Origin of the sequence: Cytobacillus firmus DS1, from assembly GCF_000565285.1 — a bacterium.
Lineage (GTDB): Bacteria > Bacillota > Bacilli > Bacillales > Cytobacillaceae > Cytobacillus > Cytobacillus firmus_A.
In genome coordinates this window covers 288,129-343,979 of sequence record NZ_APVL01000003.1, presented here as the reverse complement: position 1 = coordinate 343,979, position 55,851 = coordinate 288,129, and the positions used below count along the sequence as shown (strand labels likewise).

Here is a 55,851-nt window from a genome sequence, read left to right as displayed (position 1 = left end):
TTGACGTTTTGTTCGTTCAGTTTTCAAAGATCAATCCGCCGCTTTAGGCGACTTAATTAATATATCATTTCTGATAATCAATGTCAACAAGTTTTTTTCTCATCAATTTGATGTTATTTCTCTCTCGCTGACTTGAATTAGTATACCAGCTCTTATCTATTAATTGCAAGTACTTTTTAATAGAAACTTAATCTTTTTTTAAAGTAAAGGAATTAAATAAAAAAATGACCGCGGAATGCAGTCATTTTAATACTTCATCAATAAATAACTGGCGGTTTTTCTCTAAATGAATAATATCGCCGGTTTCTATGAGTTTCACAAGGGGCCTGGTGGGTGATTTATCTTCTATAAAAAGGATTTCAGCAGTCTGGCCATCAGAGAGCTTCACCAGGCTCCCTATGGAAAAAGTCATGATGCCGGAGCCCAGCGCCTGGATGGATGGAATATCAAATTTGCCGAAACTGTCCTGTATCAGCATTTCAAGCACTTTAAACGGAGATTGCTTCCTTCTGTAGAACCTTTGGGAAGTCATGGCATGAAATGCATCCGCTACAGCAATGATTCGTCCAGCCTGATTGATTTTGCTGCTTTGTTCTCCAAACGGGTAACCGCTGCCGTCCAGCCGCTCATGGTGCTGAATAATGCCGATCTTAGTGCTTTCTCTTAACAAAGAGATATTTTGAACCATTTTAAAGCTGAGGGTCGAATGCATTTTAATTTCTTCAAATTCTTTTGAGGTTAATGCAGTGCTTTTGTGTAGAATGGATGGATTTATTTTCGCCATACCGGCATCAGCCAGGCACCCTCCCAGGGCAAGCTGAACAACTTCTCCCTTATTTAAGTTCAGTTTGTTTCCTATAAAGGCGCTGATCATTCCCACAGCTACTGAATGCTGGTATAAATAATCTTCATTTGTAGAAAGATGATGCAGGGAAAAGATTCCGGAGGGGTTTTTCTCAATTTTTTCAATCAGCGGAATCATAATGTTTCTTATTTTTGCAATATCAACCGGAAGGCCTGATTGCCAGGATAAAAATTCCCTTTTGAAGTTTTGAACACCTTTTAGGAATGTACTAATATAGCTTGATTCAGTTACTTCTTCGGCTTCGTCCAGATTGCCGGCAGAAGCAATTGACTTTCCGCTGACCATGGTAGTTTCAACTTCTGCTTCATCAATCAGGAAAATTTTCATAATATCCAGGAGTTCCTTTGTAAGCACTGTTTTTTTGCTGATAATAGGGCGATTCGTCAAACTGAAAACATCTTCTGATAAGATACAGCCTTCTTTTAATTCCTGTATGGGTACACGCAATGTTTCCACACTCCAACTTTAGTGAGTCTTTTTTACCATTTTACATTATTTGGACAAAAAAAAGGAACACAAATCTGTGTTCCTAAAAATTTATTCCTCACTATTATCGCCAGTTACTTCTTCTTCTGGAAGCGAATCGGCATCTTCAAGAGGCTTTGTTAATTCTTCGTCATCTTTTTCCTCTTCTTTTTCAACTCTGGCTACAGTCGATACCGCTTCGCCTGCATCTTCATTTATGCGGATGAGTCTGACACCCTGCGTGTTTCTTCCCATGGTGGAAATATCACTGACTGCCATACGGATTAGTACGCCGCCTGTTGTAATAAGCATAACGTCTTCTTCCCCAGTGACAGCTTTCATGGAAACAAGGCTTCCGTTCTTATCAGTGATGTTGCATGTCTTGATTCCTTTACCGCCTCTGCCCTGTACACGGTATTCTTCGGCAGGAGTACGTTTCCCATAGCCGTTTTTGGTTACAATCAGGACTTGGCTGTCATCCTCAAGAACTTCCATGCCAACGACTTCATCACCATTGCTTAAGTTAATTCCCTTAACACCAGTAGCCGTTCTTCCCATCGAACGAACATCTTCTTCAGGGAATCGGATCAGCATGCCATGGCTGGTTCCAATAATGATCTCCTTGCTGCCATCTGTCAGACGCACTGAAATTAATTCATCATCTTCACGCAGATTTAAAGCAATTAAACCATTATTGCGGATATTGGCAAAGGATGATAATGGTGAACGCTTGGAAATCCCCTGTTTAGTGGTAAAGAACAGGAACCAATCATCGGCAAATTCTTCAACAGGAATTATCGCATTTACCCATTCATCTTTGTCCACACCAAGAAGGTTAATGATTGGAATTCCCTTCGCAGTACGGCTGAATTCAGGAATTTCGTATCCTTTAGCGCGATATACCTTTCCTTTGTTCGTAAAGAACAGGATGGTATCGTGTGTGGATGTGGTTATGAGGTGTTCCACAAAGTCATCCTCATTGGTTCCCATCCCCTGGATTCCCCGCCCACCGCGCTTTTGGGCACGGTAAGTCGAGACTGGAAGACGCTTGATGTATCCCTTATGAGTTAGCGTCAGAACAATATTCTCGCGCGGGATCAGGTCTTCGTCTTCAATATTTTCGATGCCGCCTGCTACTATTTCAGTCCGGCGTTTATCGTTGAATCTTTCCTTGATCTCAGTTAATTCTTCACGGATGATTTCCAGTACTTTTTCTTCATCAGCCAAAATAGCTTTTAATTCTGCAATAAGCGCTACAAGACTTGAATATTCGTCTTCAATCTTTTCACGCTCCAAGCCTGTCAGACGCTGCAGACGCATATCAAGAATAGCTTGAGCCTGCTTTTCGGAAAGATCAAATTTGGTCATTAATCCTTCGCGGGCAATATCTGTAGTCTGTGAGCTGCGGATCAGATTAATAACCTCATCAAGATGATCAAGTGCTATCCTTAAGCCTTCTAAAATATGTGCACGGGCTTCCGCTTTTCTTAACTCAAATTGTGTCCTCCGGCGAATAACAACCTTTTGATGTTCTAAATAGTATTCAAGGCACTGCTTTAAATTCAGAACCTTAGGCTGTCCATCCACCAATGCCAGAAGATTAATACCAAAGCTTGTTTGAAGGGCTGTTTGTTTATAGAGATTATTTAATAGTACACTTGCATTTGCGTCTCTTCTGACTTCAATAACAATACGCATTCCGTTACGGTCAGATTCATCACGCAGGTCGGTAATACCGTCAATTTTCTTATCTCTGACCAGTTCCGCAATTTTTTCTATCAGTTTTGCTTTGTTAACCTGATATGGAATTTCATGTACAATAATGACCTCTTTGCCATTAGCCTTTTCTTCAACCTCTACTTTAGCACGCAAAGTGATTGAACCGCGGCCGGTTTCATAGGCTTTTCGGATTCCGCTTCTTCCTAAAATCATTCCGGCAGTCGGAAAGTCCGGCCCAGGGATAATATCCATTAGTTCCGGAATGGTCATTTCAGGGTCTTTGCTTATGGCTAAAACCCCATCAATCACTTCTCCAAGCTGGTGGGGAGGAATATTAGTGGCCATCCCGACAGCGATTCCTGAAGTTCCATTGACCAGCAAATTAGGGAAACGGGCAGGCAGTACAGCCGGCTCCTTTTCTTCCCCATCATAGTTATCCTGATAATCAATGGTATCTTTATTGATATCCCGTAAAAGCTCCATTGAAATTTTGGACATACGTGCTTCTGTATAACGCATGGCAGCCGCAGAATCGCCATCCACTGAACCGAAGTTGCCATGTCCGTCAACCAGCATGTATCGATAGTTAAAGTCCTGCGCCATACGCACCATTGTTTCATAAACGGCAGAGTCACCGTGAGGATGATACTTACCAATTACATCTCCCACGATACGTGCTGACTTTTTATAAGGCTTATCTGAATGCATGCCGAGATCATGCATCGCATACAGAATACGGCGGTGCACCGGTTTTAATCCATCACGCACATCTGGAAGGGCACGTGAAACAATTACACTCATGGCGTAGTCCAGGAATGATGAACGCATTTCCTGGCTAATGTTAATTTCTTTTATTTGGGACCTTGGCGTATCAGCCATATAAAGAACCTCCCTTTTTAAGGGACTTGGTATTTACCCATAGCCTCTTAATTTGTAAAACATTTAGTAGATTATCGTTGTACTCAGAAAGTGACGCTTTCTTATGTAAAAGCAGGATAGTTATCCTATCCTGGCTTTTGATCATATATCTAAGTTTTTTACGTATTGGGCGTTTTCTTCAATAAAGTTTCGGCGTGGTTCCACTTTATCGCCCATTAATATTTCAAACGTTTCATCTGCTTCAATGGCATCTTCAAGACTTACCTGCAGCAGTGTTCTTGTTTCGGGATTCATCGTTGTCTCCCACAGCTGGCCTGGATTCATTTCACCAAGACCTTTATAGCGCTGAACATTGGGCTTAGGCTGGCTGGACAGGGTGCTCATTACTTCTTCAAGCTGGCGTTCATTATAGGCATATTCAATCTTTTTGCCCTGCTGTATTTTATACAGCGGAGGCTGCGCAATGTAAATATAGCCCGCTTCTAAAATTTGTCTCATATAACGGTAGAAGAAGGTTAATAATAATGTTCGGATATGGGCGCCATCCACATCGGCATCCGTCATGATCACAATCTTATGATATCTGGCTTTTGAAATATCAAAATCTTCGCCAATTCCTGTACCGGCTGCTGTAATCATAGCCCGTACTTCATTGTTTGATAGAATTCGATCCAAACGGGCTTTTTCAACATTAAGGATTTTCCCTCTTAACGGAAGGATTGCCTGGAAGTGACGGTCACGCCCCTGTTTGGCTGAGCCTCCGGCAGAGTCACCCTCAACAATGTAAAGTTCCGATATTGAGGCATCTTTAGATGAGCAATCGGCCAGCTTCCCCGGCAGGCTTGATACTTCCAAAGCACTCTTTCTTCTGGTCAGTTCACGGGCTTTCTTAGCTGCCAGTCTGGCACGTGCAGCCATTAAGCCCTTTTCGACAATTTTCTTGGCTACCGACGGATTTTCCAGGAGGAACTTCTCAAGAGCTTCCGCAAAAATCGTATCCGTTGCAGTACGCACCTCTGAGTTGCCAAGCTTTGTTTTAGTCTGTCCCTCAAACTGCGGGTCTGGATGCTTAACAGATACAATAGCCGTTAAACCTTCACGGACATCTTCCCCTGAAAGGTTTGCATCGCTTTCTTTAAATAAACCGCTTTTTCTGGCGTAATCATTAATGACTCTTGTTAAAGCGGTTTTAAACCCTGATTCATGCGTTCCGCCTTCATACGTATTAATGTTATTGGCAAAAGAATAAATATTGCTTGTGTAGCCATCATTATACTGAATGGAGACTTCAACTGTGATGCCCTCGCGTTCTCCCTCAATATAAATTGGCTCCTCATGGAGAACTTCTTTCGTTCTATTCAAATGTTCAACGTACGATTTAATACCGCCCTCGTACATATATTCATTTTTCTTATTTTCCTCACGCTTATCTTCAATCGTGATGGTTAATCCTCTATTCAGGAAGGCCAGCTCACGAATGCGGTTTGCAAGTGTTTCATAATCATATTCAAGCGTTTCAGTGAAGATTTCACCGTCCGGCTTAAAGTGGATGGTAGTTCCTGTGTGATCGGTTTCCCCAATCACTTCAAGATCAGCACTTGGAACGCCGCGCTCAAATTTCTGATAATGTTTCTTGCCGTCACGATGAACAAATACTTCCAGTTCAGTTGATAGCGCATTAACTACAGAAGCACCAACACCATGCAGACCTCCGGAAACCTTGTATCCGCCGCCTCCGAACTTACCGCCTGCATGAAGAACCGTCATAATGACTTCGACTGCCGGGCGCCCCATTTTTTCATGGATTCCGACTGGTATACCACGTCCATTATCCACTACCGTAATACTATTATCCTTTTCGATAATCACATTGATTTCAGAACAATAGCCTGCCAGTGCTTCATCTATACTATTATCGACTATTTCCCAAACAAGATGGTGAAGCCCTTTGGCACTTGTTGAACCGATATACATTCCCGGACGCTTCCGAACCGCTTCCAGACCTTCCAGTACCTGTATCTGATTCTCATCATAGGATTGTTCCTGCACTGCCTTTTGCTCCATTGCCACATCGGTCACCTGCACTTTCTATTTCACTAATCTATAAAAAAGCCTGGCATTTGGATGAGCCAAACTATAATTTTCACTGACTTGCCTCTTTCCGTAATGGATCCGGCCTGTCTTTAAAATTCATGAACACTTAGTTTATGGGATCGTTTTTTTAACGTGCCTGAGGATAGCGGAGAAAAATAGATCTTTTCTGTTGTGACGACCACAGATTTATAGGAACCCTTCGCAAGGTTCACAACTGATTCCTCCCGGCTCTCCTTATGCTCTTTTGCATACTCGGAAGCAAGGACTGTTTCTTTATCAATAATAGCGACAATATCCCTTGCCCGGACCAGCACATCTTCACCTATATGGATGTACATGCGATCACCTCACTGAATCTTCTTGATTCTCCCTGACTCCACACTGAACGCTGCTGCTTCTTTTAGTGTCTGGTGGTCTATCCCATCAACGCTTGTAGTAGTGACAAACGTCTGTACTTTTCCTTGAATGGTATTCAATAAATGGGATTGGCGATAATCGTCCAATTCCGAGAGGACGTCATCCAGCAGCAGAATCGGATATTCTCCAATCTCAGAATGGATCAGTTCGATTTCAGCAAGCTTAACCGAAAGAGCCGTCGTTCTTTGCTGGCCCTGTGAACCGAATGTCTGCACATCGCGCCCATTCACATGAAAAATCAGGTCATCCCGATGCGGCCCAAACATAGTGACGCCGCGGTCTATTTCCCTGTTTTTTACTTTTTCGAATTTATCCTTGTATACTTTAACCATTTTCGACAAATCTTGTTCTTCTGATACCTCAGCAGAAGGCTTGTACTCAATTTTCAAGGTCTCAAGCCCTCTTGAAATTCCTTCATGGATCGGCTGTGCCCAATTCTCGAGGAGTCTGAGGAACTCGTAACGTTTTGAAACAATCTTTGCAGCCATCTCAATGAATTGCTCTGTTAAAATCTCAAGCATGGTATGGTCGGTCTGCTTTTTGATCTGGAGCATTTTCAGATAGTGGTTGCGCTGCTGGAGGATTTTCTGATACTGGCTGATATCATGCAAATAGACAGGTGAAACCTGCCCAATCTCCATATCAATAAAACGACGCCTTACTTGAGGGCTCCCTTTCACAAGATGGAGATCTTCAGGCGCGAACATCACAACATTCATATTGCCGACATACTGGCTTAATTTCTGCTGCTCTATATGATTGCATTTGGCTTTTTTGCCTTTTTTGCTGATGACTAATTGCATGGGCAGGGATCCTTGCCTTTTTTGGACCCTTCCCTCTATTTTAGCATATTCCTGATCCCAGCGAATAAGATCTTTGTCATTTGATGTCCGATGGGACTTTGCCATTGCCAGCACATAGATCGATTCCATGACATTTGTCTTTCCCTGGGCGTTCTCTCCCAAAATTACATTCACTTTATTTTCGAAATTGACTTCAAGCTCTTCGTAATTCCGGTAATTTTTTAACAGCAACTGTTCTATATGCATAAACGCTACATCCTTTTAGGTTTTAAGCTTTAGAACAGCGGGCTAGACGATCGAAAATTCACCCACATCCGGAATTTCGATTTTATCCCCGGTTCTTAGCTTTCTTCCCCGTCTTTGATCCTGCTCGCCGTTGACGAAGACTTCGTATTCACTCAGGAACCATTTGGCCATTCCGCCTGTTTGAATCACATCAGCGGCTTTTAAAAATTGGCCCAGCGTAATATATTCTGTATCAATTTGAATTTCCGTCATATTTTCACTCTTTCCCATTGTCCGACTTCCAGTGCTGCAGTTTTTTCTGCACTTTGGCAAAACAATTTCAGAATGGTATCTAATATTCTATTTTACTAAATAAATCTCAGATACACAAAGAAAAGTCGCATGCAGCCTGTTATTTTCATTATTCCCCTGCTATTGGCCAATATTCCGGCGGCTTTTAAGCTAATGATATGTTTATTCTTTGGCTCTTTTCGTATAAATTGTTGTTTTTCGCTTATTAATGTTGTCCGTTGATTTCCGCTCCAGGATGCTCGCTTTCCGCGGGGCGTGCGCTGAGCCTCCTCGACGCTACGCGTCTGCGGGGTCTCACCTGTCCCGCTACTCCCGCAGGACTTTGAATAAGCTTCCTTGAGCAAACACCGCACGAAGAAAATGCGAATGCATTTTCAAGGATCTCGCACCTTCCGCTGCAATCAACTCAGTAAATTTAATACAAATAGCAATAAACTTCGCTTAAACAGCCTATTCTTTTAAAAGCTTTTTCTCATTAAACCTTGCCACCCTTGTTCATCTGCAATAAAAAAAGTAAGCCGCCGGCACAGCCGGCAGCTTTTTCTTAATAAGTTCTAACTGGCAGAATCAATTGCAGTATCGATTCATCGTTTAACGGTTTGATGATGAATGGTCTCATAGCTCCGGTGAAGCTGATTGTAATTTCAGAGCCTTCCAGCGCTTTTAGGGCATCCATCATGAATTTCGCGCTGAAGGAGATTTTTAATTCTTCGCCTTCTACGGATTTGCTCTGCACTTCTTCGACTACTTTTCCGACTTCCGGAGTGTTGGATGAAATTTCGATTACTCCGCCATCAATTGCAGAAAGCTTGACCACATTGTTTCGGCCTTCCTTTGCAAGTAAAGAGGCACGGTCAATAGCCTGCAGGAATTCTTTTGTATTGACGACCACATCTGTTTTGCTGTCTGAAGGGATCAGCCTGGATGTATCCGGGTAATTTCCTTCGAGCAGCCTTGAGAAGAACAGCAGATGCTCGGCTTTAAAGAGAACCTGGTTTTCAGTAATAACGATATCGATTAAATCATTGTTGTCATCCAGAATTTTGCTTAATTCACTTAAGCTTTTCCCAGGGATTACCACATTGTAGCTTTCGCTGGCAGTTGTTTCGATCTGCGCTTTTCTTAAAGCCAATCTGTGGCTATCTGTTGCAATACAGGTTAATGTCCCGTTTTCCACCTTCCAGTTTACACCTGTCAAGATAGGGCGTGTTTCTGAGGTGGACACTGCGAAAACAGTTTGGCGAACCATTGCTTTTAATAGGTCCGTAGGGATTTTAAACATTTTTTCTTCCTCAATCTGAGGCAAGTGCGGATATTCCTCAGCATCCAGGCCATTAAGATTGAATTCGGATTTACCTGAGCGGATGACTGTCTGCAAATGGTTTTCCACGCTTATTTCCACACTGTCAGTCGGAAGCTTTTTAACGATTTCACTGAAGAACTTAGCTTGGAGCACGATGGCACCAGGCTGTTTGATCTCGACAATTTCATTTCCGTCTTCTTCTTTAGGAATAAAAGATTCAATGGAAATATCAGAATCGCTTCCCGTTAAGGTAACCCCTTCTTCAGAAGCGACGATTTTAATTCCCGTTAAGATGGGAATAGTCGTTCTGCTTGTTACAGCTTTCATAACATCCTGGACGCTTTGGACCAACTGGTCGCGCTGGATTATAAATCTCATTTTTTAAATCCTCCAAGCATATTTTAATGGCGTATTGAATATATATATTTTTTATAAAAAAATAGTAGAAGTACTAGTAGGGCCTGTTAGTATGTGGATAACTGCATTTTTCGAAAGGAAACACAGCCTATCCACATGTGGACAGACTGTGCGTAAGTCAGGTCAAGTTATACACATTATACCTTGAGCATTTCATTGATTTCTTTCAGCTGCTTTTCAAATTGTGAGTCAGACTGAAGCATTTTTGAAATTTTTTCATGGGCATGAATGACGGTCGTATGGTCCCTTCCGCCAAATTCCTCCCCTATTTTAGGCAGAGAAAAGTCCGTTAATTCCCTGGACAGGTACATGGCAATCTGACGGGGAAATGCGACAGACTTTGTCCGTTTCTTCGCCTTAAAATCCTCAAGCTTTACATTAAAATGTTCCCCAACCACCCTTTGAATTTCATGGATGGTAATCACCTTTGGCTTGGAGCTTGGAATAATATCCTTTAATGCTTCTGCTGCAAGGTCGGCATTAATATCTTTATTTATTAAAGAGGAGTAAGCCACTACACGAATCAGAGCACCCTCAAGCTCACGGATGTTGGAGTCAATCTGATTGGCAATGTAAAGCATAACCTCATTAGGAATATCAAGTCCCTCCGCTTTGGCCTTTTTACGCAGTATGGCAATACGCGTTTCAAGGTCTGGAGGCGTAATATCAGTAATTAGTCCCCATTCAAATCTGGAGCGGAGACGGTCTTCCAGTGTCGGTATTTCTTTTGGAGGACGGTCACTTGAGATAATGATCTGCTTGCTTTCTTCATGCAATGTATTAAAAGTATGGAAAAATTCCTCCTGCGTCTGTTCTTTTCCAGCCAAAAACTGAATATCATCGATAAGAAGAACATCCACATTTCGATATTTATCGCGGAAATCGCCCGCTTTGTTATCCCGGATCGAGTTAATGAATTCGTTCGTAAATTTCTCGGAAGATAAGTATACGACTTTAGCTGATGGATTATGATCTAATACATAATGGCCGATTGCGTGCATAAGGTGAGTTTTTCCGAGTCCGACTCCCCCGTAAATAAATAAAGGATTATATGCCTTCGCCGGTGCCTCTGCTACAGCAAGTGAAGCTGCATGGGCGAAGCGGTTTCCGGATCCGATGACAAACGTGTCGAATGTATACTTTGGGTTCAGCATCGTTAAAGGCAGTTCCTGATGTTCTTCCTCAGGCTTTTTCTTTTTTGGCGGAAGAGGAAGATCGACTTCTTCTTCACTCTGATTTTGCGGAATGATGAATTTCACTCCTAATTCTTCACCGGTAATGTCATAAAGAATTCCGGAGATCAGCTGGGAATAACGCTCTTCAAGCCAGTCACGGGCAAACTCATTCGGGGCCTTAACGACTAAAGTGTCTCCCTGCAGAGAATGCGCCTTTGTCGATTTCAGCCATGTATCAAAACTGGGCTTGCTGATTTTTTTCTCGATATTGGCCAGAGCATTATTCCAAAGATCCGCAATGTTTTCCAATGATATCCCTCCTTTTCCATCTAAATTTGATATTTACATTACATTCAAGCTCCGGTGCCTTTCGGAGGACACCCCTGCTTTTTCTTTGTTTCGCGCCACAAAAACGATAGGTTATACACGCTGTATAACCCTGAAATTTATAAATATACGAAACTGTTTATGTGGAAAATCATATAATAAGGAAGTAAAGTGGAATTTCGACAGTATCCACTGTCTGTGGACAAACTTTTACAAGCCCCTTGGATAACCTGTCCACATGTTATCCACAATCTGTGGATAATGAAGATATGCACAATGATTTATTAAGTGTGAAAACACAATTATGATAACAGATAATGCTTTGGACTGCAATGCTTTTTAAACCCTTATCCACAACATGCCCATCCCTGTTCATAAAAATTGTCCACAGCCTCTGGTTGTGTGAAAAACCTGTCAATATGTGATGTGGATAATAAAAAACTTGTCGAAAATTTATCCACAGGTCATTTCTGGGGGGATTCTATTCAAATGGACTTGGAATATCAAAGGGAACGAATGCTGCATTTGAGTGGCGGATTGCCTGGCTGCCGGAAAAATTTGCAGTCTTAAATAAATGCTTTTACAATGAATGAATGAGAAAAACGTGGAAAAATGAAATTTTAGGATGACATTCAGACGAAAAGAAGGTAAACTTTCTGAGTGGGTTCTTTCAGATTTGCAAAAAGAGAAAGAGCAGCAAATAAATTTCTTTATATTGTCGTAAGTTGTTTTTTTATTAAATCTCAACTGCTGAGTTGATTGGAGCGGTGGCTCCCGTTCCTTCCCGCGGAAAGCAAGTGCCCGCAGCGGAAATCAACGGACTACCTTTAAGAAAAACAATTATGATGAAAGAACCGTATCTAATTCTTTGCCATTGAAGGCAGATTGACTTATATGCATAGTTGACAATTTTCTAGTTACATCTATATAATTAGAAAGACTGTCTTTAACAGCAATTCCTCAGGGAGGTGTCATATATGAAAAGAACTTATCAGCCAAACAAGCGTAAAAGAAGCAAGGTTCATGGTTTCCGCAGCCGCATGAGCTCTCCGAACGGACGTAACGTTCTAGCTCGCCGCCGCCGCAAAGGAAGAAAAGTATTATCTGCTTAGGCCACTGAAACGTCAGTGGTCTTTTTTTCCATGTAAAGATAAATTAATTAAAGTTAGATAACTGTCTAGCTCCAGCGCCAGCCCCCTCAAGATGCAGGGGGTGACCAGTGCGCTTGCGCTTTTCGAAATAGGTGATGACATGAAAAAAGAGTTCCGTGTAAAAAAGAATAAAGAATTTCAAGAGGCCTTTAAAAAGGGAAAGTCATTCGCCAACCGCCAATTTGTCGTTTACATCTTGAGAAAAGAGGAGCAGAACCATTTTCGCATCGGGCTTTCTGTCAGCAAAAAAATCGGCAATGCCGTTATGAGGAACCAGATCAAAAGGTATATCCGCCAGGCATTTTTAGAACTGGAGGAAGAAATTAAGCCGCAATATGATCTGATCGTCATTGCGAGGAAACCGGTGGCAGAAATGGATTTTCATGAAGTGAAAAAGAGTCTGATCCATGTATTAAAGGTTTCGCGGGTTTTGAATAAACCTGGACTTGGAAATACTAAAAAACAATAATCGTTATCTATCTTTATTATGAAGCACTTCATTTTAAAAGATGTTAAAATAAGATACATATGAGCGTGTCCCTCTGGCCGGGGGATGAGCAAATGAAATCCATACTATTATCAGGAGCAATTAAGGAGGAAAAAACGGTTGAAGAAACGAATATTCCTATTAATCGGTTTAGTGTTTGTGATGGCCCTTTTATCGGGCTGTACAGAAATCAACCAGCCGATTACGTCTGAAAGCAAAGGCTTTTGGAACGAGTATATTGTCTACCCGCTTTCGCTGTTTATTATTAAGGTAGCGGAATTTGCAGGCGGCAGCTATGGACTATCGATCATCATTGTGACGATCATTATCCGTCTGGTTATCCTGCCATTAATGATTAAACAAACGAGAAGTTCAAAAGCGATGCAGGCGATTCAGCCAGAAATGCAGAAGCTTCGTGAAAAATACAGCTCGAAAGACCAGAAAACACAGCAGAAGCTGCAGCAGGAAACAATGGCTTTATTCCAAAAGCACGGCGTTAATCCGCTTGCAGGATGTTTCCCGTTAGTGATTCAAATGCCGATCCTGATCGGTTTCTACCATGCGATTACACGTACGCGCGAAATTGCAAACCATAATTTCCTTTGGTTTGACCTTGGTTCTCCGGATCCAATTTACCTATTGCCTTTAATTGCAGGTGTGACAACATTCATTCAGCAGAAAATGATGATGGCCGGCACTCAGCACACAGGGCAAATGGCTGCACAAATGAAAATGATGCTTTATCTAATGCCGATTATGATCGTTGTTTTCGCCATTAACTTCCCGGCAGCTCTTTCTTTATACTGGGTAGTGGGTAATATCTTCATGATCATTCAAACGTATTTCATTAAAGGTCCGGACCTGAAAGCTGCAGCGGCCGGAAATGCAGGAGGAGCCAAAAAGTGAAACAAGTAACTGCTACAGGACAGACCGTCAAGGAAGCAGTAGAGTCAGCTTTAGCTCAATTAAACACAACAGAAGACCGCTTAGAGATTACTATTGTTGATGAAGGTAAAAAAGGCGTTTTCGGGATTTTCGGATCCCGGCCGGCCGTGGTGAATGCTGTGAAAAAGCCTGATCCGATTGAGGAAGCGGAAAAATTCCTTAAAGACGTCAGCGCAAAAATGGGCGTGCCCATCGAAATTGAAACATTACGGGAAGGAAAAAATGTTCAATTTATCTTATCCGGTGAAAAGATCGCTCTTTTAATCGGAAAAAGAGGGCAGACGCTCAATTCCCTCCAGTATTTGACACAGCTGGTCATCAACCGCTTTGCCGAGCAGTACTTAAATGTGGTGGTCGATGCAGAGGATTACCGGAAAAGACGCCAGGATACCCTGATTCAACTGGCTGAAAGGCTTGCTCAAAAAGCTTTGAAGACGGGAAAAGAAATTGCGCTGGAACCAATGCCTTCCTATGAACGCAAAGTGATTCATACCGCTCTCGTAAACAATAAGCGAATCAAGACATACTCTGATGGCAATGACCCGCACCGCCATATCGTCATTGCACCAGCCAGAACCAGATAACCGGAAAAGCGGAAGCGCCAGTTATCGATGTTCAAATTAAAATCCCAATCCATTCCGGATTGGGATTTTTTTGTCGTTCTTTGTCAAAGCCCCGCAAATTATTAAATCTCAATTGGTTTTATTGTTATTCACATGTGGATAAGTTAAAATAGAGCATATTAATTATGAGACGTGTGGATAATTTTTTCGCTGGCTGATGGAAAGCGGGATGTGGATAAGTTATGGCTGAATTTGGACAAGCTGGCAATGCGGGCTGATATGCTTTTCTAAAAAAAAGCCTTGTGATATTCTATTAATTTGGGGAATCGAAAGCAGGATTCATTTTTTATATAGATGGAAGTAAGAACGAAAAGAGAGGTGAATGAATTGGAATTGGATACAATCGCTGCAATATCTACTCCAATGGGAGAAGGAGCCATTGCCATTGTCCGCCTGAGCGGTGATCAGGCATTTGACATTGCGGACCTTCTTTTCAGAGGGGTAGGAGGCAAGCGGCTGAAGAATGTGGCGTCCCATACCATTCATTATGGACATATTGTTGACCCGAAAACTGAACAGATTGCTGAAGAAGTAATGGTTTCAGCCATGAAGGGACCGAAAACATTTACGAAGGAAGATGTCATCGAAATCAACTGCCATGGCGGACTGGTTTCCGTGAATCGCGTGCTGCAGCTTTTGCTGAATAATGGTGCTAGGCTTGCTGAGCCGGGTGAATTTACAAAGCGCGCCTTCCTGAACGGACGGATTGATTTATCACAGGCAGAAGCGGTCATGGATCTGATTCGCGCCAAGACAGACCGGGCTATGAACGTGGCACTTGGCCAGATGGAAGGAAGGCTGTCAAAGCTTATTCAGAAGCTTCGGCAGGAAATTCTTGAGATCCTGGCTCACGTGGAAGTCAATATCGACTATCCCGAATACGATGATGTCGAGGAAATGACCCATCATATGCTGATGGAGAAGGCTACTTATGTAAAAAAAGAAATCGAAAAGCTCCTTCAAACCTCACAGCAGGGGAAAATACTGCGTGAAGGACTTTCCACGGTCATTGTCGGAAGGCCAAACGTTGGGAAATCTTCCTTATTGAATAGCCTTGTTCACGAAAATAAAGCGATTGTGACTGATATACCGGGCACTACCCGGGATGTTATTGAAGAATATGTGAATGTCAGAGGAGTGCCGCTCCGTCTGGTGGATACAGCCGGCATTCGCGAAACGGAAGATATCGTAGAACGCATCGGTGTCGAAAAATCGAGGCAGGTATTAAAGGAAGCAGATTTAATTTTGCTTGTGCTCAATTACTCGGATGAATTGACGTCTGAGGACGAAAATATATTTAAAGCGGTCGAAGGCATGGATGTCATTGTGATTGTCAATAAAACCGACCTTGATCAAAAAATCGACATGAATCGCGTCCGCGAGCTTTCGAAGCATCATAAACTGGTTACAACCTCTTTATTGGAGGACCAGGGTGTCGACGATCTTGAGGAAGCCATTGCTTCTTTATTCTTTGCAGGCTCCATCGAAGCCGGGGATATGACGTATGTCTCCAATACCCGCCATATTGCCCTATTGAATCAGGCGCAAAATGCCATTGATGAAGCGATGCAGGGTGTTGAGATGGGAACGCCAATTGATATTGTGCAGATTGATTTGACAAGAACATGGGAGCTGCTAGGTGAAATTATTGGCGACAGCGTCCATGAAAGCCTGATCGACCAGTTATTCTCGCAGTTTTGTTTAGGAAAATAGATGATTTAAGCAGGCTGTGTCAGCTGACGCAGCGAAAATAGATTTTTAACTTTTGCAATCGGCCGGTTCAGCCTCTGATGAGCCTGGGTCTGTGCTTGCCTGATTGCAGCAAAGGAGGCCGCATCATGACATATGAAGCTGGAAGTTATGATGTCATAGTAGTCGGAGCCGGACACGCGGGTGTGGAAGCAGGCCTTGCTTCGGCCCGCCTCGGTGCAAAGACATTAATGATCACAATCAACCTGGATATGGTAGCCTTTATGCCCTGTAACCCTTCAGTCGGGGGACCTGCAAAAGGTATCGTCGTAAGGGAAATCGATGCCCTTGGCGGAGAAATGGGCAAGAATATTGATAAAACGCATATTCAGATGCGTATGCTGAACACAGGAAAAGGCCCAGCCGTACGTGCATTAAGAGCACAGGCCGATAAGTTCACATATCAGCATGAAATGAAAAAAACACTGGAAAATGAACGGAACCTGACGCTTATTCAGGGAATGGTTGAACGTCTGATTGTTGAAGATGGAGAATGCAGGGGCGTTGTCACCCAGACAGGCGCCGTGTATCATTCAAAAGCGGTCGTCATTACGACCGGAACCTTCTTAAGAGGAGAAATAATCCTTGGTGAATTGAAGTACTCAAGCGGCCCTAATAATCAGCAGCCATCCATTAAGCTCTCAGAGCATCTGCAGGAGCTTGGCTTTGATCTGGTCCGTTTTAAAACTGGAACGCCGCCGCGCGTCAACAGCCATACCATTGATTACAGCAAAACGGAAATCCAGCCTGGCGATGATGTACCCAGAGCTTTTTCCTATGAAACGACCAAGTATATTACAGACCAGCTCCCTTGCTGGCTGACATACACCAATGAAGAAACGCATACTTTGATCGACAATAATCTTCATCGCTCGCCAATGTACTCCGGCATGATCAAAGGAACTGGCCCGCGCTATTGCCCGTCCATTGAAGATAAGGTTGTCCGCTTTAACGATAAGCCGCGCCATCAGATTTTCCTTGAGCCTGAAGGCCGAAATACTCAGGAAGTATATGTGCAGGGGCTTTCAACAAGCTTGCCTGAGGATGTGCAGCAGAAGATTCTCAGAACGATCCCTGGACTTGAAAAGGTACAGATGATGCGTGCCGGCTATGCAATTGAATATGATTCCATCGTCCCAACGCAATTATGGCCGACACTGGAAACCAAAAAGGTGAAAAATCTCTACACGGCCGGCCAGATTAACGGGACATCCGGCTATGAAGAAGCTGCCGGCCAGGGATTAATGGCAGGCATGAATGCCGGATTGAAATCGCTTGATAAGGAAGAAGTAATTTTAAGCCGTTCAGATGCCTATATTGGCGTCCTGATTGATGACCTTGTAACCAAAGGCACGAACGAGCCTTACCGTCTACTGACTTCAAGAGCGGAATACCGTCTGCTGCTTCGCCATGATAATGCGGACCTGCGTTTAACAGAGATTGGCCGCAAAGTCGGTCTGATCAGTGAAGAACGCTATGAAAAATTCCAGCTGAAAAAGCAGGCAATAGAAGACGAGAAAGCACGTCTGCAAGGCATCATCATCAAGCCGTCTTCTGACGTGCAGGAGCTGATCAAAAGCCAGGGCGGAAGCGAGTTGAAAGACGGCATCCGCGCCTCAGATCTGCTGAAGCGTCCGGAAATGACATATGAGCATATCGGGCAGCTCGCTCCGGCTGAAACTGCGCTTGATCCCGATGTAACCGAGCAGGTGGAAATCCAGATCAAGTATGAAGGCTATATTGAAAAGTCCCTTCAGCAGGTGGAGCGGCTGAAGAAGATGGAGAACAAGAAGATCCCTGAAAACATCGATTATGATGATATTAACGGATTGGCTTCCGAAGCAAGACAAAAGCTGAAGGAAGTAAGGCCGCTATCTCTCGCACAGGCTTCGAGAATTTCCGGAGTTAATCCTGCAGATATCTCCATTTTGCTTGTTTATTTAGAGCAGGGGAGAATTGCACGAGTTTCAGCTGAGTAAAGAGGAAAATCCGATTATGTCTGAGAACGGAAAGGATTACTAAATGAATACCGAACAATTTACTGAAATGCTGGCGGCGAAGGGGATTGCCCTTTCGCCACAGCAATTGCAGCAATATGACACCTACTATTCCACACTGGTGGAATGGAATGAAAAAATGAATTTAACAGCCATTACGGAAAAGGAAGATGTGTATCTAAAGCACTTCTATGACTCCATTAGCGCTGCTTTTTACTTTGACTTCAGCCAGCCGCTAAAGGTCTGTGATGTCGGTGCGGGGGCAGGATTCCCGAGCATACCGATTAAAATTGCTTTTCCGGGTTTACATATTACGATCGTTGACTCGCTTAATAAACGCATCGGTTTTCTGGAGCATCTGGCGAAGAAGCTGGGGCTTGAGAATGTCCGCTTTATCCATGACCGTGCGGAAACCTTTGGCCAGAACAAGGAATACCGTGAGTCTTTTGATGTGGTGACAGCAAGAGCTGTTGCCAGATTATCCGTTTTAAGCGAGCTGTGTCTGCCTCTGGCTAAAACAGGAGGCACATTTGTGGCCATGAAGGGCGCCAGTGCAAAGGAAGAACTGGATGCCGGTAAAAAGGCCGTCTCGGTGCTGGGCGGTGAACTTGTGGATTCCCACACGTTCACGCTGCCTGAGGAAGAAAGTGAGCGCAATATTTTAATCATAAAAAAAGAAAAGAGCACTCCTAAAAAGTACCCGCGAAAGCCGGGGACACCCAATAAAACACCAATTGAATAGGGTGCGCAATTTGCCATTGTATGACATAATGGTGTAAACGTTTCGATTTTTCCAGATATTTATCGCAGTCTAACGGGCAGTAAGACTCCCCTTTGTGAGAAACAGTGGAATCGAAGCAAGATTAGCGGGAGACCAACTGCCCGTAAAGGCCCGAAAGAAGGACAAAGACTAAGAACGCCACGTCCTGTGGCAACGTCTTTGTGACCCACTTCCTGTGGGCCTCAACTAACAATCAGTGGGGGATAATGCCTCCCCAATGATTGAAGTTTCACTTTATATTGCTCCTGTCCGGCAGGATTTGTCATGATGATAGAGAATATGTTATAGGGAGTTTCGTAAAGGTGGTGCAGGGTGATGAAGCATTCTTTCTCACGCTTTTTTGGCCTAGGCGAAAAGGGAGAACAAGTTACAGCGGAAAAACCAGCAGAAGAACAGCTGGATATTGTTGAAGACTTAAGCGACAGAGAAGAAGTTAAGAAAATTCCTATTGATCAAATCGTCCCCAACCGTTTCCAGCCAAGAACGGTGTTTGATGATGAAAAAATAGAAGAGCTTTCCCGGACTATCCATACGCATGGAATCATCCAGCCAATCGTCGTACGGGAATTTGAAGATGGCCAGTTTGAAATCATAGCAGGTGAACGCAGATACCGGGCCATGAAAAAACTGGGCTGGGAAGAAGCTCCTGCTATTGTCAAAAATCTTAGCGATACCGAAACGGCTTCAGTTGCTTTAATTGAAAATCTTCAAAGGGAAGAATTGTCACCGATTGAAGAAGCTGTTGCCTACGGAAAACTTTTAGAACTGCATAGCCTGACACAGGAAGCATTGGCACAGCGCCTTGGAAAAGGCCAGTCAACCGTTGCCAACAAGCTTCGTCTGCTGAAATTGCCGCAGCCTGTCCAGGATGCACTGTTAAACAAATCAATCACAGAGCGGCATGCCCGTTCGCTCATCCCGCTGAAAGACCCGGAGAAGCAGGTCGCCCTGCTTCAGGAGATTGTGGAAAAGAATCTCAATGTGAAGCAGACGGAAGACCGGGTTGTCAAAATTCTCGAACAGAAAAATCCAAAGCCAAAGCCGAAACGAAAGGCTTTCAGCAAGGATATGAGAATTGCGGTCAACACGATCAGGCAATCTTTATCCATGGTTTCTGACAGCGGCATTAATCTTGATTCTGAAGAAGAAGAATTTGATGAATTTTATCAAATCACGATCAAGATTCCTAAAAAGAAATAATTTTTTTACGCGAAATATAAAGCGGGGGCTCCCTGTTTTATATTTCGCGTTTTTTTTTGATGGACGATAAAAAGACTATTAGAATCTTCTTATTTTTTACAAAAAAATTATTCTGCCCTGTTTTTCGTGATAAAATAGACTACGTGATTTAACGATACAAATTAATTCGCAGATAGATAGATTGGATTACTGATAGATGAAAGCAGGTGACACTGTGGGCAAGATTTTAGCCATTGCGAACCAGAAAGGCGGAGTCGGCAAAACGACCACTTCCGTCAATCTTGGTGCATGCCTGGCATACATAGGCAAGAAAGTGCTGCTGGTCGACATTGATCCGCAGGGTAACGCAACCAGCGGAATCGGCATTGAAAAAGCGGATGTCGATCATTGCATCTATGACGTCCTCGTGGATGATGTGGAAGCATCAAAGGTCATAAAACCCACTTCTGTAGAAAATTTATACGCCATTCCGGCAACCATTCAGCTGGCAGGCGCAGAAATTGAACTGGTGCCGACAATCTCACGGGAAGTAAGATTAAAAAGGGCTCTTGAGGAAGTAAAAGAAAATTTTGATTATGTGATTATCGACTGCCCTCCTTCCCTCGGATTACTGACGATAAATTCGCTGACCGCTTCGGATGCCGTAATCATACCCGTGCAGTGCGAGTACTATGCGCTGGAGGGTCTGAGTCAGCTTCTGAATACAGTCCGCCTTGTGCAGAAGCATCTGAACCATGATCTGAAAATCGAAGGCGTTCTGCTGACGATGCTTGATGCCCGTACCAATCTCGGCATTCAGGTCATTGAAGAAGTGAAAAAGTATTTTCAGGATAAAGTCTATAAAACAATCATCCCCCGCAATGTGCGGCTGGGAGAGGCTCCGAGCCATGGAGAACCTATCATTACTTATGATCCGAAGTCACGCGGAGCTGAAGTATATTTAGAACTGGCAAAGGAAGTGGTTTCAAATGGCTAAAGGTTTAGGAAAAGGTCTGAATGCTTTTTTCAATAATGCTGAAACCGAAAGTGAAGAAACCGTGCAGGAAGTCAAAATAAAAGACATCCGCCCAAACCCTTATCAGCCGCGCAAGGTGTTTGAAAAGGAAGCCATCGAGGAGCTGAAACAATCCATCCTTGAACATGGAATCCTGCAGCCGATCATCGTGCGCAAAAGCATCAAGGGCTTTGAGATTGTAGTCGGGGAGCGCCGCTACCGGGCAGCAAAAGAAGCCAACTTGGAGAAAGTTCCTGTTGTAGTAAGAGAACTGACTGAACAGCAGATGATGGAGCTCGCTGTTCTTGAGAATCTGCAGCGTGAAGACTTAACGCCGATTGAAGAAGCGGCTGCATATCAGTTGCTGATGGAGAAGCTCAAGGTGACACAGGAGGAATTGGCCAAGCGCCTGGGAAAAAGCAGGCCGCATATTGCCAATCATATTCGCCTGCTATCCCTTCCTCCGAAAATTCAAGGACTGATTTCAGACGGAAAAATTTCCATGGGACACGGAAGAGCGCTATTGGGGCTGCGAAAAAAAGAGAAACTGCAGGCGCTTGTTGAAAAAACAGTTAAAGACGGCTTAAATGTCCGTCAGCTTGAACAGCTGATTCAGCAGCTGAACGATGTTTCACGTGAAACGAAAAAGCCGGCAGTGTCTAAGGATATTTTCATTAAGGAACGCGAATCCTCCCTCAGGGAACGGTTCGGAACCACCGTCCATATTAAACAGTCCAAAAACAAAGGGAAAATTGAGATTGAATTTTTCTCAAAAGAAGATTTGGAACGCATTATGGAGCTTTTAGAAACCCAGTCGTAAGCCATCTTAATGATGGTTTATTTTTTTACAGTATAAAAAAAGATTGTAGGCTAAGACCTTTCATGGTAATTTTAATAGAAAATAATTCGCATTGCGAAATAATAAGGTGAAGAGTATGTTTCTGCTAGGTACGCTTGTGAATGGATTATTGATTATTATTGGAACACTGCTGGGGAAATTGCTCCATCGCATTCCGGAAAACATGAAGGGCACAGTCATGCATGCGATTGGCCTTGCTGTCATGGTGCTCGGCCTGCAAATGGGCTTTAAAAGCGAGAATTTCCTCGTGGTGATTTTGAGCCTTGTGTTCGGAACGGTGATTGGAGAGTACTTTGCTCTTGAAGATAAGCTGAACAAGCTTGGCGATTGGCTCGAAAGCAAAATTGGCTCGAAAGGCCAGGGCAGCATTTCGCAGGGCTTTGTAACGGCTACACTCATCTTTGTCATTGGCGCTATGGCGATCATCGGCGCGCTCGACAGCGGCATCAGGGGTGACCACTCGGTGCTTTATACCAAATCGATTATTGACGGCTTCACCTCCCTCATCTTAACGACTACATTAGGGATCGGTGTGCTCTTTTCAGCTTTTCCGGTCATGCTGTATGAAGGACTTATTGCCCTTTTTGCGACCCAAATCGACCGGTTTGTCCCCCAGCTTCTGATGGACAGCTTTATCAAGGAAATGACCGCAACAGGCGGAATCATGATCTTTGCAATTGGTCTGAATTTGACAGGCATTACGAAGATCAGGGTGGCGAACCTGCTTCCGGGAATTGTGGTTACGGGAGTTATTGTATCGGTTATTTATTTTTATGGAATTTATTTTTAGGTGAATTGATGTGCATCGCAGGCACGGGAGTTGGTGTGCTTGCGGTGCATTGTTTTTGCTGCCCGTAAATTGCTGGGAGTGGCGCATAAACTGGCTGATACAGCGCGAAACCCCAGTAAATCAGCGCAATCTCACTCCCCTCCCCCGTCCAACAAAAAAAGCCGCATGCTCCCCTGCGGCTTTCCTGCTCAATTAAGGTGTTTGTTCACGGTTCAGTTCCCACTTAAACGCACGCCATGCCGGCGCTGTCTGGTGGGTCAGGCTGGCTTCATAGATGCCGCCCGCGATGGTTTTGGCCATTTTAAGGACGAGATTGAGCCTTGTGTTCTGAAGGACGAAGAATTCCATGAATCCGCTGACATTGACGATGCCGGTGATGTGCATATCCCCTACTTCCGGCAGATCTTTATTGACTCCGGCGCCCGGTTTGACCGGGCCTTCTCCAATTTGGATGACTCCGACGCTTTTCAGGCGTCCCAGACAGGCGTCGATCCCGACAATGAAGGGATTGAAATGCTTCTTTTTGATTTCGTTCAATTTTTCCTCCAGATTAACGGCATGGATCGGGTCCTCCAATGTTCCGTATACATGGAAAGATGAAATGGATTTTTCCTCAAGGAGTGTACCGACCAGCGGACCTAATGAATCACCTGTAGAGCGGTCTGTGCCAATGCAGACAAAAACGATGGGACGGCAGCCAATGCCCGCAGGCAGAATATTCTTCAGTTCAGCAGCCAATTTTTCTGCAGAGTTTGTTTCTTCATGCGAGATTCTGGCAGAAGCCCCGCCTTTTTTGTCAAACAAGTTTGGTTTGAAGTTCATATAGGTCCACTCCCTCTTTAATCCTTGCCATGCCCGAAAAACAAGTATTTATGCATTTTTAACAGTATACGGAATTTTTGTGTAATCTATACATACCTGTATTATTTAATCGTTAAACAATCGGTTTTTTCACTGTTAAGCCAAGAGAAAAATTGATAAAATAATTTTGTTTTACAGAGGGATTCGCACTGAAGGGCAAGATGCAGTATAATTTCATACAAGTTAAAGATGATGGTGCTGTACTTTTTATTTTCACTAAATCAAAGCAGGTGAAACCATGAGTCCTATTGAAAAAATGATAAACGGAATGATAGATAAGATTTCGAATGAAGAAACGTGGATAACCATTGGGGAAGGCATCTTTAAAGTTATTGCGATTCTGATCGTGACGAGCATTCTGATCAGGATCGGCAAGCTGGCCATCCGCAATATTTTTAAAGTCAGGACGCCGTCAAGGCTCCGAATCTCAGAGCGCAGGGAAGCCACCCTTCTGAAGCTGCTGGAGAATATGCTCACCTATGTGGTGTTTTTCGTTGCGGCGATCATGATACTATCGGTGCTGACAATTGATGTAAAAGCCCTTTTGGCCGGTGCCGGAATCGTCGGATTGGCTGTTGGGTTTGGGGCACAAAGTCTTGTAAAGGACATTATCACCGGATTTTTCATCATTTTTGAAGATCAGTTTTCGGTTGGGGATTATATCCGGATTGATCAATTTGAAGGAACAGTAGAAGAAATCGGACTTCGGACGACAAAGATAAAAAACTGGACAGGTGAAGTTCATATCCTTCCGAACGGAAGCATTATGCAGGTGACCAATTTTTCCATAAACAACAGTGTGGCTTTTGTGGATGTCAGCATTGCGTATGAAGGCGATATTGTGAAGGTTGAACAGGTCCTTCATGAATTATTCGAAAAGCTCCCGGAAAAATATGAGGATATGGTCAAGCCGCCGGAAATTCTCGGCATCCAAAACCTGGCTGCTTCGGATGTAGTGCTTCGTGTGGTTTCAGAAACACTGCCAATGAGGCACTTTTATATTGCGCGCCAGCTGCGGAAGGAAATTAAGCTTTGTTTAGATGAACATGGCATTGAAATTCCGTTCCCGCGCCTTGTGATGTATACACGAAATGAACAGGATAACCCAAAACTGAATGCGGAGGGATAAACATGGAGCAAAAAGAATTTGATTTACATGATGTGGTGGAAATGAAAAAGCCTCACCCATGCGGGGCCAACAAATGGAAAATCATCCGGATGGGAGCAGATATCCGCATTAAGTGTGAAGGCTGCGGACACAGCGTGATGATCCCAAGAAGGGAATTCGCCCGCAAAATGAAGAAAATTCTTGTTAAGCATGAGGAATAAGAGACAAACTGCAGGGAGATGAGGTTCGTGGCACAAACGTTTAAGTCAGCCTGTCCCCTAAACTGCTGGGACAGCTGCGGCTTTCAGGTAACCGTTGAAGAAGGTAAGGTGACAAAAGTAGATGGCGATCAGGACCATCCGATAACAAAGGGGAAAATTTGCGGCCGCGGCAGAATGCTTGAGAGCAGAACCAATTCTCCGGAGCGCCTGCTTCACCCGCTGAAAAAGGTAAATGGAGAATTTGTGCCAATTTCCTGGGAGCAGGCTTTGCACGATATTTCCCTGAAAATGAAGGAGCTAAAAGAAACGGCTGGCACGGCTTCGATCCTGCACAGCCATGATTATGCCAATGGCGGTTTGCTGACGAACCTGGATCAGCGCTTTTTCAACTGCTATGGCGGCGTGACTGAACTCGTGGGGTCCATCTGCTGGGGAGCCGGCATCGAGGCCCAGAGCTGGGATTTCGGGGATGCGTATAGCCATGGTCCTGAAGATATTTTGAACAGCAAACATATTGTTGTCTGGGGCAGAAATGTTGCCCGCACCAATATGCACCTGTATCAAAAGCTGCAGGAAGCAAAGAAGCAGGGTGCCAAATTGTATGTGATAGATCCAATTTTTAATGCGACGGCTAAAATGGCTGACCGTTATTTTACCATTAAGCCGGGTATGGACGGCTGGCTTGCGGCGGGCATCATGAAGGAAATGCTCCGTCTGGGTCTGGAGGATAATAGTTTCATAGATAACCATTCAATTGGATTTGAAGATCTGAATGACCTGCTGAATAGTGTAACGCTTGAGGAAATCGCAGAGAAAACGGAAGTGCCTGCAGAAGTCATGACCGAGCTTGCAGAGATTTACGGAGACCGGCCTGTTTCCACTTTCTTTGGGCTTGGCATGCAGCGCTACGAAAACGGCGGGAATACGATCAGGCTGATGGATGCTTTGATTGCCGTGAGCGGAAATATCGGCATTCCGGGCGGCGGTGCAAACTATGCCAACAGACAGGTAGGACAGAGCTTTGATGCGGCTGCCCTCACCCTCCCTGAGCGGAAGACGGCTTTCAGGCAATTTACGATGATGCGGCAGGCAGAGGGGATTTTAACAGCGAAGGATCCTGAGATTAAGATGATCTTCGTTACGTGCGGAAATCCTTTAACCCAGGTGCCTGACTCTTCAAGGGTCCGAGAAGCTTTTGCATCTGTGGAGACTGTTGTCGTGATGGAGCAGTTTATGACAGACACGGCTAAAATGGCAGATTACGTTCTTCCTGTTGCAACCGTGTTTGAACAGGAAGATGTCTATTATTCTTCCATGTATCATCATTATGTTAACCATGGCCCGCAGCTGGCAGAACCGCCAGGTGAAGCAAAGCCTGATTTATGGGTATGGACTGAGCTTGCTAAGCGACTCGGATTCGGAGCCGATTTCGATTTTACAAGGGAAGAGTTTATCAGCATGGGCCTCGGTTCGCTTAAAGAGCAGGGGATTACGCTTGATAGCTTACGGAATTCCCATCATAAGGAGCTTCCGGTTGATACGGTGCCCTGGGCAGACCGCCAGTTCAAGACGCCAAGCGGCAAGTATGAATTTACCTCGTTCCGAAAGGGTTCCGAAAGCAGGCTGACACTCGCTCTTCCCCGGGAAACCAAGTGGACGGATAAAAAGCGTGCGGAACAGTTTCCTTTTACCCTGCTGACGATTCACCCTCTCCGCTCCAATCATTCGCAGCATTATCACCTATTGAAGCCGGAGCCTAAGGCAAAGGTGGAAATTGCCGATAACATTGCCGAAAAGCTTGGCCTGCAGGAGAACGATTACGTCAAAGTGTGGAATGACCGGGGGACAATGAATGGCTTTGTCCATATTATGAAAAAAGCCCATCCGGATACCATCAATATCGATGAAGGCATCTGGGCAAAATTCGGCGGCCCAGTCAATAACCTTACATCCAGCCGCGAATCGGACAACGGCCTTGGCAGCACTTTGTATGACTGCCTTGTGAATATAGAGAAGATTTAATAGCGGTGACAGGCACCTATACCAGTCAGGCAAAGTGGTATAGGTGCCTGTCACCTTTTCTTTACATTTCTCCGGCAACTATCTATAATTGTTAGAGGCTTGTTTAAATGAGAATCAATCGTATTTTTAATAGATGAATTAAAGTTGAGGAGTGACTTGGATGGCTTTAACAGCTGGTATTGTAGGTTTGCCGAACGTCGGAAAGTCTACGTTGTTTAATGCAATTACCCAGGCGGGAGCGGAGTCAGCGAACTATCCGTTCTGTACAATTGATCCGAATGTGGGAATTGTTGAAGTGCCTGACCACCGTTTGAATAAATTAACTGAATTGGTTCAGCCGAAAAAGACTGTGCCAACGGCTTTCGAATTTACGGATATCGCCGGCATCGTAAAGGGTGCGAGCAAAGGGGAAGGTCTTGGGAATAAATTCCTATCTCATATCCGTGAAGTGGATGCCATCTGTCAGGTTGTCCGCTGTTTTGCGGATGACAATATTACACACGTTGCAGGGAAAGTGGACCCGATCGATGATATTGAAGTCATTAACCTGGAATTGATTCTGGCTGATCTTGAGTCGGTTGACAAGCGAATTGGCCGTGTGAGCAAGCTGGCTAAGCAGAAGGATAAAGATTCTGTGATCGAGCTTGAAATTCTGGAAAAATTAAAAGAAGCGTTCGAGAACGACAAACCTGCCCGTACGGTTGAGTTTACAGACGAGCAAATGAAGATTGTAAAAGGTCTTCACCTGCTGACAATCAAGCCAGTGCTTTACGTTGCGAACGTAAGCGAGGATGATGTAGCGGATCCTTCTTCTAACGAATATGTGCAGCAGGTAAAAGAATTTGCCGCAAAAGATAATGCAGAAGTGATCGTTATCTGTGCAAAAATCGAATCTGAAATTGCAGAGCTTGATGGGGAAGAAAAAGAAATGTTCCTTCAGGAGCTTGGCATCGAAGAATCCGGACTTGATCAGCTGATCAGAGCAGCCTACAACCTGCTTGGACTGGCAACTTATTTCACTGCCGGCGTACAGGAAGTCCGCGCCTGGACATTCCGCAAAGGCATGAAAGCTCCTCAATGTGCCGGAGTGATTCACTCTGACTTTGAAAAAGGCTTCATCCGTGCAGAAACGGTTTCCTATGATGACCTTGTCGCTGCAGGAAACATGACAGCTGCAAAAGAAGCAGGAAAAGTTCGCCTCGAAGGAAAAGAATACATTGTTAAAGACGGAGATGTCATGCACTTCCGCTTTAACGTTTAATTATGTTGGAACCTCTATTTTTAGGGGTTCTTTTTTAATGACTCTTTCAAAAAGGCTGTTTTCGCTTTTTTTATCTTATTTACTGAGTTGATTGGAGCGGAAGGTGCGAGACTCCTGCGGGAGTAGCGGGACAGGTGAGACCCCGCAGACGCGAAGCGTCGAGGAGGCTCACAGCCTGCCCCGCGGAAAGCGAGCATCCTGGAGCGGAAATCAACGGACAACATTGATGGATGAAAAACAATAATATATACGAAAAGAGGCTTCAAAATAATCTTCCATCTTCCAATTCACTCTAGTTTTATTGCTTTTGCATATTTAATGTGCTATAATTTCAACTTGTGAGTAATGTATATTGCTCCTTGCCCTTTGTGGGCCGTTAGACCAAAAGGAGGTGAAAGTGATGAGAAAGTACGAAGTTATGTACATCATCCGCCCAAACATTGAAGATGAGGCTAAAAAAGCCCTAGTTGAGCGTTTCAACACAATCTTAACTGACAATGGTGCGGAGGTTTCTGAATCAAAGGATTGGGGTAAGCGTCGCCTTGCATACGAAATCAATGATTTCCGCGATGGCTACTACCAGCTTATGAACGTTAATGCTGAAGCAAAAGCAGTTGACGAGTTCACTCGTTTAGCTAAAATCAGCGAAGACATCATCCGTTACATCGTTGTTAAAGACGAAAAATAATAGATAAAGCCATTTTTACCGAGAGGAGTTGATTCTGATGATGAACCGTGTTGTTCTTGTCGGACGTTTGACAAAGGATCCTGATTTGCGGTATACCCCGAACGGAGTTCCTGTCGCTTCATTCACTCTTGCCGTGAATCGTACTTTTACGAATCAGCAAGGTGAGCGGGAGGCAGACTTTATCAACTGTGTGGTATGGAGAAAGCCAGCTGAAAACGTAGCGAACTTCCTTAAAAAAGGAAGTCTTGCAGGTGTAGATGGCCGGATTCAGTCCCGCAGCTATGAAGGCCAGGATGGAAAGCGCGTTTACGTGACAGAAGTCCAGGCTGAGAGTGTGCAATTCCTAGAGCCGAAGAATAGTTCTGGCGGCCAGGGCGGCGGTAATCCGAACTACGGCGGTCCAAGAGATCAGGATTTCCCATTTGGAAATAACAGCAATCAGAATCAACGCCAGGATAATCGTAATCAGGGCGGCTATACTCGCGTGGATCAGGACCCATTCGCAAATGACGGCCAAATCGACATTTCCGATGACGACCTGCCATTCTAATAGTGCCCGATTATGAACGGAAATATATAAATCAAAAAGCTAAAGGAGGTAACTGACCATGGCTGGAGGACGCAGAGGAGGACGTGCTAAACGTCGTAAGGTTTGCTTTTTCACTGCAAACGGAATCACTCACATCGACTACAAAGATGTGGATCTTCTAAAAAAATTCATCTCTGAGCGCGGTAAGATTTTACCACGTCGTGTAACAGGCACTAACGCTAAATACCAACGTAAATTAACGATTGCTATTAAGCGCGCTCGCCAAATGGCATTACTGCCATACGTTTCAGGTGAATAATTAATATGAAAAGACGCTGGTATCCGGCGTCTTTTTTGTTATGTTTTCCTTTAGTACGGGATTGTGTTAAAGTTAAAATCCTTTCTGAAATCGCGAAGGTTGAACCTGCATTTAATACTAGCTACAATAGAGCTTATATGGGTTCAAAAAGCCGGGAACGATTTCCTCCTTTTTGGATACACAGTTTGAGGGGTGTATCAATGAATAATGTACATAAATTAACAGAAGGTGCCGTGCTTCTCGCAGTTTTTGCCGTGCTTCTTCTGATTTCGCTCTATGTGCCGATCCTCGGTACCGTTTCTGTTTTCTTCCTGGCTCTTCCGTTTATTATGTTTGCGGCAAAAAATAACCGGATGAGCACAATTGTCTTTCTGACGGGAGGCGTCCTGCTTTCCCTGATTATCGGGACCATTATGGGGATTCCGCTTGCCCTGACATTCGGATTGACCGGCACGGTAATCGGTATTTTTATAAGGGAAAATAAAGGACGGGCTTCTTCCTTTATTGCAGGCACGCTGGTATTCCTTGCAGCCCTTTTGCTTCAGTATGCTGCAGCAGTTGCTCTTTTTAATGTCAATATCATTAAAGAAGGAATCGGCATGATGGAGGAGTCCATTAAAATCTCACAAGGAATGCTCGAAGGATTTGGACAGAACGCAGATAAAGCAGTCGAGCAGCTGACAGCTGGCCTGAAAATGATTGAGACCTTAACGCCGAGTTTATTTGTCATGACATCGGTCATTTCTGTTTTTGTCATTCAGCTTGTTTCCTTTCCGATCGCCAAACGATTCGGTATTAAGATTGAAGGCTTTAAGCCATTCAGGGAAATGAGCCTGCCGAAAAGCATGTTATGGTACTATCTCATTACCATTATTGCTTCGTTCCTTTTTAATCCGTCAGAAGGAAGCTACTGGTTTATGGCTCTTGTCAATATTGCATTCATTCTGCAGATTTTCATGGTCATTCAAGGCCTGTCCCTGATTTTCTTTTTCAGTCATTTAAAGGGATGGCCGAAAGCCGTGCCTGTCCTTGCTGCTGTATTTACATTTCTTATGCCATTTCTCCTTTATATTGTGAGGATATTAGGTATAATTGACTTAGGATTTGATCTAAGGCAAAGATTAGGAAAAAAGTGATGAAAAACACTACTGTTTAGGAGCTGAAAACATGCCTTCGTATTTAGAAAAGCGGTCCATACGCTATCCGATTTTTGGATTGATGGGCATAACAGTGGTGCTTCTCGGTATATTGGCGTACTACAATTGGCTTTTTGCATTAATTGGGCTGTTTCTGGCCATCCTTCCTTTCTACTACCTTTTTCAGCTGAATCAAAAGCACCGGAAGGAGACGGAAGAATACATCTCGACCCTTTCCTACAGGGTGAAAAAAGTCGGCGAAGAAGCTCTGATGGAAATGCCGATTGGGATCATGCTGATAAATGATGATTATTACATTGAATGGACCAATCCTTTTTTAGCATCCTGCTTTGATGAAGATACGCTAGTCGGAAGATCGCTTTATGATGTCGCGGATTCGCTTGTTCCGCTGATCAAACAAGAAGTGGAAACAGAAATCATTACCCTTCATGACCGAAAATTCCGGGTGATCCATAAGCCGGAAGAACGGCTTTTGTACTTTTTTGATGTTACGGAACAAACTGAAATTGAGAAATTGTATCAGGAAGAACGGACAGTGATCGCCATTATCTTCCTTGATAATTATGATGAGCTCACCCAGGCGATGGATGATCAGACGAAAAGCAGCCTCAACAGCCTGGTGACCCAGATATTGAATAAATGGGCACAGGATAATGGAGTCTTCCTGAAGCGGGTGTCATCTGAGCGCTTTATCGCCGTATTTAATGAACATATTCTGCAGCTTCTTGAAAAAGGGAAGTTCACGATTCTTGATGATGTCCGGGAAACGACATCCAAGCAAAATGTTCCGCTTACGTTAAGCATAGGTGTCGGCACGGGGGTTTCTTCCCTGCCTGAGCTCGGTTCACTGGCCCAGTCCAGCTTAGACCTGGCATTAGGCCGCGGAGGAGATCAGGTGGCCATCAAGCAGACAAACGGGAAAGTCAAATTCTTCGGGGGCAAGACCAATCCTGTTGAAAAAAGAACCCGGGTCCGTGCACGCGTCATTTCCCATGCGCTGAAGGAATTGATTTCCGAAAGCGATAAAGTCATTATCATGGGTCACAAAAGCCCGGATATGGATGCGATTGGAGCCGCCATCGGCATTCAGAAGGTGGCGCGTCTGAACCAGCGTGAAGGCTATGTAGTGGTGAATTTCAATGAACTGGATACAGGCGTCAGAAGGATGATGAAGGAAATTGAAAAGAATGAAGAGCTCTTTTCAAAATTCATCACCCCGGAACAGGCGATGGAAATCGCAACGGACGATACCCTGCTCGTGGTTGTTGATACCCATAAGCCATCCATGGTAATTGAGGAAAAGCTGCTTCATGCGATTGAACATGTTGTCGTCATCGACCATCACCGCCGCGCTGAAGAGTTCATCCATAATCCGCTGCTGGTTTATATGGAGCCATACGCTTCCTCTACTGCAGAACTGGTGACAGAGCTTCTGGAGTATCAGCCGAAAAACGGCAGAATCGAAATGCTGGAAGCAACGGCTCTGCTTGCCGGGATCATTGTCGATACGAAGAGCTTCTCACTGCGGACAGGGTCGAGGACGTTTGATGCGGCTTCCTATCTGCGCGGACAGGGTGCTGATACCGTGCTCGTCCAAAAGTTCTTAAAAGAGGATGTAGATACCTACATCAAGCGGGCGAAGCTGATTGAAACCGTTCAATTTTACAAAGAAGGCATTGCGATTGCCAAGGGTGAGCCGGATCAGATATTTGATCAGGTGCTGATTGCCCAGACGGCAGATACTCTGCTGACGATGGATGGCGTGGTTGCTTCATTTGTCATCTCAAACCGCTCTGAAAACATGATAGGGGTCAGCGCACGTTCCCTCGGGGATATCAATGTCCAGGTGATCATGGAGAACCTTGAAGGCGGCGGGCACTTAACAAATGCTGCCACACAGCTTCAGGATGCAACACTTGATGATGTTGAGGTCCGATTAAAAGAGGCTATAGATGAATACTTTGAAGGGAGAAAAAAGGAATGAAAGTAATCTTTTTAAAAGACGTTAAAGGCAAAGGGAAAAAAGGCGAAGTAAAAAATGTAGCAGATGGCTACGCACATAACTTTTTAATCAAGCAAGGGCTTGCTGTCGAAGCAAACCAATCGAGCATCAGCAGCCTGAATGCCCAAAAGAAGAAAGAAGAAAAGCTTGCTGCTGAAGAGCTTGCGGATGCAAAAAAACTGAAAGAAACACTTGAAAAACTGACAGTTGAATTTACTGCGAAATCAGGTGAGGGCGGCCGTCTGTTCGGCTCCATCACAAGCAAGCAAATTGCTGAAGAGCTTCAAAAGAAGCACAGCATCAAAATCGACAAACGCAAAATCGAAATGGAAGACGCGATCCGCACGCTTGGATACACAAAGGTTCCAGTCAAGCTTCATACTGAAGTAACAGCAACATTAAACGTACATGTAAAAGAAGCATAAAGTTAAGCTTCAATTAGTGGGATAAACTAATATTGGAAGTGGCTTTTGCCGATAAACATGTTAAAATAAAAGGGTTGATTAAAAATGTGATCAGTATTTGCTGGTCACATTTTTTAAAGGGATTATAAAGGATTTTTATATAAATATAGATTTGCTCAATGTTTATTTTAAGGAGGTTTAATGAGATGAGTGATTTATTCGCGGATCGGCTCCCGCCTCAGAATATCGAAGCGGAACAGGCTGTGCTTGGGGCAATCTTTCTTGAACCCTCCTCTCTTACACAAGCATCTGAGATCTTGATACCTGAAGACTTCTACCGTGCGGCCCACCAGAAGATTTTCAATGTAATGCTGAAGCTGAGCGACCAGGGGAAAGCGGTCGACTTAGTGACCGTGACAGAAGAGCTTAGTGCAGCAAAACTGCTGGAGGATACCGGAGGGGTCAGCTATTTAAGTGAACTGGCCGGATCTGTTCCGACAGCGGCGAATATCGAGTACTATGCAAAGATCGTGGAAGAAAAGTCACTGCTTCGCAGGCTGATCCGGACGGCGACGGGCATTGCCCAGGACGGTTATACGCGCGAGGATGAAGTGGAAGTTCTGCTGGGGGAAGCAGAGAAAAATATCATGGAGGTGGCACAGCGCAAAAATGCCGGTGCCTTTCATAATATTAAGGATGTATTGGTGCGAACCTACGATAATATCGAGGAAATGCATAACCGCAAAGGGGATATTACAGGGATTGCGACTGGATTTACCGAGCTTGACCGCATGACAGCCGGCTTCCAGCGAAATGATCTCATCATTGTCGGTGCACGACCTTCCGTAGGTAAAACAGCCTTTGCCCTGAATATCGCGCAAAATGTGGCAACGAAAACGGGAGAAAACGTTGCGATCTTCAGTCTGGAGATGGGTGCCGAACAGCTGGTCATGCGTATTCTCTGTGCTGAAGGGAATATTGATGCCCAGAGGCTTCGTACCGGCTCTCTGACAGATGAGGACTGGGGAAAACTGACGATGGCGATGGGAAGCCTGTCAAATGCAGGTATTTTCATCGATGACACGCCGGGTGTCCGCATCCAGGATATCCGTTCCAAATGCCGCCGTCTGAAACAGGAGCATGGGCTTGGCATGATTCTGATCGACTACCTGCAATTAATCCTCGGAAGCGGACGTTCAGGAGAAAACCGCCAGCAGGAAGTATCTGAAATCTCTCGTTCCCTTAAACAGCTGGCACGTGAACTACAGGTCCCTGTGATCGCCCTGTCTCAGCTTTCCCGTGGTGTGGAACAGCGTCAGGATAAGCGACCGATGATGTCGGACATCCGTGAATCGGGAAGTATTGAACAGGATGCCGATATCGTGGCATTCCTATACCGCGATGACTACTATGACAAAGAATCCGAAGATAAAAACATCATTGAAATCATCATCGCCAAGCAGCGTAACGGCCCGGTTGGAACCGTTCAGCTTGCATTCGTAAAAGAGTATAATAAATTCGTAAACTTAGAGAAACGCTTTGATGATTCATTCGCGCCGCCTGGTGCATAAAGAGGGCCTGCATTTTGCAAGTCCTCTTTTTTATATTTATATTTTCATTGTTTCACGAACATATTTTCATATTTTTATTAAAATTGTTCGTGTTTTATTGACTATCACACATCACCTTGTTAAACTAAGATGGTTGAAATAAGTTACTTAATTAAAAATGAAAATAAATTTTAAAACCATGGGATTCCCGGAGGTGCTTTTTTAATGTCATCAGTAGTAGTTGTTGGAACACAGTGGGGAGATGAAGGGAAAGGAAAGATTACAGACTTCCTTTCTGAAAATGCAGAAGTGATCGCACGTTATCAAGGCGGAAACAATGCAGGACATACAATCAAATTTAACGGCGAAACCTATAAGCTTCATTTAATTCCATCTGGAATATTCTATAGCGATAAAATTTGCACAATCGGAAACGGAATGGTTGTCGATCCTAAAGCGCTTGTAAAAGAATTGGCATACCTTCATGACAAGGGAGTTACAACAGACAACCTGCGCATTTCAAACCGCGCACATGTCATCCTTCCTTACCACCTGAAGCTGGATGAAGTGGAAGAAGAGCGCAAAGGTGCGAACAAGATCGGTACAACGAAAAAAGGCATCGGCCCTGCTTACATGGATAAAGCAGCCCGCAACGGAATCCGCATCGCGGACCTTCTTGACCGTGAAGTGTTTGAAGAAAAGCTTGCGCGCAACCTGGAAGAAAAGAACCGCCTGCTTGAGCGATTCTATGAAACAGAAGGATTCAAAATCGAAGACATCCTGGATGAATACTACGAATACGGCCAGCAGATCAAGCATTATGTCTGCGACACGTCTGTCGTGCTTAACGACGCATTAGATGACGGCCGCCGCGTGCTTTTCGAAGGTGCGCAGGGAGTTATGCTGGATATCGATCAGGGTACTTACCCATTCGTTACGTCCTCTAACCCGGTAGCCGGCGGTGTAACAATCGGTTCTGGTGTTGGCCCTACAAAAATCAAGCATGTTGTCGGTGTATCAAAGGCCTATACGACTCGTGTAGGAGACGGCCCATTCCCGACTGAGCTTGATAATGAAATCGGAAATCAAATCCGTGAAGTCGGCCGTGAATACGGTACAACGACTGGCCGTGCCCGCCGTGTCGGCTGGTTCGACAGCGTGGTTGTCCGCCATGCCCGCCGTGTCAGCGGTATTACAGACCTTTCTCTTAACTCCATCGATGTATTGACTGGAATCGAGACATTAAAAATCTGTACAGCTTACCGTTATAATGGAGAAGTAATCGAAGAATTCCCTGCAAGCTTAAAGGTACTGGCTGAATGTGAGCCGGTATACGAAGAGCTTCCAGGCTGGACAGAAGACATCACAGGCTGCAAATCACTCGATGAGCTCCCTGCCAATGCCCGCCACTACCTGGAGCGCGTATCACAGCTGACTGGAATTCCATTATCCATCTTCTCAGTCGGCCCGGACCGCACACAAACAAACGTAGTTTTAAGCCCATGGAGACAAAACTAATACTTGATTGGAAAAGCCCTGATAGGATTGGGGCTTTTCTTTTTTTGAGGGGGGAGGCAGTGCAGTTGGCGAGGCTGTGGATTCTGGGGTCGGGTTCGGACAGTGTGAGGGAGAATTGTCGTTTTTGAATCTGAAGATGGGTCAGGTTCAGACAGAGAAAGAGAAAATGACCGGTGCTGAGTCCGAACCCGGCACAGCTGGTTTTTAATAGAGAAAAAATTTAAAAAGGGGAATAAACAACAGGAATTAGGGAAAGTAATCCATAATCCGGGAAAAGAACGCATAAATTAGGGAAAAGAACCCTCAAACCGGGGAAAAGAATACTCTTTTTAGGGAAAAGTGCATCCCAGCCAAGTTGCTGCAATCTAGCATTCGAACACCTCCTGCTGCAGTCTTCCAATCAAAAAGAATTTTTTATAAAAAAGCTATTGCGCTTTTATAAAACTCTATGATATTATAAAAAGCGTCGCCAAGGTAGCAACCTTGGAAACAGGCTTTAGGAAACAGAATTTTAGTATGAGCCATTAGCTCAGTCGGTAGAGCAGATTGCAGCATCAGTGAATTGCTTCATCCGAATCGCAATCTGTGACAAAGCACGCAGGGCTTTGGAACATCTGACTTAGCAGTGTCAGGCTTTAGGAAACAGAATTTTAGTATGAGCCATTAGCTCAGTCGGTAGAGCATCTGACTTTTAATCAGAGGGTCGAAGGTTCGAGTCCTTCATGGCTCACCATTTATACTTTTTTATGGCCCCTTGGTCAAGCGGTTAAGACACCGCCCTTTCACGGCGGTAACACGGGTTCGAATCCCGTAGGGGTCATGGCAAATAACCGTCAGCAAAAGGCTGGCAAGCCCGGCTTACTTGCTGGCGGTTATTATTTGGTCCGGTAGTTCAGTTGGTTAGAATGCCTGCCTGTCACGCAGGAGGTCGCGGGTTCGAGTCCCGTCCGGACCGCCATTTACATAATTTGCACGAAGCCCAGATAACTTAATAAGGCTCAGTAGCTCAGTCGGTAGAGCAAAGGACTGAAAATCCTTGTGTCGGCGGTTCGATTCCGTCCTGAGCCATCCCAAGAAGGAGTATGTAACCAAGCATGCTCCTTTTTGTTATATTTCTGTAATATAAGCGCTTTTCTGCAAAAAGTCTGTGTAATGAAAATCCGTGCTCACCCTCCTTTTTCGCAGCACTAATAAACCCCTTGCCAATAGGGATTATTTCCTATCCTTCATTCGACATAAACATCCCTTAGCTTTGCCATTAAAAGTCATAAAATGTCAGCTATTATACATTTTTGTTACATTCCTGAGTCTCGTAATCCATTTGCTTTGCTGTATGGTAAAGTAAATATTGTGAAAAAATCAGACTCACAAATTCGTAGTTACATAGCACTATATGAAAGTGTTCTTTGTTACCGTAGTCTAGGGGGATGTAACCATGTTCAAATGGAAGAAAAAAGGTACCTCATCATCAGAATTTACAGCGAAAAGCTTTAAGAAAACTATAAATAGAACGATTGCGGCCGGCTTTGCAGCGGCGGCTTTAACATTCGCAGGCGGCATTTCCGCTTCTGCCAATGATGATAAGCTTGTGACAGTTTATTATGTCTATATGGGTGACGAATATATTGGAACAGTGTCGGACAAAAAAGTCATCGAAGATTTGGCCGATAAAAAGATCAGTGAGGCTGAAGATTCCCATAAGGGATTAAAGCTGGCGCTGGCATCAGAGCTTTCCTTCATTCCCGAGCAGGTTTTTGAATTTAGCTCACAAGTGAATGAATCAGAAGCTGTCAATGGCCTGAAAAACAAGATGGAAGTTCATGCTGAAGCAGCTGCTTTAGTGATTGGCGGCAAGGAAATCGCTTATATGGAAAATGAGGAGCAGGCAAAAGCAGCCCTCCAGAAAATCAAGACGTCTTATGTATCCGAAAAAGACTTAAAGGCACTCGAAGATAGAAAAGCATCTTCTTCGACTCCTTTACCACAGCTGAAGGAAGATGAAACACGTCTTTTAGATGTCCGCTTTACTGAAGATGTATCCATCTCAGAAGCAACTGTAAAGCCGGAACAGATCATCAGTGCACAAGAGGCTGTGAAGCTTCTGCAAAAAGGAACCCTTGAAGAAAAGAAGTATGTGGTTAAAGAGGGCGATGCATTAAGCAATATTGCCAGTGCCCATGACCTCGATATGAAGCAGCTGATCGGACTGAACAGTGGACTTAAGAAGGACTCTGTCATTAAGGCAGGACAGGAATTAAATGTGACCGTCTACAAGCCGTATGTAAAAGTGTTAGCAGATAAGGAAGTTTTCAAAAAAGAAAAAATCGATTTTGAAAAAGAAGTAATTGAAGACAGCAGCATGCCTAAAGGCGAAACGAAAGTGAAGCAGGAAGGCAAGGAAGGCGTTCGCGCTGCTACTTACCTGATAACGGAAGAAAACGGCCAAACGGTCAAAAAAGAAGTAAAAGAAGAAAAGATCCTTGAAGAGCCGGTGAAGCAAATTGTCATCAAGGGAACAAAGGTGATTCCATCCCGCGGTGAAGGCAGTTTTGCCTATCCGGCAGTCGGCGGCTATATCTCCAGTAAAATGGGATACCGCTGGGGAAAGATGCATAAAGGAATTGACATTGCAAGACCGAGCGACCGCACGATCAAAGCGGCTGACAATGGAACGGTTGTATCTGCAGGCATGGATGGCGGCTATGGAAATAAAATCGTCATCGACCATAACAATGGCTTCCGCACGATTTATGCCCATCTGGATTCCATCAGTGTCAGCGTTGGCCAAACCGTCTCAAAAGGCTCAAAAATCGGCGTAATGGGATCTACTGGTGATTCAACCGGTGTCCACCTGCACTTTGAAGTATACAAAAACGGTAAAATGCAGGATCCGCTGAAATATATAAAGTGAAACTTCAATCAGTGGGGGGAGTACTTTCCCCCACTGATTGTTAGTTGAACCAATCGGGCCTTTACGGGCAGTTTGCCCCCAGCTAGCCCTCCTTTGATACTTCAGAGACCTGAAGATGGGGACTTACTGCCCGTTAGACTGCGATAAATAAATAATACACGCAAAAAAGTCTCTAGTTTTCATGCTAGAGACTTTTGTGGTTAAGACTAAGAATAAGCAATAAAACATTCAGCTTCTTGAGGTGCGTCGGAGCCAGGCAGGGCGCTCCCGCTTTTCGTAATAGGTGAATTCTCACTGTTAACATGGTAAAGTAAAGTAGATAACATATGCATGAAACTGACTTCTACTGCTCCAAAAAATAAATAAATGAGCAAGAAAAAGGAGATAGGTATGGATAAAAAAATTCTGGTTGTAGACGATGAGAAACCAATTGCAGATATTCTGCAGTTCAATTTAAAAAAAGAAGGCTATGAAGTGGTGTGTGCCTATGACGGCAATGACGCCCTGGAAAAGGTAGAAGAAATCAAGCCGGATTTGATTTTGCTTGATATCATGCTTCCACAGAGGGATGGCATTGAGGTTTGCCGCGAAGTGCGCAAGAAGTACGATATGCCGATCATTATGCTGACAGCAAAGGATTCTGAAATCGATAAAGTTCTGGGTCTTGAACTCGGTGCAGATGATTATGTTACAAAGCCGTTCAGCACAAGGGAATTGATTGCCCGCGTGAAGGCTAATATGAGGCGCCATCAGCAGGTTTCCAAGGCAGAGGAAGAAGATGAATCCAACGAAATCGAAGTGGGTTCACTGATTATCCATCCGGATGCCTACGTGGTTTCCAAGCGCGGCGAGACGATTGAATTAACACACCGCGAGTTTGAGCTTCTTCACTATTTGGCCAAACATATTGGACAAGTCATGACGAGGGAGCATCTCCTTCAAACCGTATGGGGCTATGATTATTATGGTGATGTCCGTACAGTTGATGTAACCGTCAGGAGACTGCGGGAGAAAATCGAGGATAATCCAAGCCACCCGACATGGATTGTGACAAGAAGAGGAGTCGGTTATTACTTGCGGAATCCTGAGCAGGAGTAAAAGGGTACATGGAAAAGGTGGGTTTTTTTCGGTCCATTCATTTGAAGTTTGTGATCATTTATGTTCTTCTCATTCTGGTAGCCATGCAGATTATCGGAGTCTACTTTGTCAGGCAGCTGGAATCGACCTTACAGGAAAATTTCAAAGATGCCATTCAGGAGAGGGTCAATCTTCTTAGCTATTATGTGGAGGAACAGATGACCAAGGTAAGGCTTCCTGATGAGGAGGCACCGTCCCTGGAAGAGGATATCAGAAGGCTGTTAAGTGATTACAATTCTGCGGACATATCAGAAGTCCGTGTCATTGAAGGAGAATCACTGAGGATCCTTGGCACCTCCGATCCCGATAATCAGGGACTTGTCGGAGGAAGGTCTACAGATAACCTGATCAAGATGGCCATCGCCACGAAACAGCCGGTAACGGAGGATTTTGTTGACCAGGGGCAGCGGATTTGGGTTCTCGTCACCCCTATAAAAAATAATAATGGGGAAGTCAATGGGGCCATCTATCTGGTTGCTAAAATAGAAAACATCTATGAACAGATGAGGGAGATAAATAATATTTTTACCTCCGGCATAGCCATTGCGTTAGCCATCACAGCGATCCTGGGAATACTCCTTGCCCAGACGGTAACACGCCCGATTTCTGATATGCGGAAACAGGCGCTGGCCATGGCAAAAGGGAACTTCTCCCGTAAGGTAAAGGTGTACGGTTATGACGAAATTGGCCAGCTGGCCATTACTTTTAACAGCTTAACAAAGAAACTTCAGGAAGCACACGCCACAACGGAAGGCGAACGGCGGAAATTATCCTCTGTTCTTTCCTATATGACGGATGGAGTCATTGCAACTGACCGCAAAGGGCGTGTCATTCTCATTAATGAGCCTGCAGCAAAAATGCTGAATGTTTCACGTGAAACGGTCCTGTCTTCACCGATTGTATCCCTTTTAGGCCTTGAAGAGGATTATACCTTTGAAGAGCTGTTAGACGAGCAGGATTCAGTCATCCTGGATTACAGCAGCAAAACGAAAACGCTGATTCTCCGTGCGAATTTCTCGGTTATCCAAAAAGAAACCGGGTTTGTGAACGGCTTAATCACCGTTTTGCATGATATCACCGAGCAGGAGAAAATTGATATGGAACGCCGCGAATTTGTGGCGAATGTATCTCATGAACTCAGAACGCCGCTCACGACGATGAGAAGCTATCTCGAGGCTCTGGCGGATGGCGCCTGGAAAGATGAGGAGATTGCACCGAACTTCCTGGATGTCACCCAAAATGAAACAGAGCGGATGATCCGCCTGGTTAATGATCTGCTGCAGCTTTCTAAAATGGACAGCAAGGATTACCGTTTAAGCAAGGACTGGATTGATTTCATTTTCTTCTATAATAGAATTATAGACCGTTTTGAAATGACGAAGCAGCAGAATGTTACGTTTGAAAGAAAGCTTCCGGATCATTCAGCTTTTGTGGAAATAGATGAGGACAAACTCACCCAGGTGCTGGACAATATCATCTCAAATGCACTGAAGTACTCTCCGGAAGGCGGAAAAGTGACGTTTGGCATTGAGGAAAAAGATGAATTTATTATCGTCAGCGTTTCAGACCAGGGTGTGGGGATTCCAAAAGAAAATATTGAACAGATTTTTGAGCGTTTTTACCGGGTGGATAAGGCCCGAACAAGAAAACTTGGCGGAACAGGACTCGGATTGGCCATTGCAAAAGAAATGGTGGAGGCGCATGGCGGGAAAATTTGGGCAGCGAGTACAGAAGGGAAAGGGACAACGATTTCATTCAGCCTTCCGTATGTCCGCTCGGAAGAGGATGATTGGGAATGAGTTATGAAAATATAAAATCCATCATATTGACCATTCTAGTCGTGACAAGTGTCCTCCTTACCTGGAATCTCTGGACTTACCAGCCAAACTTTGAACGGATTGAAAAAGAAGCAAATACCGTTCAGGAAGTAACAATTGCGGAGAAAAAAGAAGTCAATCAGATTGTAAGACCGGACACGCTTTTATTCCACCTCGGGGAAAAACAGACCTTAGGGACAGTCAGCCCTGATGAGATTGATAAGGTTATAACAGAAATCAGCGATTGGAATTTTGCTGACTTTGAAAATATTACAGAGGAAGCAGGCATTCTTCCTTCGTTTGTTCATAATGAAGGAAAAGCGGTACTGGCGTTTCCGGATTCTGTTCCGATTGACTTATACAAATCCGTCATCAAAATTGGCGATAAAAATCTCGCTGATTTTCAATTTGATCACATTGTCATTGATACCAGGCAAACGGGAAAAAAAGAAGGAATTGTTGATTTTGTCTCATTGGATAACAGGCAGGTCTATCGAAGCCATGTGCCTGTTTCCTTTATTCAGAATTTCAAGAGCCAATACTTCAATCTGTCGGAGTATAATCCGGAATATAGAGCCTATCTCGCTTACAAGCCATCTGATAAAAGAACCATCTACCTGCCTGCACAGGATACTAAAATGCCGAGATATCAGTATTTGGAGAAAAAATTGGACTCTGAGCAATACAAAAATGCCCTGTTCAGTGATCCGAGTGTCGTGCAGAAAAGCTTTCAGCAGTCAGAGGATGAATATAATGATACCTTAAGCCTGCTGAGGGTGAATTCTGATAAAAATACCCTTCGTTATATCAAACCGGCTGCCGGGGATAATCCGGCTTTTCCATCAGGCGACCTCCTGAAAAGAAGCATTGATTTCATTAATGGCCATTCGGGATGGACAGATAATTACCAATTTGCCGAAATAGACGAAGTGAACCATCGGGTTGTATTCCGGATGTATGAATCTTCAGGTTATCCTATTTTCAGCGATGATCCGAAACTATCCGAGATCCGCCAAGTTTGGGGGCAAAATGAAATTTATGAGTATGTTCGAAGCAACTTCCAGCTTGGCCTGAGTACGGAAACGCCAACAGACGTCACTCTAAGTTCCGGGAATCGGGTAATGGAGTACCTGTTAGCCCTGGAGGGATTCGATCCGGAATTGCTGGAGGATGTAAGACTGGGGTATCAGATGATGCTGGTCAAGGAAGCGCAGACCACTTTCATCCGTCTGGAGCCTTCCTGGTTTTACCGTTATGAAGGAACATGGAAAAGCATTTCGCTTGATGAGACAGGGGGCATGAATAATGGATTGGAGTAAGATCAAAACAATCTTTATTTTAACCTTCCTGGTGCTGGATATTTACTTGATGTACGAGTTTTTCAAATTAAAGGAAGCCAGTAAATTTGAACCGATCGCCCAGGCATCCCTGGAAAAACAGCTTAAGAGTGCGGAGATCACATTTGAGTCACCCCTTCCGAAAAGCAACCCGAAAGACCGTTACTTGAGGGCGAAGCCGGTGGAATTTGATATTGAAGAACTTGAGGGTCTGAAAGATACAAAGCTTGAAGGCCAGGAGATTACGATTTCAGAAGGAACCACCTTGAATTCAGTTCTGGATGAGCCGATAAAGATCAGTGACAAGTTCAGTCCGTCCGAACTATCCGCCTTTATCAAAAACAGGGTGTTATACGGAGATCAGTACCGCTTCTGGGACAAGCCTCGTGACAGCAATAAAATCACGTATTATCAGGAATTCGAAGACAAGATGTTTTATATGAATTTAAATGGCGAGCTCACATTTTATTTGAATGATGAAAATGAAATTGTCTCTTATAAGCAGACGCTCCTGGAAAAGATTGAGTCGAAGGAAGAAAGCGAAAAAGTCATTCAGCCGATAAAAGCTGTTGAGACCCTTTACAAAAATGGCTCGCTTCTGCCTAAGTCAAAAATTACAAATGTAGAGCTGGGTTATTTCACTTTCGTCCATCTGAGCTCTTCACAATTATTGACGCCTGCCTGGCGATTTGTCATTAATGGCGAGGAGAATTTATTTGTGGATGCTTTTGAAGGGAAAATTATTCAGCTGAACAACGAAGAGAAAAAAATAGTGGAGTGAGGAGAACATGTCTTTACAATTCAGCGTTCTCGCGAGCGGCAGTACTGGGAATGCGATCTTTGTCGAGACGGAGGAACATTCCTTTCTGGTGGATGCCGGTTTAAGCGGGAAGCAAATGGAAGGATTATTTCAGCATATCGGCCGGGACATCGGCAAGCTTTCAGGCATAATGGTGACCCATGAGCATAGCGATCATATCAAGGGTGTCGGGATTCTTGCCCGCAAGTATAACCTCCCGATCTATGCCAATGAAAAAACATGGCTGGCCATGGACGGACTGATTGGGCAAGTCCCGGTTGACCAGAAGTTTCATTTTGATATGGAAGCCGTGAAAACATTCGGATCCCTGGATATCCAATCCTTCGGGGTTTCCCATGATGCAGCCGACCCGATGTTTTATGTGTTCCATCATAACGGGAAAAAGCTTGTCCTGATTACCGATACAGGCTACGTCAGTGACCGCATGAAAGGCCTGATTTCCAATGCAGAGGCTTACGTATTTGAAAGCAATCATGATGTTCAGATGCTTCGCATGGGCCGCTACCCGTGGAATATTAAAAGAAGGATCTTAAGCGATGTCGGCCATGTATCCAATGAGGATGCGGCGCTGGCGATGAGTGAAGTGGCCGGCGACCGGACGAAGAGCTTTTATCTGGCCCACTTAAGCCAGGATAACAATATTAAAGATCTGGCGAGAATGTCTGTCGCCCAGACACTTGAAAGCCGAGGAATCATCGTCGGCGAACAATTCGACCTTTTTGATACCGACCCGAAGGTGCCGACGATTTTAACAGCCGTTTAAACTTAAATCATAAGAGGAATACACAGAGAGACAGCTGTTTTTCGTGTGTTCCTCTTTTTCTTTTTTGAAGGAATTTTACTAAAGTATGAACAAAGTCGTAAGATTGCTGCAGCGGGTGCGTTTTTATTAGATTTCTAAAAACAGAAGAGTATAATAATGGGTATAAAGGAAGACTAAGTTTTAGCATTTATATTAAAAACAGCCGTTTTTTTTGCAAAAGAAAGAAAGGATGGGTGCAGTTTGGGCTATTATGATCAAGATCATCAGAACCGTTATAAAGGGCAAAAGGGCAACAAGGGCGGATACTTTCTGGCCAGCCTTGTTGGCATCATACTAGGGGCCATTCTGGTCGTGGTTGCAGTCCCAAAGCTGGCTGACTACGACGTGCTCCCTTATACGGTTGAACCGGATGAAAAGCTGCAGGATGAAGCAGCCGGGGACAATAATGCCAGGACGCAGAATGTCTCAGTCGATGTGACAACCGATGTAACCAAGGCGGTTGATAAAGCCGGAGATGCGGTCGTAAGCATTACGAACATCCAGACAGCAGGTTTTTGGTCGAATGAAGGGAACGGCAGTGCCGGCCAGCCCGCCGGAACAGGTTCCGGAGTTATTTATAAGAAGGAAGGAAATACAGCCTTCATCGTGACAAACCACCATGTGGTAGAAGGCGCTCAGGAACTGGAAGTAAGTCTGCAGGATGGCACCAAGCTCCCGGCAAGACTTGTTGGCAGCGACATATGGACAGATCTTGCAGTGCTTGAGGTAGAAGGAAAGGAAATTAAAACAGTAGCTGAATTCGGCGATTCCGACGCACTGAAGCCAGGCGAGCCTGTCATTGCCATCGGAAACCCTCTTGGCCAGTTCTCCGGCTCTGTCACACAGGGAATTATTTCAGGACTGGAGCGTGCCATACCGGTTGATATTGACCAGAATGGCACAGTAGACTGGCAGGCAGAGGTTCTGCAGACAGATGCCGCCATCAACCCGGGTAACAGCGGAGGAGCGCTGGTTAATATCAGCGGCCAGCTCATTGGCATCAACTCCATGAAAATTGCAGAGAGCGCCGTAGAAGGAATCGGATTGGCGATCCCGATTAATTATGCAAGACCAGTCATTGATGACCTCGAAAAGTTTGGAGAAGTCAAACGTCCGTATATGGGCGTGCAGCTGGCATCTGTTAATGAGATTCCTGGATATTACCAGCAGGAAGCACTGAAGCTGCCGAAGGATGTGAAATCAGGTGTGGCCATCACATCTGTAGAACCGAACTCTCCAGCGGCACAGGCAGGACTGAAGGAAATGGATGTCATCGTCGAGATGGATGGACAGGAAATCAAAGACATCATCGAACTGCGCCAGCATCTCTATACGAAGAAATCAGTGGGCGACCAAATGAAAATCAAAATTTACCGCGACGGCAAAACCCAGGAAGTAACGATGAAGCTGAGCGGGGAGACATTTTAATGAAATGGGAAAGCGATAATCGCTTTCCTGTTTTTTATTGTTTTGTTACTATGAGATGTGGATAACTTAAATACATAACCGAAAATAAAAATTATCCACAGATCGGATAAAAAAACAGGCTTCCCGCCTAAAAAGGAGCATGCTGAAAATGATTTACTGCTGTGACGAACACGTTGATCTGGCAATAGATATAGTGGTTGATGAGTACGAAACATTCCCGCAATTAACAAAACTTGAAGGTGATAAAAAGTTATCAACAACCTGTGAATATTGTCAAAATACCGCAATATATGTTGTAGCGAACGAATGATCCCATACAACATGTGGATTAAAAATGTGGACATGTGGATAACTTCTGTGGATATCTTGTTTGTAAAGTGAGGACATGCTGTGAATATCTCTATTATTACGGTCGGAAAGCTAAAAGAAAAATACTTGAAGCAAGGAATTGACGAATACCTAAAAAGACTGTCAGCCTACGCCAAAATGGACATCATCGAGGTTCCCGATGAAAAAGCCCCTGAAGAACTAAGCGAAACGGAAATGATTCAGGTCAAGCAAAAAGAAGGCGAGCGGATTCTGGCAAAAATTCATCCGGATGCCCATGTCATTGCTTTGGCTATTGAAGGGAAGATGAAATCGTCGGAAGAATTGGCTGATACTCTTGATAAACTGGCTACATATGGGAAGAGTAAGATTGCGTTTGTCATTGGCGGATCACTGGGGTTGAGCCAGGAGGTTTTGCAGCGGGCGGATGATAAGCTGTCTTTTTCGAAGATGACGTTTCCGCATCAGTTGATGAAGCTGATACTTTTGGAGCAAATATATAGGGCGTTTCGGATTAATCGGGGGGAACCGTATCACAAATAGTGGTAAAGCAGAGAGTGGAAGTAACTCTGGATAAAGATTTCTTAAAAAGGCTAATTTAAATGGAAGGAGACCGTTGGTTATTTTAACGGTCTCCTTTTGGTTTTCTTATACCTATACTTCACTCATAATTGCATGAGTATTATCTTCTGTATCTTTAAAAAATACCATCCATGTTTCTGTTTGTCCCATTTTCGCTACAATATGTGGTTCATCAATAAAGATAACTTCTTTACCTACTAAGCGCTCATAAGTATCTTTAATATTAGGTACTTGAAAATAAATAACTGAACTTGAATGAGCGAATTCATCTTTTTCTGGTAGTGATAACATAAGTCGTAACCCATCTTTAAAGAAAAGACAAAAGGATTCTACAACCTTAGGTTCATCAATTGAAATTGTGTATGCACCTTCATTGAGGAGTAGGTATCTACTCTCTTCAACAGCAAAAAAGCCTTTGTTAGTTTTATAATGGGCTTTACCATTAAAGAATGTTTTAATGGACAGTTGGCCATTTCCTTCCCAGTAAAACTGTTCACTTTTTGCATGCAATACGAAATTGGTAGATTCATTTTTTGTCATAATACTATCTCCAAAGCAGATAACTTATTTTTCATAGTATTATTATACATAATAATGGAATTTTAAGTATGTTCATATATATTACCAATGAATTTGGATGAACCGTATCATAAGTAACTGTAAAATCCATTAAAAATAATGCGGAGAAAGACTATCACTTTAAGTTAACACTAGTCTATCCGAGTGGCTTATTGATCAAATCCAAGTATGTCCTAACCATTAATAAGAAAGTAACATAAACTAAAGAGTGATATTAATTAGCTGAAAAATGAATACGAAGTGGTCAAGAAAATACAAAAAGAGGAGGCACTCCTCTTTTTTGTCATATCAGAATATTTAAATGGCTACTTTTGTTTTTTTTCTAAAAGATATATAAGTAGGAATATGGTACTATATTCATGATTGAAAAATTATAAAAATTTGTGCGAAAAAAATATGTAAGTTGAAAAATTAAATATTTTGATAAGGTGTTTTTAACATTTAATTTGATATAGATTTTTCTTAAAATTAATGGAGGATTGAATGTGAAGTATACAGGAAGAATATGGGCACTGGGCATTTTGTTGTTTTCCGGAGCTATATTTAAAATATTTACATATTTATCTCTAGGGTATATTCCGTTAACCGAATGGATCTTAAATGCCATTTTTATTTACCCAGTATGGTGGAGTGGATTACAGTTTGATAAAGCTAAATATTACGCTAAAGAAATAAAGAAAAAAGATGAGGAATTAAACGAACTTTTCAACAGTGTAGATGCTGTAATCTATTCATTTGATCTCCGTTCCAAAAAATTAATGATTTCATCCAAAGTTAGTGATTTATATGGGTATTCGTCTGATGAATTTAAAAATAATTTACAGTTATGGAAAGAGGTCGTCTACAAAGAAGATATTGATATTGTAAGTAAATTTGAGCATGAGTTGAAAAAAGGAAAAGATGCAATAGGCGAGTACCGAATTCTACTGCCAAATGGTGAGTTAAAGTGGATTCAAAAACGCGTTAAACCTATTTTTGACTCGAGCAGAAATCTTATAAAGTTAAATGGAATTGATATTGATATTAATCAAAGAAAAAAAGTAGAGGAATTACTTAATCATAGCCAAGAAAAGAATCGTAAACTATTAGTAAAACGTCTAGAAGAAACTGAACAACGATTTAAGTCATTATTTGTAAACAATACCGATGCCATCTTTACATTCAATTTAAATGGGAAATTAATAGAGGCAAACAATGCTGCAGGAAAACTACTAGGTTATACTATTGAAGAGCTCCAAAAAAAAGAGTGGGATGAAATCATTGTTCCTGAAGACCTAGAAAAGCACATGGAGCATTATAAGTATGTTAGTGACGGACAGCGTCAGGAATTTACTTTATCAATGATTCATAAGGATGGTAAAAAAAGGGCAATTAGTCTAAAAATGATACCTATAATCACTGATAATGAATTTATTGGTATATATGAAATTGCTAAAGATATCACAGAATCTAAATTAGCAGAGGAAATGATAAGAAGGTCCGATAAGCTATCAGCTGTAGGTCAATTAGCTGCAGGAGTTGCTCATGAGATTCGAAATCCATTAACCACTCTAAAAGGTTTTGTTCAATTACTAAAACCTGATATTTCCAAAACCTATGTGGATATTATGTTATCTGAATTAGATCGTATTAACCTAATAGTTAGTGAATTTCTAATTCTTTCAAAGCCACAAGTGATAAAGTACGAATATCAAGATATTAATCAGATACTAAAAAGTATCATTTCATTGCTGGAACCCCAGGCCATAATAAAAAAAATACAAATTATTTCAGAGTTTGAATTAAATCTTCCATTTATAAAATGTGAACAAAATCAGTTAAAGCAAGTTGCTATCAATCTTCTTAAAAATGCAATTGAAGCTATGCCAAATGGCGGAGAAATTACTGTAAAGGTTAAGGGAATCAATGAAAAGATGGTAAGTATTCTTATAATTGATCAAGGTGTCGGAATAGAAAATGCACAAATTACTAAACTAGGAGAACCTTTTTATACAACTAAGGAAGATGGTACCGGATTAGGTTTAATGATTTGTTTTAGAATAATTGAAAATCATGGGGGTACTATGAGAATTTCTAGTCAGTTAAACAAAGGTACTACAGTTGAATTGTGCTTGCCTGTTGATCATCCTTTTGAAAAGGATAATCTGTCTTAAGACTTTGCAGTGATAACTGTTAACAAGAACAATACTATAAGTATACGACCTTTTTTATGTACATTTTATGTAATAGCGCTTCTGCTTTCCTTTATGCGCATTCGACTATCATATCAGTAATTAATTAAGGAGTTAACAGGGCCTGACCCCAACTATACTACCGCATTAAAGGGCTGAGGGTCTGGCCCCCTTTTTGTGAAAAAACAATGAGGTGATCCAAGGGATACTTATGAATCAATTGCACTTGATGTCAACTGGGACTGAACCCCTTTTCAGTATAGTAATGAAAGCACTTTTAACCAGCTACCAAAAATTAATGAAATAATAGGTATAGGTTTTAAGGAATTAAATCTATCTAATTTTATAAAGGAATTCACAGGTGGGCTACAGTAGATGTTGGCTCACCTTTTGTTTTGTTAGGGAATATAGAGTCTATGATGACATGCCGAATTCTCCTTGCTTCGGAGCGGGATGTCGTAATTGGAGACGCTAAAAGCCGGACAGCCTTCTTTACCTATGGTCTCACTTCCTATACCGAATTCAAAATTAAAAGAACTCATTGAATTAGGTCAGGCTCTTGTTAATGGGATTGAGCCAGGAGGTTTTGCAGCGGGCGGACGAGAAGCTGTCGTTTTCGAAGATGACGTTTCCGCATAGTTGATGAAGCTGATATTATTGGAGTAGGTTAATAGGGCTTTTCAGATTAATTGGAGGGGAAACCGTACCATAAGTAACGGTAAACCAGAAAGTAGAAATAGTGAATAAAAAAATAAATAAAATATTTTACAAAGTATTAAATAAAATATAACGGAATCCAAATGAAGGAAGTACCGTAATTTAGGAGGGGAATCTGCAAATGGAAGAGGAGAGGACGAGGGCTGTATCTAACCAGAAACAGGTATACCAAAGATATTTGTTTCCTATTACAATTATTTCGTCAATAGTAATTTCAGGTTCAATCGGATATACAGCTAGTAAAATGGCTGTCAGCAATAGTGTGGGTGAAGGTGACCCAACAGAACTAAATACTATGAAGAACCAAGTAAATGAAGCTAAAAATAATTCGTTAAAAGTAATAGAAACAGAATTACCTAAAATAATTAGCGATCTAGATAAATACAATCAGGATATAAATTTATTAGTTAAAAATGTTGAGTGGCTAAATAAAAATTTAGCTCCTATAAGGGATGCAATAGGCAAATTTGGAACAGCCATTACCGTCGTTAAAGGGGTCAACACTTTTGTTGATCTTCCAATTGTAAGTAACATAAGTACTAATTTAGCTTTTGCACAGATTCAACTTGGTGAAATTGATGGCATATTATTTCGTTTGGAGAACTTAACAGATATTCAGCAAGAGATGAGTGATTCTCATCAAAAGTTAAGTTTATTATACGAAGAATATCAAAAGGAAAAAGACATTGAACAATTATTGCAAATTGAACAAGAGTTAAATTCAAACTTGATATATCAAATTGAAGATTTAAGAAATACTACAATAGAAGCTCATAAAGTTCTTGAACTATCTTCTAGTGTTTTAATTACAGTAAATAAAACTAGATCCCTATTTATTTCAATACAGGAAATGGGGGAAAATACGCTAAATGCAATTCAGTTTTGGAAAGAAGATGAAGGCGGTTCTGAAATTGGTGCAGATATAAAAAAAAGTTTAGAAAAAGATTTAGCTGCTTCTATAGAGAAGATTCAAAAGCTGCCTAATGAATTAGCTCAACGATCCAAAAGTAGTATTACCTCAATAAGCATTGTTCAAAAAGAGCTGCAGACTATAAAGATAGCACAAATGGTCGATAGTCAGTGAAGGGGAGTATAACCCCTTTTTAATTTCTTCACTTTTAGATAAGGTACGGATTACCGTAAAGGAATCGGGACAGCTAGAACTATTGCAAGACGGTTCGCCAGGAAGCAAAAGAGTCTATTAAAGTCTCATAATTTCTTTCATATGCTTCTGCCATTACCTCTACGTGTAATTACAGGTGCCTGTCCCCAACTATACTACCGCTTTAAAGGGCCGAGGGTCTGGCCCTTATTTCTAAGACGGCAATACAAAAATCTATCTGGTGGGCTGTTAGAAGGAGTAATAACTGGTTCATGGAGAGAGGGAAATATACCAAATTGTAATAGAGTTTAGCTATGGGGGAGATAGCTCCCCAAAAATCGTAGTGAAGCTACAGTCGAGAGATATGAAATGAATTTTTCGCCTTTCTTTACCTCTTACATAACGAGATATTTGTTGCATAGTAGACATAAAATGCGTAATAAAAATGCCCCTGTGTGCTTCCAACGGCTTAACAGAAAAATTTCTATTTTTTCATTTTACGAATATATGCTAGTTGTCCAATATGGTATGCATTATGAGTTGCGGCATTAGATATTATTGCCCACCATTTAGCCTTCACAGGATATCCATTTACAACAGCTAAAAGTTGCTCTTCCTCGATAAGTTCTTGCCATTGAAGTAGTATTTTTAACAACTTTTCTTTTAATTGAAAGAAAGTATCCTCATCTCTAACAAGAAAAGTATCAGCGTTATTAGTCGTTCGTGAAACGGCATTAACTTGATTTTCCTTGTACCGGAATTGCCAAGTTTCATTCCAAAAAATTAGATGTTGGACAATTTCTGCAATACTATGACTTGAATCATCAGGTTTCCAAAATGCTTCTGCTTCAGATAGTCCATCAACTGATTCATAGAATGATATATACCAACTACGATCATTAGCATTAGCTAGAAGTTGATCTAATAATATGGTCTTAGCATCAATCATTCATTATTCAACTCCTCGTATTATTCTTTTTTAAATAGTATATCAATTTAATGAACATTACAAAGATACTATGCAATAGAAAATGGCACCCCTCAATCAGGTGAAGTTGTAGAGATCCTTTTTTTCTCTTACTGATCATTTTACTCACCAAGACGATATGGCTAATCCCATAATGGTGTACTTACCCTAACTGGCGTTTAAATGCTTTAGTGGCGAAGAAGAAAGCGATGACCATGATGCCCATGCACCAGGAAAGCGCGATCCAGATATCGTTGCCAACAGACCCTTCATACAAGAGGGTGCGAATCGCATTCACGATTGAAGTCACGGGCTGGTTCTCGGCAAACGCACGTACCATTTTGGGCATGGTTTCGGTAGGGACAAAGGCCGAACTGATAAACGGCAGGAAAATCAGCGGATACGAGTAGGCTGTCGCCCCTTCCATAGATTTCGCAGTCAATCCAGGAATGACCGCAATCCATGTCAGTGCCAGCGTAAACAGCCCGAGTATCCCGGCTACGGCAAGCCAATCCAGGATATCAGCGCCAGAACGGAAGCCCATCAGGAGGGCAACAAGGATAACCACCACGACAGTAAGCGCATTGGAAACAAGCGAAGTCAACACGTGAGCCCACAATACCGACGAGCGCTTGATCGGCATGGTAATGAAACGAGCCATCAGCCCGCTCTTTACATCGTTAAACAGCCGCAATGTAGTGTAAGCGACGCCGGATGCAATAGCCATCAGCAAGATTCCCGGCAATAAATAGTTGACGTAGTTGTCCGTGCCCGTTTCTATGGAGCCGCCAAATACATAAACAAACAGCAGCATCATCATAATCGGCGTAATCGCCACCGTGATAATCGTATCCGGGCTGCGCATGATGTTGCGCAGTAAGCGTCCAAGTAATACCCCTGTTTTGCTTTTCATTTATTTCTCCTCCTTTTTGCCGATGATCGCGAGGAAAATTTCCTCCAAGGTCGGCTGCTTCTCGATATACTCCACTTTCGCTGGCGGGAACATCTCTTTAAGTTCGGAAAGGGTACCAGTCTTGATGATTTTTCCGCCATGCAGGATGGCGATACGGTCCGCCAGTTGTTCGGCTTCCTCCAGGTACTGGGTCGTCAGCAGGATGGTCGTGCCGCTGCCAGCAAGCTCCTTGACGGTATTCCAGACTTCAATCCGCGCTTCGGGGTCAAGCCCTGTCGTCGGTTCGTCGAGAAAAATGACGGCTGGCGTCCCGATGAGACTCATGGCAATGTCAATCCGGCGCTTCATCCCGCCGGAATATTGGTCCGCCCGGCGGTTGGCCGCATCGGTAAGGCTGAATTTTGCAAGCAGATTGTCGGCGACTTGAGCGGGATTGGAAACTCCGCGAAGCTTGGCGATCATCATCAGATTTTCTCTTCCTGTGAGCATGCCGTCTAAAGCTGCAAATTGTCCTGTCAGGCTGATACTCTGGCGAACATGATCCGGTTGACGCTGGGAGTCAAAGCCGCAAATAGCTGCTTCGCCGCCATCGGGCTTCATCAGCGTCGAGAGGATGTTGACCGTCGTTGTCTTGCCTGCTCCATTTGAGCCCAGCAATGCGAAAATTTCGCCACGCCGCACCTCAAAATTCATCCCCTTTAAGACTTCCTTGTCGTTAAAGGATTTTTTCAACCCTTTTACAGAAATCGCTGCATTACTCATACTTTTTTCCTCCTTATAAATGATGGAGCTTGATTGCCTAAAATGCTGGCTACTTAGTCTGACTGATAATCTGTATTACTTACTACCAGGGTAAAAATATAACTGAATAGTGAAGGTGGCAATCCAGATTTGTAACCAGCTATCCAGTCGGACTATTGAATTTACTTGTTTCCAAATCGACCTGATTCAAAACTTCACGATACTTGTCGACATGAATTTTAGCACTTGCTGCTAGTTCGCTGACAAAGAGTCCGTCTGTCTTCTGCCGCACCGGCTTCGAACAACTCAATTTATTCATGCCCTCGAGCAGTTTAATGGAGGAAGGTACGAGATAATAATTCCTTCTATTTTTTCATAGCCTTATCGACTTTTTGATTGACCGATTCTTGATAGAGATCAGCATAAGTTTTTGAATCTTCAATAAGTGCATCACAGAAAGCAGCAACGTCTGTTCCTGTCACTTCAAGCACACCTTTCCCGGCTGCTGCCCCTTCTTCAAAGAAGCTGAGAATATCAGAAAGCAGTCCGATACCATTGTTTAGCTCAACAGGACCGACTTTGAAGAGATATTTTTGGATCTCTTTATAGACAATTTGGTAATCTTGTGGAAGCGCTTTGACACGTGAAACATGGGCTCTCCATTCTTTTTTGCCTTCGATGATTTTTTTGATGCTCATTTCAGTCCTCCTAATTTTCTTGCGACGTTCTTGTTGAGCTGGTCACGCCATTTATCTCTATAGGATTTTGCGCCTTCGTCACCAACAAGCGCTGCACAGAAGCCGCTGATATCATCTCCCAGTACTTCTTCGATGCTCTGGCCGTCTGCTGATGTAACTTCAAGCAGTTCAAGAGTACTGTCAAGGATGGGCATCAGATTACGGCCGGTGAAATCTCCATGAATCCAGAGATTATTTTTAATTTCTTGCCAGGCAGTTTGATATTCAGCCGGCAAGACTTTTGCCCGCGCTTCAAAATCTTTCATTGCTTTAGTCATATCGCTGCCGGTTATTTTTTCTAAAAAGTTCATTGTAGTCTCCTTTAAGATACTAAAGTGAAGTTCTATTATTTAATCGCATCGTTGAGCCTTTGCCGCTGCTTATCAACCCATGATTTTGCATCAATGGCAAGATCATCACAGAAGGCTGCTACGTCATTGCCAGTAACTTCTTTAACGCGCTTGCCATCGGCTGCCGCTTCTTCAAGGAGGTCGATGATGTGATTAAAGACGAATTTTGTTTCTTGCCAATCCATCACGCCGCCAG

Annotated in this window: 50 protein-coding genes, 4 tRNA genes and 1 pseudogene (1 of these 55 cut by a window edge); 39 read left to right on the top strand and 16 right to left on the bottom strand. The window is 43.3% G+C overall.

Annotated elements, in window-relative coordinates; all coding sequences use genetic code 11:
* Window positions 1-241 precede the first annotated feature (241 nt).
* From PBF_RS06120 to dnaA, 8 genes are all read right to left on the bottom strand, one after another.
* Window positions 242-1,321, bottom strand: a complete 1,080-nt coding sequence (locus PBF_RS06120; protein WP_235192205.1) for an HD-GYP domain-containing protein — start codon at window positions 1,319-1,321, stop codon at window positions 242-244.
* 81 nt (window positions 1,322-1,402) lie between these two features.
* A complete protein-coding gene (gene gyrA, locus PBF_RS06115; RefSeq protein WP_035328341.1) occupies window positions 1,403-3,928 on the bottom strand; it encodes a DNA gyrase subunit A in 2,526 nt (841 codons plus the stop codon).
* 141 nt (window positions 3,929-4,069) lie between these two features.
* A complete protein-coding gene (gene gyrB, locus PBF_RS06110) occupies window positions 4,070-5,992 on the bottom strand; it encodes a DNA topoisomerase (ATP-hydrolyzing) subunit B (RefSeq protein ID WP_035328339.1) in 1,923 nt (640 codons plus the stop codon).
* A gap of 119 nt (window positions 5,993-6,111) precedes the next feature.
* Entirely contained in the window at window positions 6,112-6,360 is a 249-nt protein-coding gene (gene remB / locus PBF_RS06105; protein ID WP_035328336.1) for an extracellular matrix regulator RemB, read from the bottom strand.
* Between the two features lie 9 nt (window positions 6,361-6,369).
* Complete coding sequence (gene recF, locus PBF_RS06100; protein ID WP_035328334.1) at window positions 6,370-7,488, bottom strand: DNA replication/repair protein RecF; 1,119 nt, start codon at window positions 7,486-7,488, stop codon at window positions 6,370-6,372.
* 42 nt (window positions 7,489-7,530) lie between these two features.
* Complete coding sequence (gene yaaA / locus PBF_RS06095; protein ID WP_430515281.1) at window positions 7,531-7,758, bottom strand: S4 domain-containing protein YaaA; 228 nt, start codon at window positions 7,756-7,758, stop codon at window positions 7,531-7,533.
* Between the two features lie 565 nt (window positions 7,759-8,323).
* Window positions 8,324-9,460 carry a DNA polymerase III subunit beta gene (dnaN, locus tag PBF_RS06090; RefSeq protein ID WP_035328331.1) on the bottom strand — a complete coding sequence of 379 codons (1,137 nt, stop codon included), beginning with the start codon at window positions 9,458-9,460 and terminating at the stop codon, window positions 8,324-8,326.
* Window positions 9,461-9,636: 176 nt separating this feature from the next.
* Entirely contained in the window at window positions 9,637-10,983 is a 1,347-nt protein-coding gene (dnaA, locus tag PBF_RS06085) for a chromosomal replication initiator protein DnaA (RefSeq protein WP_035328328.1), read from the bottom strand.
* Between the two features lie 995 nt (window positions 10,984-11,978).
* Here dnaA and rpmH point away from each other — a divergent pair.
* The 11 genes from rpmH to PBF_RS06030 all read left to right on the top strand — a co-directional run bounded on the left by rpmH (window position 11,979) and on the right by PBF_RS06030 (window position 22,577).
* Complete coding sequence (rpmH, locus tag PBF_RS06080) at window positions 11,979-12,113, top strand: 50S ribosomal protein L34 (RefSeq protein WP_019382473.1); 135 nt, start codon at window positions 11,979-11,981, stop codon at window positions 12,111-12,113.
* 139 nt (window positions 12,114-12,252) lie between these two features.
* Window positions 12,253-12,621: a ribonuclease P protein component gene (rnpA, locus tag PBF_RS06075; RefSeq protein WP_035328322.1), complete on the top strand. Its 369-nt coding sequence runs from the start codon at window positions 12,253-12,255 to the stop codon at window positions 12,619-12,621.
* 138 nt (window positions 12,622-12,759) lie between these two features.
* Entirely contained in the window at window positions 12,760-13,545 is a 786-nt protein-coding gene (gene spoIIIJ / locus PBF_RS06070; protein ID WP_035328319.1) for a YidC family membrane integrase SpoIIIJ, read from the top strand.
* Complete coding sequence (jag, locus tag PBF_RS06065) at window positions 13,542-14,168, top strand: RNA-binding cell elongation regulator Jag/EloR (RefSeq protein ID WP_035328317.1); 627 nt, start codon at window positions 13,542-13,544, stop codon at window positions 14,166-14,168. The genes spoIIIJ and jag overlap by 4 nt, the downstream gene beginning before the upstream one ends.
* A 366-nt stretch (window positions 14,169-14,534) precedes the next feature.
* Window positions 14,535-15,920, top strand: a complete 1,386-nt coding sequence (gene mnmE, locus PBF_RS06060; RefSeq protein ID WP_035328417.1) for a tRNA uridine-5-carboxymethylaminomethyl(34) synthesis GTPase MnmE — start codon at window positions 14,535-14,537, stop codon at window positions 15,918-15,920.
* Between the two features lie 125 nt (window positions 15,921-16,045).
* Window positions 16,046-17,935: a tRNA uridine-5-carboxymethylaminomethyl(34) synthesis enzyme MnmG gene (gene mnmG, locus PBF_RS06055; protein WP_035328314.1), complete on the top strand. Its 1,890-nt coding sequence runs from the start codon at window positions 16,046-16,048 to the stop codon at window positions 17,933-17,935.
* Window positions 17,936-17,978: 43 nt separating this feature from the next.
* Window positions 17,979-18,695, top strand: a complete 717-nt coding sequence (gene rsmG / locus PBF_RS06050; protein WP_035328311.1) for a 16S rRNA (guanine(527)-N(7))-methyltransferase RsmG — start codon at window positions 17,979-17,981, stop codon at window positions 18,693-18,695.
* 354 nt (window positions 18,696-19,049) lie between these two features.
* The gene (gene noc / locus PBF_RS06045) at window positions 19,050-19,934 is read left to right on the top strand and encodes a nucleoid occlusion protein (protein ID WP_035328309.1); all 885 of its coding nucleotides are present in this window, start codon (window positions 19,050-19,052) and stop codon (window positions 19,932-19,934) included.
* A 214-nt stretch (window positions 19,935-20,148) separates the two neighbouring features.
* Window positions 20,149-20,910 (top strand): ParA family protein, encoded by a 762-nt coding sequence (locus PBF_RS06040; RefSeq protein WP_035328306.1) that lies wholly within the window; start codon window positions 20,149-20,151, stop codon window positions 20,908-20,910.
* Window positions 20,903-21,748 carry a ParB/RepB/Spo0J family partition protein gene (locus tag PBF_RS06035; RefSeq protein WP_035328304.1) on the top strand — a complete coding sequence of 282 codons (846 nt, stop codon included), beginning with the start codon at window positions 20,903-20,905 and terminating at the stop codon, window positions 21,746-21,748. The genes PBF_RS06040 and PBF_RS06035 overlap by 8 nt, the downstream gene beginning before the upstream one ends.
* Window positions 21,749-21,863: 115 nt before the next feature.
* Entirely contained in the window at window positions 21,864-22,577 is a 714-nt protein-coding gene (locus tag PBF_RS06030; protein ID WP_035328302.1) for a DUF554 domain-containing protein, read from the top strand.
* 192 nt (window positions 22,578-22,769) lie between these two features.
* On the opposite strand, the gene yyaC is transcribed toward PBF_RS06030, so the two are convergent.
* Window positions 22,770-23,399, bottom strand: a complete 630-nt coding sequence (yyaC, locus tag PBF_RS06025; protein ID WP_035328300.1) for a spore protease YyaC — start codon at window positions 23,397-23,399, stop codon at window positions 22,770-22,772.
* Window positions 23,400-23,676: 277 nt separating this feature from the next.
* Between yyaC and PBF_RS06020 the strand changes: the two genes are divergently transcribed.
* The 25 genes from PBF_RS06020 to rlmH all read left to right on the top strand — a co-directional run bounded on the left by PBF_RS06020 (window position 23,677) and on the right by rlmH (window position 47,339).
* Window positions 23,677-24,567: a mechanosensitive ion channel family protein gene (locus PBF_RS06020; protein WP_035328298.1), complete on the top strand. Its 891-nt coding sequence runs from the start codon at window positions 23,677-23,679 to the stop codon at window positions 24,565-24,567.
* A gap of 2 nt (window positions 24,568-24,569) precedes the next feature.
* Window positions 24,570-24,767, top strand: a complete 198-nt coding sequence (locus PBF_RS06015) for a DUF951 domain-containing protein (protein WP_035328295.1) — start codon at window positions 24,570-24,572, stop codon at window positions 24,765-24,767.
* Between the two features lie 27 nt (window positions 24,768-24,794).
* Window positions 24,795-26,789: a molybdopterin-dependent oxidoreductase gene (locus PBF_RS06010; protein WP_035328293.1), complete on the top strand. Its 1,995-nt coding sequence runs from the start codon at window positions 24,795-24,797 to the stop codon at window positions 26,787-26,789.
* 160 nt (window positions 26,790-26,949) lie between these two features.
* Window positions 26,950-28,050: a redox-regulated ATPase YchF gene (ychF, locus tag PBF_RS06005; protein WP_035328291.1), complete on the top strand. Its 1,101-nt coding sequence runs from the start codon at window positions 26,950-26,952 to the stop codon at window positions 28,048-28,050.
* Between the two features lie 400 nt (window positions 28,051-28,450).
* Window positions 28,451-28,738 carry a 30S ribosomal protein S6 gene (gene rpsF / locus PBF_RS06000; protein ID WP_009332474.1) on the top strand — a complete coding sequence of 96 codons (288 nt, stop codon included), beginning with the start codon at window positions 28,451-28,453 and terminating at the stop codon, window positions 28,736-28,738.
* A 37-nt stretch (window positions 28,739-28,775) separates the two neighbouring features.
* Window positions 28,776-29,288, top strand: a complete 513-nt coding sequence (gene ssb / locus PBF_RS05995) for a single-stranded DNA-binding protein (protein WP_035328289.1) — start codon at window positions 28,776-28,778, stop codon at window positions 29,286-29,288.
* Window positions 29,289-29,346: 58 nt separating this feature from the next.
* Window positions 29,347-29,586 (top strand): 30S ribosomal protein S18, encoded by a 240-nt coding sequence (gene rpsR, locus PBF_RS05990; RefSeq protein WP_009332461.1) that lies wholly within the window; start codon window positions 29,347-29,349, stop codon window positions 29,584-29,586.
* A gap of 200 nt (window positions 29,587-29,786) precedes the next feature.
* Entirely contained in the window at window positions 29,787-30,722 is a 936-nt protein-coding gene (locus tag PBF_RS05985) for a YybS family protein (protein WP_035328287.1), read from the top strand.
* A 31-nt stretch (window positions 30,723-30,753) separates the two neighbouring features.
* The gene (locus PBF_RS05980) at window positions 30,754-32,727 is read left to right on the top strand and encodes a DHH family phosphoesterase (protein WP_035328285.1); all 1,974 of its coding nucleotides are present in this window, start codon (window positions 30,754-30,756) and stop codon (window positions 32,725-32,727) included.
* The gene (gene rplI, locus PBF_RS05975) at window positions 32,724-33,170 is read left to right on the top strand and encodes a 50S ribosomal protein L9 (protein ID WP_035328283.1); all 447 of its coding nucleotides are present in this window, start codon (window positions 32,724-32,726) and stop codon (window positions 33,168-33,170) included. Before PBF_RS05980 ends, rplI begins: the two co-directional genes overlap by 4 nt.
* 185 nt (window positions 33,171-33,355) lie before the next feature.
* Complete coding sequence (gene dnaB / locus PBF_RS05970; RefSeq protein WP_035328281.1) at window positions 33,356-34,720, top strand: replicative DNA helicase; 1,365 nt, start codon at window positions 33,356-33,358, stop codon at window positions 34,718-34,720.
* Window positions 34,721-34,924: 204 nt separating this feature from the next.
* Window positions 34,925-36,217, top strand: coding sequence for an adenylosuccinate synthase (locus tag PBF_RS05965; protein ID WP_035328278.1), 1,293 nt, complete (start codon window positions 34,925-34,927; stop codon window positions 36,215-36,217).
* 657 nt (window positions 36,218-36,874) lie between these two features.
* Window positions 36,875-36,950, top strand: a tRNA-Lys gene (locus PBF_RS05960).
* A gap of 15 nt (window positions 36,951-36,965) precedes the next feature.
* Window positions 36,966-37,037, top strand: a tRNA-Glu gene (locus PBF_RS05955).
* Between the two features lie 61 nt (window positions 37,038-37,098).
* A tRNA-Asp gene (locus PBF_RS05950) sits at window positions 37,099-37,175 on the top strand.
* 37 nt (window positions 37,176-37,212) lie between these two features.
* Window positions 37,213-37,285 (top strand) — tRNA-Phe (locus PBF_RS05945).
* A gap of 367 nt (window positions 37,286-37,652) precedes the next feature.
* Window positions 37,653-39,128 carry a M23 family metallopeptidase gene (locus PBF_RS05940; RefSeq protein WP_035328275.1) on the top strand — a complete coding sequence of 492 codons (1,476 nt, stop codon included), beginning with the start codon at window positions 37,653-37,655 and terminating at the stop codon, window positions 39,126-39,128.
* Between the two features lie 390 nt (window positions 39,129-39,518).
* On the top strand, window positions 39,519-40,226 hold the full coding sequence (gene yycF, locus PBF_RS05935; RefSeq protein ID WP_035328273.1) for a response regulator YycF: 708 nt from the start codon (window positions 39,519-39,521) through the stop codon (window positions 40,224-40,226).
* Between the two features lie 8 nt (window positions 40,227-40,234).
* Window positions 40,235-42,064 (top strand): cell wall metabolism sensor histidine kinase WalK, encoded by a 1,830-nt coding sequence (gene walK / locus PBF_RS05930; protein WP_035328270.1) that lies wholly within the window; start codon window positions 40,235-40,237, stop codon window positions 42,062-42,064.
* Complete coding sequence (locus tag PBF_RS05925) at window positions 42,061-43,401, top strand: YycH family regulatory protein (RefSeq protein WP_035328268.1); 1,341 nt, start codon at window positions 42,061-42,063, stop codon at window positions 43,399-43,401. The genes walK and PBF_RS05925 overlap by 4 nt, the downstream gene beginning before the upstream one ends.
* Entirely contained in the window at window positions 43,388-44,200 is an 813-nt protein-coding gene (locus PBF_RS05920) for a two-component system regulatory protein YycI (RefSeq protein ID WP_035328266.1), read from the top strand. Before PBF_RS05925 ends, PBF_RS05920 begins: the two co-directional genes overlap by 14 nt.
* Window positions 44,201-44,207: 7 nt before the next feature.
* Window positions 44,208-45,002 (top strand): MBL fold metallo-hydrolase, encoded by a 795-nt coding sequence (locus tag PBF_RS05915; RefSeq protein ID WP_035328264.1) that lies wholly within the window; start codon window positions 44,208-44,210, stop codon window positions 45,000-45,002.
* Between the two features lie 240 nt (window positions 45,003-45,242).
* The gene (locus PBF_RS05910) at window positions 45,243-46,469 is read left to right on the top strand and encodes a S1C family serine protease (RefSeq protein WP_035328262.1); all 1,227 of its coding nucleotides are present in this window, start codon (window positions 45,243-45,245) and stop codon (window positions 46,467-46,469) included.
* Between the two features lie 139 nt (window positions 46,470-46,608).
* Entirely contained in the window at window positions 46,609-46,779 is a 171-nt protein-coding gene (locus PBF_RS25135; protein ID WP_430515280.1) for a CxxH/CxxC protein, read from the top strand.
* A gap of 80 nt (window positions 46,780-46,859) precedes the next feature.
* Window positions 46,860-47,339 (top strand): 23S rRNA (pseudouridine(1915)-N(3))-methyltransferase RlmH, encoded by a 480-nt coding sequence (gene rlmH, locus PBF_RS05905; protein ID WP_035328259.1) that lies wholly within the window; start codon window positions 46,860-46,862, stop codon window positions 47,337-47,339.
* 111 nt (window positions 47,340-47,450) lie between these two features.
* Here the strand turns inward: rlmH and PBF_RS26720 are convergent, their stop codons facing one another.
* On the bottom strand, window positions 47,451-47,918 hold the full coding sequence (locus PBF_RS26720; RefSeq protein WP_051488820.1) for a VOC family protein: 468 nt from the start codon (window positions 47,916-47,918) through the stop codon (window positions 47,451-47,453).
* A 524-nt stretch (window positions 47,919-48,442) separates the two neighbouring features.
* Between PBF_RS26720 and PBF_RS24870 the strand changes: the two genes are divergently transcribed.
* The 3 genes and pseudogenes from PBF_RS24870 (at window position 48,443) to PBF_RS05885 (ending at window position 51,929) form a co-directional block, all read left to right on the top strand.
* Window positions 48,443-50,110, top strand: a complete 1,668-nt coding sequence (locus PBF_RS24870; RefSeq protein WP_051488819.1) for a PAS domain-containing sensor histidine kinase — start codon at window positions 48,443-48,445, stop codon at window positions 50,108-50,110.
* Window positions 50,111-50,693: 583 nt separating this feature from the next.
* Window positions 50,694-50,794 (top strand): annotated as a pseudogene (locus tag PBF_RS27135) (23S rRNA (pseudouridine(1915)-N(3))-methyltransferase RlmH); the annotation flags it as partial.
* A gap of 172 nt (window positions 50,795-50,966) precedes the next feature.
* Window positions 50,967-51,929 (top strand): hypothetical protein, encoded by a 963-nt coding sequence (locus PBF_RS05885; protein ID WP_035328256.1) that lies wholly within the window; start codon window positions 50,967-50,969, stop codon window positions 51,927-51,929.
* Window positions 51,930-52,431: 502 nt separating this feature from the next.
* On the opposite strand, the gene PBF_RS05880 is transcribed toward PBF_RS05885, so the two are convergent.
* The 6 genes from PBF_RS05880 to PBF_RS05855 all read right to left on the bottom strand — a co-directional run.
* A complete protein-coding gene (locus tag PBF_RS05880) occupies window positions 52,432-52,896 on the bottom strand; it encodes a DinB family protein (RefSeq protein WP_035328253.1) in 465 nt (154 codons plus the stop codon).
* 181 nt (window positions 52,897-53,077) lie between these two features.
* On the bottom strand, window positions 53,078-53,827 hold the full coding sequence (locus tag PBF_RS05875; protein WP_035328251.1) for an ABC transporter permease: 750 nt from the start codon (window positions 53,825-53,827) through the stop codon (window positions 53,078-53,080).
* The gene (locus tag PBF_RS05870; protein ID WP_035328249.1) at window positions 53,828-54,589 is read right to left on the bottom strand and encodes an ABC transporter ATP-binding protein; all 762 of its coding nucleotides are present in this window, start codon (window positions 54,587-54,589) and stop codon (window positions 53,828-53,830) included.
* Window positions 54,590-54,933: 344 nt separating this feature from the next.
* Window positions 54,934-55,266 carry a DUF1048 domain-containing protein gene (locus tag PBF_RS05865; protein WP_035328246.1) on the bottom strand — a complete coding sequence of 111 codons (333 nt, stop codon included), beginning with the start codon at window positions 55,264-55,266 and terminating at the stop codon, window positions 54,934-54,936.
* Window positions 55,263-55,616, bottom strand: a complete 354-nt coding sequence (locus PBF_RS05860) for a DUF1048 domain-containing protein (protein WP_035328244.1) — start codon at window positions 55,614-55,616, stop codon at window positions 55,263-55,265. The genes PBF_RS05865 and PBF_RS05860 overlap by 4 nt, the downstream gene beginning before the upstream one ends.
* Before the next feature lie 35 nt (window positions 55,617-55,651).
* Window positions 55,652-55,851 carry the 3' portion of a DUF1048 domain-containing protein gene (locus tag PBF_RS05855; protein ID WP_343299398.1) on the bottom strand. Its footprint extends 136 nt past the window's final position, so only the last 200 of its 336 coding nucleotides appear in the window; the start codon falls outside the window, past its right edge; it ends in the stop codon at window positions 55,652-55,654.

Coding starts and splice junctions, on each gene's coding strand:
- walK (WP_035328270.1), top strand. CDS start 40,235: ATGGAAAAGGTGGGTTTTTTTCGGTCCATTCATTTGAAGTTTGTGATC.
- noc (WP_035328309.1), top strand. CDS start 19,050: ATGAAGCATTCTTTCTCACGCTTTTTTGGCCTAGGCGAAAAGGGAGAA.
- PBF_RS05985 (WP_035328287.1), top strand. CDS start 29,787: ATGAATAATGTACATAAATTAACAGAAGGTGCCGTGCTTCTCGCAGTT.
- recF (WP_035328334.1), bottom strand. CDS start 7,488: ATGCATATAGAACAGTTGCTGTTAAAAAATTACCGGAATTACGAAGAG.
- PBF_RS05860 (WP_035328244.1), bottom strand. CDS start 55,616: ATGAACTTTTTAGAAAAAATAACCGGCAGCGATATGACTAAAGCAATG.
- PBF_RS05880 (WP_035328253.1), bottom strand. CDS start 52,896: ATGATTGATGCTAAGACCATATTATTAGATCAACTTCTAGCTAATGCT.
- PBF_RS05980 (WP_035328285.1), top strand. CDS start 30,754: ATGCCTTCGTATTTAGAAAAGCGGTCCATACGCTATCCGATTTTTGGA.
- remB (WP_035328336.1), bottom strand. CDS start 6,360: ATGTACATCCATATAGGTGAAGATGTGCTGGTCCGGGCAAGGGATATT.
- gyrB (WP_035328339.1), bottom strand. CDS start 5,992: ATGGAGCAAAAGGCAGTGCAGGAACAATCCTATGATGAGAATCAGATA.
- yycF (WP_035328273.1), top strand. CDS start 39,519: ATGGATAAAAAAATTCTGGTTGTAGACGATGAGAAACCAATTGCAGAT.
- PBF_RS25135 (WP_430515280.1), top strand. CDS start 46,609: ATGCTGAAAATGATTTACTGCTGTGACGAACACGTTGATCTGGCAATA.
- PBF_RS05865 (WP_035328246.1), bottom strand. CDS start 55,266: ATGAGCATCAAAAAAATCATCGAAGGCAAAAAAGAATGGAGAGCCCAT.
- rsmG (WP_035328311.1), top strand. CDS start 17,979: ATGAATACCGAACAATTTACTGAAATGCTGGCGGCGAAGGGGATTGCC.
- PBF_RS05885 (WP_035328256.1), top strand. CDS start 50,967: ATGGAAGAGGAGAGGACGAGGGCTGTATCTAACCAGAAACAGGTATAC.
- PBF_RS26720 (WP_051488820.1), bottom strand. CDS start 47,918: ATGACAAAAAATGAATCTACCAATTTCGTATTGCATGCAAAAAGTGAA.
- PBF_RS06020 (WP_035328298.1), top strand. CDS start 23,677: ATGAGTCCTATTGAAAAAATGATAAACGGAATGATAGATAAGATTTCG.
- PBF_RS05915 (WP_035328264.1), top strand. CDS start 44,208: ATGTCTTTACAATTCAGCGTTCTCGCGAGCGGCAGTACTGGGAATGCG.
- PBF_RS05965 (WP_035328278.1), top strand. CDS start 34,925: ATGTCATCAGTAGTAGTTGTTGGAACACAGTGGGGAGATGAAGGGAAA.
- rplI (WP_035328283.1), top strand. CDS start 32,724: ATGAAAGTAATCTTTTTAAAAGACGTTAAAGGCAAAGGGAAAAAAGGC.
- mnmG (WP_035328314.1), top strand. CDS start 16,046: ATGACATATGAAGCTGGAAGTTATGATGTCATAGTAGTCGGAGCCGGA.
- yyaC (WP_035328300.1), bottom strand. CDS start 23,399: ATGAACTTCAAACCAAACTTGTTTGACAAAAAAGGCGGGGCTTCTGCC.
- ssb (WP_035328289.1), top strand. CDS start 28,776: ATGATGAACCGTGTTGTTCTTGTCGGACGTTTGACAAAGGATCCTGAT.
- PBF_RS05920 (WP_035328266.1), top strand. CDS start 43,388: ATGGATTGGAGTAAGATCAAAACAATCTTTATTTTAACCTTCCTGGTG.
- ychF (WP_035328291.1), top strand. CDS start 26,950: ATGGCTTTAACAGCTGGTATTGTAGGTTTGCCGAACGTCGGAAAGTCT.
- PBF_RS05940 (WP_035328275.1), top strand. CDS start 37,653: ATGTTCAAATGGAAGAAAAAAGGTACCTCATCATCAGAATTTACAGCG.
- PBF_RS05925 (WP_035328268.1), top strand. CDS start 42,061: ATGAGTTATGAAAATATAAAATCCATCATATTGACCATTCTAGTCGTG.
- PBF_RS06015 (WP_035328295.1), top strand. CDS start 24,570: ATGGAGCAAAAAGAATTTGATTTACATGATGTGGTGGAAATGAAAAAG.
- rpsR (WP_009332461.1), top strand. CDS start 29,347: ATGGCTGGAGGACGCAGAGGAGGACGTGCTAAACGTCGTAAGGTTTGC.
- rpsF (WP_009332474.1), top strand. CDS start 28,451: ATGAGAAAGTACGAAGTTATGTACATCATCCGCCCAAACATTGAAGAT.
- PBF_RS06035 (WP_035328304.1), top strand. CDS start 20,903: ATGGCTAAAGGTTTAGGAAAAGGTCTGAATGCTTTTTTCAATAATGCT.
- dnaN (WP_035328331.1), bottom strand. CDS start 9,460: ATGAGATTTATAATCCAGCGCGACCAGTTGGTCCAAAGCGTCCAGGAT.
- gyrA (WP_035328341.1), bottom strand. CDS start 3,928: ATGGCTGATACGCCAAGGTCCCAAATAAAAGAAATTAACATTAGCCAG.
- PBF_RS06030 (WP_035328302.1), top strand. CDS start 21,864: ATGTTTCTGCTAGGTACGCTTGTGAATGGATTATTGATTATTATTGGA.
- dnaB (WP_035328281.1), top strand. CDS start 33,356: ATGAGTGATTTATTCGCGGATCGGCTCCCGCCTCAGAATATCGAAGCG.
- yaaA (WP_430515281.1), bottom strand. CDS start 7,758: ATGGGAAAGAGTGAAAATATGACGGAAATTCAAATTGATACAGAATAT.
- PBF_RS05875 (WP_035328251.1), bottom strand. CDS start 53,827: ATGAAAAGCAAAACAGGGGTATTACTTGGACGCTTACTGCGCAACATC.
- PBF_RS05870 (WP_035328249.1), bottom strand. CDS start 54,589: ATGAGTAATGCAGCGATTTCTGTAAAAGGGTTGAAAAAATCCTTTAAC.
- rnpA (WP_035328322.1), top strand. CDS start 12,253: ATGAAAAAAGAGTTCCGTGTAAAAAAGAATAAAGAATTTCAAGAGGCC.
- rpmH (WP_019382473.1), top strand. CDS start 11,979: ATGAAAAGAACTTATCAGCCAAACAAGCGTAAAAGAAGCAAGGTTCAT.